Genomic DNA, 57,671 nt, shown 5'->3' with positions numbered 1-57,671 from the left:
TGGCTTCCGTTTCTGATAAATACGGGATTGGTTTCTGGAAACCCGGTGCAGGCATCATTCACCAGGTGGTGCTGGAAAACTATGCTTTTCCCGGCGGCATGATGATCGGCACCGACAGCCATACGCCAAATGCGGGCGGCCTCGGCATGATTGCCATAGGCGTAGGCGGCGCAGACGCCTGTGATGTAATGGCTGGCTTACCATGGGAATTAAAATGGCCCAAGCTTATTGGCATAAAACTTACCGGTAAAATGAGCGGCTGGACAAGCGCAAAAGATATTATCCTCTGGGTGGCCGGGCAGCTAACCGTGAAAGGCGGCACCGGCGCCATAGTTGAATATTTCGGCGAAGGCGCAGACAGTTTCAGCGCCACCGGCAAAGGCACCATTTGCAACATGGGCGCTGAAATTGGCGCCACCTGTTCTTTGTTTGCCTACGATGAAAAGATGGCAGCTTATTTAAGGTCAACAGCAAGAGCTGATATTGCTGAATTAGCTAATGGCGTTAAGGAATACCTTCGCCCCGATGCGGAAGTATATGAAAATCCTGAACTGTATTACGACCAGGTGCTTGAATTGAATTTAAGCGAACTGGAGCCGTATGTAAACGGGCCTTTCACACCAGATCTTGCAACGCCTATTTCTAAAATGAAAGAAGCAGTTGAAAAAAATGGCTGGCCTGCAAAGCTGGAAGTGGCTTTGATTGGAAGCTGTACAAATTCTTCTTATGAAGATATAAGCCGCTCTGCCTCCATTGTAAAAGATGCGGTGAGCAAAGGGCTTAAAACAAACAGCGAATTTACCATTACGCCCGGCTCGGAACAGGTTCGTTTTACCATAGAAAGGGATGGCTTTATAAACGATTTTGAAAGTGTGGGCGGCATTGTACTGGCAAATGCCTGCGGGCCCTGCATCGGCCAATGGGCAAGGCATGTGGATGACCCGAACAAGAAGAACACCATCATCACTTCTTTCAACAGGAACTTTGCAAAACGCAACGATGGCCTTGCATCTACCCATGCTTTCGTTGCTTCCCCTGAAGTGGTAACAGCCATGGCCATAGCCGGCACTATCGCCTTCAATCCCATCACAGATAAATTGAAAAATGATAAAGGCGAAGAAATTTTGCTGAACGAGCCACGGGGCTATGAACTGCCTCCAAAAGGTTTTGCGGTAGATGACCCGGGCTTCCAGGCGCCTGCTGAAGACGGCAGTAAGGTGCAGGTTGCAGTTGATCCTGATTCCCAAAGATTGCAGTTGCTGGCACCTTTTAAAGAATGGGAAGGCACTGATTTAAAAGGCCTGAAATTATTAATCAAAGCCAGGGGAAAATGTACAACCGATCATATTTCCATGGCTGGCCCGTGGCTGAAATTCCGTGGCCATCTTGATAATATTTCCAATAACATGCTGATAGGTGCAGTTAACTTTTTTAATAATCAAACAGACGCTGTAAAGAATGAACTAACCGGTGAATATGGCGCTGTGCCGGCAACCCAAAGGGCATATAAAGCTGCAGGCATTGGCACCATTGTGGTGGGCGATGAGAATTATGGCGAAGGAAGCTCCCGCGAACATGCGGCTATGGAGCCTCGTTTTCTTGGCGTAAGGGCCATTCTTGTAAAAAGCTTTGCGCGCATACACGAAACCAACCTGAAGAAACAGGGCATGCTGGCGCTTACATTCGCTAACAAAGATGATTATGATAAAATACTTGAAGACGACACATTTGATATTAGTGGATTAACCACATTTGCACCAGGCGTATCATTGCATATTGTTATTCACCACAGCGATGGCGCTTCTGAAACAATTGAAGTAAACCACACGTATAATGAACAGCAGATTGAATGGTTTAAAGCAGGTGCTGCATTAAACATTATCCGCAAAAAGTTTAATGCTTCTGTTGAAGAACCTGTTTCATAAATTAACTGGTAAGTAACGAAAAGAGGCTGTTCTTAATGTAAGACAGCCTCTTTCTTATTTGTAATAATCCCGTTCAATCTTTTATTTGTTATTAGACAGCTTTCTTATTTTCTGGCCCTTGGGATTAAAATGTTCTCCGCCCACTTTATCCATGCTCATCTTGGTTGGTGTGCCATGGTTCTTTGATAAGAATTCATCTTTATCAGCCTTGGCATTATTCACCTGTGTTTCCTGCTCTCTGGTAGGCTGTTGCCTGTTTTGTTTTACAGCCTGTGTTTCTGCATGCGTAGGGTTTGACCTGATGCCGCCTTCGCCGTTAAAGCTTGCCCGGTTGGCAGCCAGCGGTTTATTAACTGCCGTTTTATCAACATAAACATGGTGCACTGCCGTTTTATTTACATTCACTACAGCCGTATTGTAGTGGAATACATTGCTGATCCATCGGCCGCCCGAAAAACCAACACCAAAATACCCAAATCCGTAATTAATACCGCCATAAAACCCAACCTCAGTGCCCCAGTAGCCGGGATAAAAATCATACACGCCATTTACAAAAGCCCAATAAGGAGGTGTCCATAATAAATCCGGCGCAGGAGGGGCCACCCAAACACCCGGTACCCAATAATATTCGCCGGTGGCTTCATCAAATGCCCAATACCCGGGTGTCCATATATAACCATCAGCAGGGCAGGGCGGCTGCACATACGTGGGCAAAGGCGGCGGCGCTATTTTAGCAGTAACTGAAATTTCTATTCCCTGTGCCCTTACCAGGAAAATGCAAAACATGAATATTGAAGTGAACAATACCTTTTTAAAGACTTTTTTCATAAATTTCATTTTAGTTGAATTAAGAGCCTGTTTAAATTTTAAATCCCAAACCAACATTACAGGTTTAGCCCAAAAAAATTTGCCTGATTTTGTCTCAATCAGCATCAAAAAACATTGAAAACAAGCAACTTTCTGACCTATAATAAATTCTGGAAATAAATTTTAAACAGGCTCTTAGATTGATATAAAAATGAATAGTTGCCCTTCTCCTTTGTTTTAATATATTAATAACAAACTCAAAAAAAATGCCATATAAAGAAGATATTCAAAATATATCGCCGTTCCGGCTACCTTCACTACTGTTTTAGAAATTATCATTTTACTTTGTTGCATGTTTGGTGTAACCATACTTGGAAATAATTCTGCATTGCCTGCCTATAACAGGCACCCTACCGCACAGGTTATCAACCTGTGCGACCAGTTGTTTTTGGTTGATTGCGGCGAAGGCACACAAATGCAAATGAACCTGTATAAAATAAAGCGAAGCCGCATAAATCATATTTTTATTTCGCATCTGCATGGCGATCATTATTTTGGCCTGCCAGGTTTAATAACAAGTTATGGATTACTTGGCCGCGTTGCAGATCTGCATTTATATGCCCCTCCGCCGCTAAAAGAGATCCTTGACCGGCAGCTTGCCGTTGCAGGCACTGTGCTTCCATATATGTTATATTTTCACCCTTTGAAAGAAGGGACTATGGCTGATGAGGAAAAGTTTTCCGTTGAATGCTTTAAAGTATTTCACCGCATAGACTGCTATGGGTTTTTGTTTCGTGAAAAAAGGAAACCAAGAAAGATAAATATTGAAGCAGCATCAAAATACAATGTACCATTCGAATTGTTTGACCAATTAAAAGAAGGCAATGATATTATGCTGAATAAGGAGCTTATAAAAAATGAGGAACTTACAGTTGCAAACAAGCCACCCAAAGCTTATGCATTCTGTGCTGATACAATATATACGGAAAGCCTGTCGGAAAAAGTGAAAGATGTTGATTTATTATATCATGAAGCTACTTACCTGAAAGATAAAACCGAAAAAGCGGTCAGCCGTTTTCATTCAACCAGTGAGCAGGCTGCCATGCTTGCAAAACTTTCCAATGCAAAAAAACTATTGATCGGCCATTTCAGCAGTACTTATGAAAGCCTTGACAGCTTTTTAACGGAAGCGCAGGCGGTGTTTCCCGATACACAATTAGCTTTAGAGGGGCAGAGTTTTATTGTATAAGCACTTATATAATTTTTCCATTTTTATGGTTTTTCGCACAGAGCAAAGAAGTGAACAGAGAAATAACGCACCTCGTCAGCGCTGTATGCTCCATGCGACATAATAACATAATAAGCTATTGCATCAGCCATCAGTAAAAATCGGGAAACTCCTGCCGCCAGTATTTTTCATTATGCTGGCCCAGGGGAAAAATCACATCCTGCATATTGCAGCAGTTTTTCTCTTTAATGATGTTATACATTTTTTGCATATCGCGTACCATTGACGCTGTTTCTTTTTCACCGGCATACAAATAGATACGAAACTTTTGCTGCCATTTTACATTTGCAACATCTGTGTAAAGCTGCGGCATTATTGAAAAATCAGGAGAGAAAATACCTGCCCCGCCAAACACTTCAGGATACTGAACCAATGCATACAAAGAAACCAACGCCCCCATGCTGCTGCCCGCAATAAATGTGTGCAACATCTCTTTTTGCGTACGATAATTTTTATCAATGAAAGGCTTTAATGTGATTGCAAGAAAATCAATATACAGCTTGGCTTCTCCTTTGCCATATTTTGCATCATTATATGGATTGTATTCATTCATGCGCTTATCGCCACAATTATCAATACCAACTACAATACATTCCTTGTTACCGTTTTTAGCCATTGAATCAAGCGATTCATCAATGCCCCACTCATTGCTAAAGGCGGTTTGCTCGCTAAATAAGTTCTGCCCGTCCTGCATATACAATACCGGGTAGGTATTTGTTTTTAGTTTATTATAAGATGGCGGCAGGTAAATCCATATCCTGCGATAGCGGTTTAACTGCGGCATCAAAAAAGCAGTGTCTATAATATGCACATTTACCGAAGCAGTATTGGGCCTGGGTTTTTCAGGCGCATCATCCTTCCAGCCGGCAATCGTAATATCAATTGTTGTATCGCCTTTTATGTCTGCCATCCTGTTATCAATATCCTCCCCTTTCGCTGTTGTTTCAACCTTATCCCAACTGCCGCGCGTAAACTTAAATTCATGATGGCCTGTATCAATATTCATAACAATTATGCAGCGGTTACCGCCAAATGGCTTCAGCTTCAATTTAGTATCCGCAGGGTTCCATTCATTAAAATCTCCTGCAATAAATATTTCATCCCGGGGCTTGGCCGCAATGGAAGATACAACAATGCGAACTGTATATTGGGCCTTTAAACCGCTGCTGCAACAAGTAAAGAGTATAATAGCAATTAAATACTTCATGCACTAAAATAAATTTATAGAATAACGAAGGCAAACATCAAATGATAGTTTAAATACAGTTATACTCCTCGCTGGATAAAAATGTGCAATCATTGATTTGCCAAAGTACAAATCTATTCTTATTGCCAGAGGAAGTCTCAAAAGTAAATTGAAGGCTTTGAGAATCGCTGAAACGAAAACTTTCTCCATCAGGTATCCGAATAAAAAAGAGGTTGACTCGACTTTTGAGACGGCCTCAAGCATAAAACATAACCACTGGCACGTCATGCCCCCGACGCGTCGGGGGCATCGCATACTTAGCGTGTACCAATATACATTTTATAAAGTCATCCTTGCTTATACAGCATGATTATGAGATTCCCGCCTTCGCGGGAATGACGGGCAGGAATGTGAGATAATCTTGCAATCCTATAAAGCAGGTGCAAATAGCTAATGCACAAATTCATCCTGTGTTTACTATAACATTAAATGTTGCGTTTTGCCTGTTGTGTTTTTAAAAACAGCTCAAATGCATCTAAAGAAAAGCTGCTGAGGTTTTGCGCGGCTGCAATGCCTGCTTTCTGCGCCGCCAGCACACCATATTTTGTATGCTGAAAAGCGTTTACGGAATGGGCGTCGGGATTAATGGATATCAACACATTTTTATCAATGCAATAATCAAGATAACGCCAATCCATATCAAGCCTGCGCGGATTGGCATTCAGCTCAACTACAACATTATGTGCTGCACAGGCGTCAATGATTGCTTTATAGTTCACCGGGTAACCTGCACGGCTTAATAACAGGCGGCCTGTGCAATGGCCAAGTATGGATGTAAATGGGCTGTTGATGGCATTCATTAAACGCATCATGGCTTTTTCTTCACTCATTTTTAAATTGGAATGCACAGAAGCAATAACCAGATCGAAAGAAGCAAGTATTTCGTCTCTATAATCAAGGCTGCCATCGCCCAGTATATCGCTTTCTATGCTTTTAAAAATTTTAAAAGGCTTCAGCTTTTCATTCAGTTCATCTATCTCGGCGTGCTGGGCTTTCACCCTTTCCTCTGTTAAACCCTTTGCATATCCTACAGATTTGGAATGGTCGCTTATAACAAGATATTCAAGCCCCAGTGTAAGGGCAGCGTTCGCCATTTCTTCAATGGCATTGCTGCCATCGCTCCATTTGGAATGGCTGTGAATAATGGCTTTAATATCTCTTTCCTGAATAACGTTTGGTATGTTATTGGCTGCAGCCTGCTGAATAATGCCAGGCGCTTCACGTAAATAAGGCGGTATGAATGAAAGGCCGGCCTGCTTAAAAATATCTTCTTCAGCATTGAATAAAGATGTGCTGCCGGCAGGCTGCCGCTTATGCCATGCTTCGAGGAAAACCTCACTGCAGGATGTTTCAAATAACTTGTAAAAAAAAATTTCAACCCCCGCATGATAAAAATGCAACGATATATTTTCTTCCCTGCCCTGGAAAACAGAAGTGGCTGCATCAAGCTTTTCTGTTACAAAACTGCGTTGCAACAAAAACGCCTGCAAAGCCGCAGCCGGCGCATTGGTAACCCATTCCAGCCTGTCAATAGTTTCCATCTGCCTGCGAAAAATACCGGTTATTAAAAAGCTGTAGCTGCTGAAATGTTTTTTAAGAAGGCCGTCTAATTCATTGGCAAGCCCTTCAACCTGTGCGTATAAATAGCTCCCGATATTATCCAGGAAATATTCAATAGACTCCTGGATGCTCTTTTGCGTTTTCTCACCAAAGCCTTTATATAAGGTAAGCCTGTTTTCGTTGCATGCATATAATAGTTCGCCAACCGTTTCTATGCCCATCTCTTTCCAGATGACCGCCACTTTTTTAGGGCCAATACCTTTAATATGCATCATTTGCAAAACGCCTGGCGGGGTTTTTTCTATAAGCCCGGCCAACCCGGTTATTTCACCTTTTTCAAATATTTCTGTTATCTTTTTAGCTGCGGATACGCCAATGCCTTTGATAGTTGCATATTTCTCTGCGGGAATAACAGAAAGCTGTTGCGGCAATTTGTCAATCGTAAAAGCAACGGAGGTGTATGCTTTTGCCTTAAAGCTATTTTCCCCATGCACTTCCATCAACTTTGCAAGCAGGGAAAACCGGCCTGCAATAAAAGAATTATCTGCAATCATGTATTAACTGATAATTGCACAAAATATTGAAAGGGTGCAAAACAAAAAAGCCGCTTTTATACGGCTTCTTATTCCAAGAGCTTAGAACCAGTTGTTTTTGATTTAATTCTCCCGAGGATAGAATCGAAAAAAGGTCAGTGCAAATATGGGTATTTTAAAACTGCAGCAATATGTAATTTGTTAAGCGCCCGATTTTAACTAACAACCGTTACTATTGAATAAGTAAGTGCAATTATTCCCCCGGATCAAAAAGGCTTATAAAATCATTTTTCCGGCGGGAAGCAAGTGGTATTTCTGTTTTATCTTTCATTTCTATAATACCACCCTTCCCCTTATGGTACTTTACAATAAACTTTATATTGATGAGGTGCGAGTGGTGCGCCCTGAAAAATATATCAGGCGGAAGCACCTCTTCATATTCCTTTAAGGTTTTTGAAGCGGTATGAGATTTTCCATCGTCCATAAAAAAAATGGTGTAACTGCCTTTTGCTTCACACCGTACTATATTCTGCACAGGAATAACATAAAACCCGAATGAAGTGGGCAGGGTGATGGTGGCAGTATTTTTAGGCGCTGAAAAATTTTTAAGCAGTTGTTCTATTTGCCGGGAAGCTTTTTGAGAATGTATTCTTTCGGCTGACTTATTTACCGCAGCTACAAGCTCTTTTATATTAACAGGCTTAAATAAATAATCGAGCACCGAATATTTAATTGCCTGCAAAAGATAATTATCATAAGCCGTTACAAAAATCACATCAAACTTTACCGGCTGCAAAATATCAAGCAACTGAAATGCATTGCCGCCGCCTATTTCTATATCAAGAAAAACAAGGTCAGGATTATTTTTTGTAATCACACCCATTGCAGTTTCAACAGAATTTGCGTCTCCGGTTACATGAACCTGCGGGCAATACAGATCGAGCATGTTTTTTAGCAATGCAACATTTTTAGGCTCATCCTCAACAATAACGGCATTAATTGTTTTGTTCGGCATAACTAAAAGGAAATTTTATTATTACCCGCGTGCCGGTAGCGCTTTGTTCTGCAATATCTTCAATAGCCACCGTAATATTAACATTATAAAGGCTGTTGAGCCTTTCAATACGGTCACGCACCAGTTGCATGCCTTTTGATGCATACAGGGGATTCGCCTTCTTTTTTAAAGCATTTGAACGGCCTATGCCATTATCTTCCACCATACAGCAAAGGGCATTGCCGCTGTCAAAAAAATGAACCAGAACTGTGCCCCAACCCTTCTGTAAATTCAATATGCCATGCCTTATACTATTTTCAACAAAAGGCTGGATGAACAATGGCGGTATCAATATATTTTCGTCAATATCTTTTTCAACGATGACCCGGAAGGTAAACCAATGCTCATACTTCTTTTGCTCCAGCCCCAGATATGCCTCAAGATATTTTATTTCTTCTGTAAGCGTAATAAATTTTTTGCCTGACATATAAAGTGTTTGCCTTACCAGGGAAGAAAAGTCTGTAATATATTCATTAGCTTCTGCAACATTACCTGAAAATAGGTATTGCTGAATTGAGTTAATACTGTTGAAAATAAAATGCGGGTTCATTTGGGCCCTCAGCGCCATTTGCTCCAGTTCATTGATCCTTCTTTCACGCAGCAGGTCTTCCCGGGCCTTTCTTTTTACGGCCTGTATTCTTGCCCTTACCAATAACCATATTAATGCACCAATAGCAGCAAGGAACACAATTTGCACCCATAGCAGTTGCCAATAATGTTTGGCTTTGGTGAAATGAACGGTGAGCATGCTGCTTTTTACACCATACTTGTTAACGGCATACATGTTTAATTCATAATCACCTGGGTAGAGTAACCGAAATTCCAATATATTTTGCCTGGTTGACTGCCATTCGTTGCTCAGGCCTTTTACCTGGTAGTAGTAGGTAATATCGCCTGCCGACACAAAAGAAATACCTGCATATTCAAAGCGTAGGAAATTATCGTTGCTGGAAAGATGAATGCTGTCCTGGTTAGCATACCAGTTAGCCGCATCTGACTGTATATTCAACAACTTTAAGTGGCAAACGGATTCTTTCCGGGAGGAAGCTGCATTAAAAAATGTAAGCCCATAAGGTGTGCCTGCAAATACGGAGTCGCCGGTTGCATAAATGCAGTTGATTATTTCGCAATCGAGGCCATCAGCCGTTGTAAAACTGGCAATCGAATTATTGTTAAGATCAATTTTGTTTATGCCGCTATCTGTGCCTATCCATATATTATTGCCAGAAAAATAAATACATCTGCAGGAATTGCTTAATAACCCGTCTTTCACAGTTAACTGTTTAATAAGTTTATTATCCCGCAAACAAATAAGGCCATTATTTTCTGTAGCAATCCATATATCGCCATTTTTAGCGCCTATGATTTTTATGATTTTATTTTTCAGAACGGGCAGCTTTTCACCCAAATCTATTACTGAATCATGATTCTTATCCTTAACAATATAAATGCTATTAAGCGTTCCTATATAATATGCTTCACCTGTTTTATAAAAACTGGTGGCACGGCTGCTCCATATTGTATCGCTTAACTTACTTTTAAATGCACCAGCCCTGAATATACCTCTGTCTGTTGAAGCAATCACACGCTTGCCGTCAATCAGGATGCTTTTAATTGTCAAAGAAGGTAAAAACAGAAAAGTCTGATGTTTTTTTATTTGAAATACACCAACATTGGTTGCAGCAAATAAATCTTTATTCTTAATTGAAATTTCTGTAACATATTTAATATTCAAATTTGTCTTTAAATAAAATGAAGTTAACGCGCCATTCTTTAGATTTAATTCACCAAGAACATTCTCATCAGTGCCCATATATAATATTCCATTAGAAGCGCATACAGAATATACAGGAGTATTATCAAAATTTGGTTTAATCTTATAAATTTTAAACCTCACAGATGAAAGCCTGTACACCCCCTGTGTGCTCATCACAAACCATAAATTATTCTCACTGTCACTAAAGCACCTGTTGCTTACCCTGTTAATAAGAAAGCTATCAACAACCTTTTTTTGATTAATGTTATACAGCAGCGTTTTATTGAAAGTTGATATTGCAAAACAACTATCATTAACATAAGAAATTGTGTGAAAATGATCAGGCACCCTCAATTCGAAATAATCATTGTTTTTTTCATTGTGGATTTGAAAAAGGAAATCATTCTTTATTACCTGGTAATATTTATTTACTTCAATGGCTGTTCTTGAGTAATTGGAGTCCTGAAAGGTAGATTTTATAAAAAATTTTGATTTTTTGTACTCACAAATAGTAACATTATGGTCCCTGTCTCCCTTTAATGTTGTATGTATATTTATATACCCATCAGATGAGAGGCCAGCACTATTATTAAACAGATACGTATTATTAATTTCATCCACCTCGTTCAATTTATTATCTCCGGAAAGAATATGCAGCTTTGTTGCTTCCAGGAAAATTATATTTCCTTCGTTATCCTCGCAAGCCTTAAAGATTTCTTCTTTTAAATTAAATTTACCAAGCAACGAGTCATTGTTTCTATTATATATTTTGCCTTCATAATAATAATAAATGGAGTTTCTAAACGGGAAAATCCAAACCCTGTTTTTTGAATCAATAAAAAGGCCTATTATCTCATTGTCGTTTAGCCCGTCGTTTGCCGTATAATTTTTAAAGTGGCTGCCATCGAACCTGCTAAGGCCGGTTTCGGTACCAAACCACATAAAGCCATCCTTATCCTGAGCCACTGCATAAACCGTATTTCCGCTCAATCCATCTTTCACATCATAGTGGTAATAATTATATTGCTGGCTTAAAGCATTGGTATAATAAAGAAATAAAACTAAAAATATGGCTACAATTCGTCTCATGTCAACATTAACTGATTTTGCTAACAATAATTCCAGGTTTTAATACAGTATTATAAATCTTGAAGCCAGTTTCGAAATAGCCTGATACAATTTCTGCCGATACCTGGCCCGCAGAAAAGGTTTTTTCAGCATCTAAGCTTTCATACCCGGCATTCTCATTTTTACAACTAAAAAATGGCCGACACGTCATTGACAGGATCATTATTGGTTTAAGAGGTAAAATTCTCATTTGGTTTAGTTTTAATGTTATAAATATAAGGTTAATTGATTGGAAAAGACAGAAATGCAAAGGTTAGATTCAATTATAAAGCGGAGGCATTTCAATGAACCTTTCTATAACATTTTATAAAAATGCTTCCTGCCGGAAAAAATCAACGGAGATAATCTTATTAGTATAAAAACGTTTACTGAATATTTATAGGGAAGTTTCCAATCCTTAAAAGGGTTTCGGAAGCAAAAAATATTATCAAGCAAAAGGCAAATAAAAAAAACAGGGATTTCAATAATATACATAAGCAAATTAAAAATGTACCAGCCATTCCCATATTGTTTTCTTATCCTCAGATTATTTGATACAATAAGCTGCAGCCCTTTTTTATCGTATAAATTGAAGTATCCCTTATCTGATGAATTGGCAGCAGCATTTATAACTTCACCCTGCAAATGAACAATCCTCAAATCGCCGTACACAACCAGATCGCCGACTTTCTTTAGCCGCGAACACCATTCAGATTCCTCTGCATACAGAAAAAAATCTTCATCCATTAATCCCGCTTTTTCAATTGCAGTTTTTTTTACCATTAAAAAAGCGCCGTTTATCCAATCCACCTTTTGATGCCCGGATGCAACAAGTACATTGGGTTTTTTAGCTTTAAAGGCAAAGGCAATATTTCGCAAAAATTTACCCAAATATGGCAATGGCAATAAATGGTTTAATCCCCCTTTCATAAAATAATTACCAGTAATTTGCAGAGAGCCGTCAGTATTAATGAGCTGAACAGAAGATGCTATAGCTTCATCAACATAAAATTTCTGAAGACATTTGTTTATGCAATCATCAATAACAATCGTGTCCGGATTGAGGAGTAAAACTATCTCGCCTTGTGATTGTTTTATACCCGCATTATTTGCCCTTGCAAAGCCAGCGTTATAGCCCATATCAATCCATTTGATAAAGGGAAATAATTCTAACAAACTATTTCTATCATTTTTATTATTGCTATTGTCAACAATAATCCATTCAAAGTTCCGGGCCGAAGGAAATATCAATGCACTATTTATACAATCAGCAATAAATTTCCCTGCACTATAATTAACTATGATAATTGAAAGCTGCAATGACTAAGACAAAATTGGTTTAGAATATATCTTTTTAAAAAGCAGAAATAAATTACGGCTAATTGCAAACCTGTCAATTTGTTTAGCAAGATTTACGCTTGCATTACTTTCAGGTTTATAATTGTTACCAGGCGCTAATATGTCTGCATAAAACTTGCATTCATCAAGAAAAACAGCAACCGATAAATTACCTCGTTTTTCCTTTGGTGTGCGCATAAGCCGGTGAGCAAGCCCCTTACACCAAAATTGTATAAACCCTATAGCGTATTTTGTAATAACAAAATTATATCCGGTGTTTGTATTTTTTAATTCTTGCAGAAAAATCATAAATTGTTTGAAGGCCGCCTGCATTTTTATATCAGCAGAAATTGCTGTTGTGCTTTGATGCAGCCTGAAAGAAAAACACTCTTTACTGCTCACAGCCAGATAAGATAAAGCTACGATATTAATCCATAGCTCAAAATCTGCAAATAACAGATTTGGATAAGCGGGAATGCCCCCAAGCATGTAATAATCTTTTGATCTTAGCATGAAGCCGGTTCCATTTACATCAATACCTGCTTGCAAAAAAAATGACAAAAATTCAGTAGCAGTCTGTTTTTCCTTCATTGGCCGGCACCTTTTTATGATATTACCCTTTGCATCTATAAACCTGAAATGCGTTTGATACAAGCTTGCATCAGGATATTGATTGATCAAATCATTCACTACCTGCAGATAATTCTTGTCAAATACATCATCATGGCCTGTCATTGTCATAAATTCATTCTTTGGCACCGAAAGAATCCTGGCCCAGTTTTCTTCAATGCTTAAAGGCTTGTCAGCAGGAATAATAACAATACGCTCATCATTCAAAGCCTGCAACCATTCCGCTGTTCCGTCGGTACTGCAATTTTCCAAAATAATCAGGTTGAAATCCTGAAGCGTCTGCGCAAGAATAGAAGCTACACATTCTTTAATGTATCCGCCACCGTTTTTTACAGGTAAAATAAAACTAAACCGCATTAAAACAAAGATGTTTATTTTTCTGTTAATGCCTTATTCAATTTTTTGGTACTGCCCCAAAAATGCATGGGCTCATAATCGGTATATGGATAATAACCGAGGTTTAATTTGATGGTTTTCCCAATTTCATGCAAATAATTTTCAACAAAATCTTTAACAGAAACAGGTTTGCCGCTGCAACAATTAATTATGCCTTCAACCCTGCGCTGCAAAGCAAGTTTTACAATAATTTCTGCTACAGTTGTAACAGGCAGGTAATCTCTCGTCTGTTCTCCACCGCTCATATTAAAAACAGTATCGCCGTTTTGCAAGGCTTTATCCAATTGGGATAAAAGAGAATTTGGGCTTTGCCATTTCCCAAACATATAAAACAGGCGAACCCACTTCAGGGAAAAAGAATATTGTTGCTGCAGTTCTTCAAGATACTTTCTCAATTCGTCTTTTGCTATCGCATAACAACTTGATGGATAAGTTTGCATGTCTTCACTCAAACAGCCTTCCTGCATACCATACTCAAGGCATGTGCCTGTTACAGCAACACTTTTTAAACCATGCCTGATTAAATTTTCAAGCAAAGCCTTATGCCCGGGCAGGTTTATTTCTGTGTGAAATGATGATTTATAGTTAGGCAGTCCCTCCCATGCAAGATGAATGATGATATCGGGCCGATTAAAATATAAAAAGTAATTTATAAGCGGATCGAATTGATTAAAGTTAAAAGGTATATATCGCACATCCTCAAACCAGGCCTGCTGTTTTGCTTTTTCTTCATTTGATGATGTAGCAATTATTTCAACATCATGCTTCAACAATTCATTCATCACATAATTGCCTATGAAACCTGTGGCTCCAGTAACTAATATCTTCATCACACAAAACTTAATTCAGGAACCGGGATTACAAATTTTGCATTCCAGTCTCTAATATAAGATAATTGCTCCGTTATTTCAGCTTTCAAATTCCAGGGAAAAATAATTACATAATCAGGTTTTGCTTCTTTTAAATAAGCTTCATTAACAACCGGAATATGGCTTGCCGGTAAATATTTGTTTTGTTTGTAAGGGTTGGCATCCACAACAAAATCAACCAGATCATTTTTAATTCCGCAATAATTTAAAAGTGTATTTCCTTTTGCGGCCGCGCCATAGGCGGCTACTCTTTTGCCTGCCTTCCTTTGCTCAACCAGGAATTGTACAAATGCAAGTTTTACATTAAGCGCTTTTTGTTGAAAATTATTATAATAGCTTATGTTAAGTATGCCTTTATCTGCTTCCTTTTTAAGCAAGGCTGTTACATTTTCAGATATTGAATTACTATCATCTTCTTTGTGCTTTGCATAAATGCGAAGCGAACCGCCATGCGTTGGTATTTCATCCACATCAAACATTTCCAAACCGTGCGCTTCAAAAATTTGTTTAACCGTGTGAAAAGACAGGTAAGAAAAATGTTCATGATATATTGTATCAAACTGGTTGTTTTCAACCAACTGCATCAGGTGCGGGAACTCCATTGTAATGATTCCCTGCGGCTTTAAAATTATCTTCATGCCGCCAACAAAATCATTGATGTCAGGCACATGTGCCAGTACATTATTGCCAAGCAATAAATCAGCCTGAATGCCTTTTGCTGCAAGTGTTTCAGCCAATCGCACACCAAAAAAATCTACAACAGATTCTATGCCCTTTTCTTCAGCAGCGTTGGCCGTATTGGCAGTGGGCTCTATGCCAAGCACAGGAATATTTTTTTGTTTGAAATATTGCAAAAGATAGCCATCGTTTGATGCCACTTCTATAACCTGCGATGTTTCATTAAATCCAAAACGTTGTGTCATCATTTCGACATAGCGCTTTGAATGCTCCAGCCAGCTTGTTGAAAAAGATGAATAGTAAACATATTCGCTATTGAAGATGGCATCAGATTTTTTGTATTCATCCACCTGCACTAAAAAGCATTTGGAGCAGGTATAAACCTTTAAAGGATAAAACACTTCCGGTTCATTCAACTGCTCTTTTGTAAGAAAAGAATTGGATGCCGGAGAATTAATAAGATCTATAAATACGAGTTCGAGCTCTGTTTTGCAAAACCTGCATTGCATAATTAAATACCTTTAAAATTTTTATCGAGATAAGGATGAGATTTATCTCTTTCTGAAATTATTGTTACAGCCAAAGGCCATTGAATATTTATTCCTGTATCATCATATTTAATGCCGCCTTCAACATTTGGCTTATAGTATTCTGTATGATGATAAAGTAACTCACAACCATCACTCAAACACTGAAAGCCATGTGCAAAACCTTCCGGTATATACATCATCTTTTTATTGGAGGCAGAAAGTTCCGTGCCAAACCACTGCAAAAAAGTAGGTGATTTTTTTCGAAGATCAACAACAACATCAAACACAATTCCTGCTATACAACGAACCATTTTTATTTCACTAAAAGGAGGTAACTGGTAATGCATTCCCCGTAATGAACCTTTTTTGTTAGTGAATGAATGATTCATCTGCAGCCACTCTTTCGTATGACCGATCTGCTTAAATTCATCTTTGCAAAAATACCTGGCAAACCAGCCTCTTTCATCAGTGAAAGGTTCTAATTCAATGATATAATTGCCTTGTAATATTGTTTCAAAAAAGATCATGGCCTATCCCTAAATCCCTTTCCAAAGGAAAGGGACTTTAAAAAAAGTCACAGTTTTAAATAATTATCAATTTGCTGAAACGTATATGCAGCAAGCTCTTCAAAAGGCTGTTTGTACCAGTTCACCGTCCACTCTATGGCTTGTTGCGCATTCAGCTTTGGCTTCCAGCTTAGCTCCTGCTGAACTCTTTCAATACTTAATTTCAATAATCCTGCTTCATGCGGCGCTGACGTGTCAGCCATATTTTTCCATTTACCGCATCCCCAGGTTTTAATGGCTGTTTCAACCAGTTCTTTAACGGTTAAATGATCATCGGGTAATGGTCCGAAATTGTAAGCTTTTGAAAACTGTTGCGGTGCATTATTCAGCCGGCCGGCCAACAATAAATATCCAACCAATGGCTCAAGCACATGTTGCCAGGGACGAACAGCATCGGGGTTACGTACATCAATCGCATGATCATTTTTTAATGCACGGATAATATCGGGAATTATACGGTCTTTATTCCAGTCGCCGCCGCCAATTACATTGCCTGCCCTTGCACTGGCAATCGCTTTTTGATGCTGCTGATAATTTTGTGTGTTGAAAAATGAATTCCTGAAAGAACTGATCACTAATTCTGCACAGGCTTTGCTGGCAGAATAAGGATCATAGCCGCCCAATGCGTCATCTTCTTTATATAAAACTAAATTATCCTCTTTGTTTTCATACACCTTATCTGTTGTTATAGCTACAACAGTACATTTCTTTTTAAGACTGATAAGCGTTTCCAAAACGTTTGCAGTGCCGGTAACATTTACATCAAAAGTTTCTGCCGGAATCTGATAAGAACGCCGCACAAGAGGTTGCGCAGCCAGATGAAAAATATAGTCGGGCTGAAATGCCTCTATTTCTTTTTGCAACTGCCGTTTATCGCGTATGTCTGCAATAACGCTTTGCATATTTACAGATGGCTCCAGGATATTGTATAAGCCATCAATATATTCAGGCTCCAATGCATAACCCTTTATTTCTGCATTAAGATTATACAATAAAGCACAAAGCCAGGAGCCTTTAAAGCCGGTATGGCCGGTTATAAAAACTTTTTTATTCTTATAATATTGCTGAAGGTTATTTACCAGGTTTTCCATTTTGCATTTCCCGATTTCCAGAGGTTCTCCAATTCAATCTTATCCCGCAATGCATCCATAGGTTTCCAAAAACCGGTATGCTTATAAGCAATAAGCTGCTTGTCGCTGGCAAGCGTCTGCATAGGCATATCTTCCCACATTATATCATCAATATTTTCTGCATTCAGGTAATTAAAAACGTCTGGCTTCAATACAAAAAACCCGCCATTAATCCATTTATTATCTCCTTTTGGCTTTTCTTTAAAATGATCAACAACGCCGCCTGCTTCTATTTCCATGCTGCCAAACCTGCCTTCGGGCTGCACGGCTGTAACCGTTGCTATTTTATTATGAGATTGATGAAAAGCAAGCAATTCTTTGATATTGATATCGGCAACGCCATCACCATACGTAAGCATAAAATCTTCTTCACCAATATATTTTTGTACCTGTTTTAAACGGCCTGCTGTTTTTGTATTCAGGCCTGTATCAACAAGCGTAACAACGAAAGACTCGGCATTTGTATAATGTACATTTACCTTATTGCTTTCCAGTTCAATTGTTATGTCAGAATTATGCAAATAATATTGCATAAAATACTCCTTAATATAAAAACCTTTATAGCCAAGGCAAACCACAAATTCCTTAAATCCAAAGCTGTCATATATCTTCATGATATGCCATAATATTGGCCTGCCGCCAATTTCAACCATTGGCTTCGGCCTTACATCTGTTTCTTCGGCCAGCCTTGTACCTAAACCGCCTGCAAAAATTACAACCTTCATTAATTGGGTTTTGCTGCAAAGTAAAAGGAAAAGAAATTAAACCGGCAGCGCGTGATTATGAAAGCCTTTTCTTTTTATAATCTAAATACCCTTTTAAAATACTTTTGCAGTTCTGAAAAAACTTACCGGAAAACAAGAGGTTGTTTTTTAAAGCAACCAACATTAACCTATCCCTTTCTTTAAATTCTGCCGGAAAAAATTTGCTGTATTTATTTTTCACAAACAAATAATTACGCACCATATAATAAACACGCAAAGGAGAATGTATTGTTCGTTTTCGCTTTGCGATAAACCCCAGGTAACCGCTGTTTGTTTTTTTTCCTAACTGGTGCTGTAAAAAAATGTTGTTTAGAAGAAGTATCTTATACTTATGTAATTTAACCCTGTAACAAAAATCAGCATCTACTTCATCCACAAAAAGATTTTCATTATAGCCATTTACCTGCTGCCATGCATTAAGGTTTACAATGCTGCCGGATGTTATAACCGCATTTACTTCGCTATATTCTTTTGCTATGGTTTGCAATTTTCGTTTGTGAGACGGTGCGGCAACACCAATATTTTTATTTGCTGATATTTGCTGTTGAAAAAAAGAAAAATATTTATTTCTGTCTTCCTCCGCAAAATAAGAATCCTGGTCCATTGTTAACAACCATTGATAATTATCTTTTAAAGCATTTGCAGCCGCCAGGTTTAATGCTGCCCCTATTCCTTCATTTTTACTGTTTGGCAAATACACCGCCTTATTGCCTAAAGCTGATATGCCGGGCAAATAATTGCTTTTGAAATCAGGTTCATCGGTATTATCTACAATAAATAATTTATTTGTCAAAGGCAGATATGAATAAATATTATTAATAAGATTTTCATCCGGAAAATACAGCACCACCACCGCGGCAAGCAAAGGTTTGTATGTATTATTTTCAGGCATGCTTTTTTAAAATGCTTTCAATTTTAGCCAGGTCATTTCTTTCAGAAGGTGTTTTCACCACTTTACTTAAACGCCTGTTTTTTTCAATGGCCCTGTTTTTTCTTATTATCCAGTTACCAAGAAATGGAATATGCTGTATAACCCTGCCGATTTTTTTCCTGGAAGATATTGAAGGAAACTTGCTCTGGTGAATTACAACTGCCAGCTTTTTAAAAATATCCTGGAGAAATGCATAAAAAAACAACTGGTCTTTATCAGGCAGAATGTGGTTCAATTTAAAACTTAAGAAGCTTATAAAACTGTCTAATTCCGGTTTATATTTTTCATCATTAAAAATTTTATCCAGGTTATCCGCTGTTTTATCGTCAGAATCTGTTGCATATTCCCGCACCTGAAAAAGAATATTCAGTTCTTTGTAAAACCCTTTTGTTACAGGCACAACAGCAGTTAAATACTCATACAAATAAAGATTATATATTTTATTCCCCGCCGTTTTAAATGCCTCATCCAGATAAGCAGTTCTGTGCACTGCATAGGCCACAGAGCGATAATCTTCAAAAAAAGTTTCTAACCGCCTGAGCGGATCGGCAATTTGCAAATCATATTCAGTTTTTGTATAAATAGTATTGAACTCAACATGCTTCTTATGTATGCTTTCTTTATAATATGCCAGCACGTTGCCCTGCACAGCAGCATAAGACGGGTTATTTTGAAGAAAAAGCACGCATTTTTCCAGGGCGGACGGAATAATAAAATCATCATCTGCACATATTACCACAAAGGGCGTTGATATGCTCTTTAAAGTGCGTTCAATTTTTTGTATATATGTTTCGCCTGGCGTATATACATATTGCCAGTTTTCTTTTAAAGGCTTTTTAAAAATGTGCTCATTTACAGAACTGTCTGCTATAGTAATAAAAAAGCCTGTGGCCTGATAATATTCCAGCAACCTGTCCAGGTTTTTATGACGGTTATTAAGAACAATTATCATGGTAACCAGTTCGAACATTGGCAATAACATTTATCTGCAAACCTAATATTTACATTTTCATTGGTAATGAAAATTCTCTGCAAATCAATTTTGTTTATTACATATAACCGGTTTTATGGAAATATAGTTTCTCTTTTTTATAATACCCAACTGGATATATTTGCCTTTAAAATGTATTTTTTTATTGCTTACTCTAACAAGGTTTAATGGGCATTATTCAAAAACAAAGCACAGTTTCTTCTATTATAATTTTAATCGGGTTTGCTATTGGCGGCGTTAACATGTTATTGATTGCCCCAAAAATTTTAACGGCGCAGCAATTAGGCTTAACAAGGGTTATTACAGATGCAGGTTTAACCATGGCAACCGTATGCACTTTTGGCGCCCTGCCGATTATTTATAAATTTTTCCCCATTTACAGGAGCTATACGCAACCCAAAAAAAATGAACTGCCGTTTTTAACCCTGATAGTTTGCCTCATAGGTTTTTTGCTTGTTTCTTCCCTGGGATATGCATGCAAAGATTTAATTGTGCGCAAATTCAGCGAGAAATCGCCTTTATTTGTTCAGTACAGCTATCTGGTTTATCCTTTTGCTTTTTTTATGCTGATGTTCATCTGGCTCGAAAGCTATAGCTGGACTTTTAAAAAAGGCGTTATATCAAACAGTTTAAAAGAAACGATACCAAGAATTTTATTCACTATTTTATTATTATTGCTTTTTACCAAAACAACTTCTTTTAATGTATTCATTATTCTTTTTTCATTATCATTTGCCTTGCCTTCTGTATTACTTTTTTTCATTTTGCGCCACACAAAAGAATTTTATTTTTACCCGCATATTGGCATTACTACCAGGCGTTTAAAAGGCAAAATGGCCAACTTTGGCCTGTTTCTTTTTGGCGCCCAGTTTTTAAATTTATTATCCAAAACAGTTGATACATTTATTTTAACAGCCAAAGCCGAAAGAGGCCTTGTGGATACCGCCGTTTTTACAATTGCTACGTATATAGTGGCGTTATTGGAAATTCCACAACGCAGCTTAAATGCCATTGCCATTCCTGTGATTGCCGAAGCGTGGCGTAAAAAAGATAAGGGCAGCATTCAAAACATTTATACCAAAAGTGTAAATAATTTATTGATAATAGGCATACTGATTTTTGGAATAATCTTACTTAATGCCCATAACCTAGCCGGGTTTTTAGGTAAAGATTATAACGGTATTGAATGGGTTGTTTTTTTATTGGGAATAGCCAAGCTGGTTGATTTAGGCACCGGCGCCAACACACAGATTATTTCTACTTCCAGTTATTGGAAGGTTGATTTTACCACAAACGTTATCTATACAATTATGGCCCTGCCTATGAACTATATTTTGATTTCCCGCTATGGTTTAATGGGCGCAGCTTATTCCAACCTGATTACCATTACATTTTATAATTTAATGCGCTTTGGCTTCCTGTGGTACAAGTTTAATTTGCAGCCTTATAATTTAAAAGATACCGTTTCCATAGTTGCAGGCTTGTTTGCTGCTGCCATTGCTTACCTGCTGCCGCAAATGCCTTTAATAGCAGATGTAACAGCAAGAACTTTTGTATTTCTTATTTTGTTTATACCGATAATTTATTTCAGTAAAATATCTATGGAAATAAACTATTCAATAAACAAATCAATAACAACGGTATTAAGGCTTGCCGGGATAAAAAAATTTGATAAAAAAATTTAGCTTAAAAACACCGATGCATTTACCTTATTAATACAAGTGTTCCTTTTCTTAGCACAGTCCCCTCTGTACATTTGGAAGATACCTTTATCTGATAAACAAACGTGCCGGCGCCTTGCGGTATGCCATTCACCATTCCATCCCAGCAGGCATTGATATTGTTTGAATGATACACACGGTATCCCCACCGGTCATAAATTGATATGTCAAAATAGTCCACAGGCCCCCAGCTTTTGAGGCCAAAGCAATCGTTCACTCCATCATGATTGGGCGTAAAAGCCCCAGGCACCTGGAATGGCAAAGAACCGGCAACAAATGAGGACTTCACAAGTATTGAATCTGTATTCGTACAATTATTCTGAGAAACAACACTTACAAAATACCATGTATCGGCAGGCGGGTTTACCACCGGGTTATAAACCTGGGTATTATTAATGAATGCAGGAGGCGCCCATGTATATTGGATGCCTCCTGTGGCTGTTAGTGTAGCTTCAGGGTTTAAACAATCAATATCGTTGGATTTAACAATAGTTATATCCGGCTTTTCATTTACAATAACAACAGTGTTAAGTGTATCAGTTAACCTGCATACGCTATTCGTAATAATCACTTCATAACTTGTATTCGAGCCCGGGTGCACGGTGGGTGTGGCTACAAGAGAGTCAGAAACACTGTCTGCAGGAGACCACCTATATGCATCCCCGCCGGAAGCTGTTAATACAACAGAATCACCATTACAAATTGCCGTGTCTTTAGTTATTGCAAATACGGGCACAGGGTTTACATTTATTGTAACAGAATCTTTATTTATACAGGAATTGGATCCGGTACCCGTTACAGTATAGATTATTGTGTTTGAAACTGAAGCTAAGGGGTCAGCAATAGCTGCGTTGGACAAACCGGTAACGGGACTCCATGCATAAGCCACTCCGCCCGAAGCATTTAACTGAACAGATGCATTGCCGCAAACAATCGTGTCATTGCCTGCTTTAATATCCGGCAATGATAATACGGAAATCATAACAGAATCCTTCTCGCTGCAAATGCCATTTCCTGCTGTTACCGTATATAAAGTAGATTGCTTTGGCGATGCATCAGGATCCCGGATTACCGGATTGCTCAGGCCTGAAGATGGCGCCCACTGAAAACTGTTTGCATTTGCCGAAGTGGTTTTTAAATGAACTGAATCATTCAGACAAATACTCGTATCATTCATTGCAGAAATAACAGGGGGCGGCAGCACAGTTACCAAAACACTGTCAACACTGGCACAATCAGCATCGTTTGTAACCTTTACATAATATCTTGTTTCATTATCAGGCGTTGCTACCGGATTATAAATGCCCGGATCAGATAAAGTAGCTGAAGGGCTCCAGCTATACTTATTGCCGGCAGTGCTGCTTGCGCTCAGTTGAACAGAACCACCTGTACAAACGGCCGTATCGTTTGTAATTGTTAAAGCAGGCAATGCCAGCACAACAACCTGAACCGTATCCGTGCCAAAACATCCCTCCTCATTATATCCCCTGACAACAAAAGATGTAGTATGTAAAGGAGATGCCTCAGGGTTTGCAATAGTAGTATCAGATAAATAAGCTGATTCATTCCATTTATATTCAATAGCACCGGAAGCTGCCAATTGAACGGAATCACCTTTGCAAAAAGAAACATCTTCACCCGCATTTACTGCAGGTGCAGGCATAACCGTTATATTGACCGAATCTTCTATCACCGGCTTGCTGCTATCCGTTAAAACATGAAGATGATAGGTGGTTGTAACTAATGGTGAAGCAACAGGGTTTTGAATTGATGTATTGGATAAACCGGCTGAAGGCGACCAGCAATAATCCAAGCCATTTATTGCCATTAATTGCACTGAAGCGCCTGCACAAATTGATGTATCATTATTAACAACAGCGCTGTCATTAATAACATTCACGTTAATCGAATATTCCGTTGTATCAAAACAACCTGTATTTGTTTTGGCAAATAATGTTACAATATAGGTTCCAAAACCTGCGTAACTGATTGTTGTATCTGTAACATTGCCGGCAGTTTTGCCATTGCCAAAGTTCCACCATATACTATCAGCGTTTGAAGCAGCGCTGCTTACATGCACTGATTTAGGATTACAGGCAGACTGTGCATATTTAAAATCAGCCGCGATATTGCAAGGTTGTTCGTCAGCACAGGAAAATGAATAGGCTTTTACTTCATCTTCACTTAGCGCCCTATTATAAATTCTAACTTCATCCAAATCTCCATTTAACCAATATGGATAACTGCTGTTATTCAAATGCCCAAAAAAAAGATTGTATGGGTTAGTGTAAGCATATTGAGCTGCCGGTTCATCTACAACAAGTTTACAGTTTACGTATAATTTTACTCTATCACCATCACTTGTAAAAACAACATTATACCATTGATTTAACTGTATCGCATCCTGATTACCAATCCCTCCATCCGGGCCAAAAAAAACTTCATGCGCAGTAGTCGGGTTCGATGAACACCCTGTTATGGCATCTGAAAATCGTAAAGAATAATTTCCAGGCTTGTAATCTTCACTCTCCTTGGAAATAATTATATTGTTATAGCATTTGCCTGTATAAAAACCTGTTGGCCTTACCGAAGCGCATAAGGATATTTTATTATTACTAAAATTCAAACTGTTACTACTCGGTATTTTTATATAGGTATCCACGCCATTAAAATGGTAAGCGCTATTTGCATTTCCATAATAATCACTCGTTAATGTTGCATTATTAAAAACCGGGTTATTCCCATTGCCGCTTGCATCATTTGCATCGCCATTAAAAGGGTAATATGCCATTAAGCCTTTATCCAAATCAACCTGGCTAAAGCTGGTGAAAGGGCATAACAGGCAAAGTATTAAAGTAATGAGGTTGGGTGTGTTCTTCATGGATTACAAAGCAGTAATTTACACAAATTAAACGCAATCGCCCCAAACAAAAAAATCCCGCAGTGCGGGATTTTTATAAAATCAGAAATATGTTCTTACCAACTTCTGTTTATATCCCAGCTCTCAAATTCCCTGGCTACAGCCGTTAAAAAAGATGCTCCCAAACTGCCGTCAACGATGCGATGATCGTAACTTAAAGACAAATACATTATATGGCGGATGCCAATTGTATCGCCTTGCTCTGTTTCAATTACAACCGGCCTTTTCTTAATGGCGCCAACAGCCAGTATGGCCACCTGGGGCTGGTTAATGATCGGCGTGCCCATTAAACTGCCGAATGTGCCTACATTGGTCAAAGTAAATGTGCCATCCAATGTGTCATCCGGTTTTAGTTTGGCATTACGCGCTGCATCCGCAAGATGGTTCACTTTCTTGCTTAAGCCCACAAGGTTTAAATCGTCCGCATTTTTAATTACAGGCACAATCAGGTTGCCGCCTGGCAAAGCAGTAGCCATGCCAATATTCAAATCTTTCTTAATAATAATCCGGTCGCCGTCAACCGAACTGTTTATCATAGGATAGCGTTTTATCACCTTCACCAGGCAATCAATAAACATCGGCGTAAAGGTTATCCTGGTATTGTTTTGCTTTTCAAAATCCTTCTTGATTTTTTCGCGCCATAAAACCATATTGGTCACATCAGCTTCCGCAAAACTGGTAACATGAGCGCTGGTTTGTTTGCTCTGCACCATGTGCTTTGCAATCAGCCTGCGCATCCTGTCCATCTCAATTATCTCTACATTGCCTTCATATTCTTTCGGCAATTCTTCCGCATATACTTCTACCGTCGGGCGCAATGTAACCGAAGCATTTCCGGACTTTATATTTACATTTGACGTTTGACGGTCCACAACCAGGGCTTCACTGCCAGTTTCACCCACTTGCTGCACCGTTCCCCTTTTTGCCACATAATGCAAAATATCTTTTTTAGTAACCCGGCCTTCATTGCCGGTGCCGGGAATGCTTTCCAGTTCTGCCATGCTTATACCTTCACTGCCGGCAATATTCATTACCAGGGGAGAATAAAAACGGTTTATTTTACCACTGTCGTTCGTATGCAGCATAGTATGCACCGGCACGTATGGAATGTTCTTCCCATCTATTTCATCTTCTTCAATTTCTTCCTTAACATCGCCCGCCGGGGCAGGGACATATACATCATCGTTTTCAACCGGTGCATCTACATCAGTTTCAATTCTGGCAATCACACTGCCAACAGGCACCACATCATTTTCCTTAAACAAAACTTCCGAAATCCTGCCGGCAGCCGTACTTGGCACTTCACTATCCACCTTATCTGTGGCAATATCCAGCACTGTTTCATCATATTGCACGCTGTCGCCCGGCTTTTTATGCCATTTTAAAATAGTTGCCTCCATTATGCTTTCGCCAAGTTTCGGCATTACCAAATCAACAATCGCCATAATTATTCATTTTATTTTTGGGTACTCTTATCAGTCTAAAATAACCCGGCTTTTGTTCCGGCCATTCGCTTCAAGCCCTCATTGCTGCATCACTGCGGGCTTTTCATTACTGTCCCTGTTCAGCGCCCAAAGGTAATGAAACGGATTAACTGTTATTTTTTATGAACATGCACAGCCAATGCAAAGCATGTGCAGCCGTTAATTCAATATTCCGTACCCTTTCAAACCTGAAATGCATTTTCTTCGTTTCAATTTTTTCTGCATTGCCTGCTGCCATCCAAACAGTGCCCACAGGCTTATCTTCACTGCCGCCGCCCGGCCCCATAATGCCTGATACAGCCACTGCATAATCTGTTTTCATCACTTTCAAAACACCGCTCACCATTTCCCTAACCGTTTCTTCACTTACTGCGCCGGCAGTGGCAAGTGTTTCATTGCTTACCTGTAAAACATCTTCTTTAATGCTGTTGCTGTAACTCACCACGCTTCCTTTAAAATAGTCAGAAGAACCCGCAACCGATGTTATAAGATGTGCAATATAACCTCCCGTACAGCTTTCGGCTGTTGATACCGTTTTGTTGCTTTGCTTCAGCAGCCTGCCTAATAAAATTTCAAACGGGACATCTTCGTCAATAGCCAGCACATCGCTCACCAGTTCTTTTAAGGTTTTAAACGTTTTATCTAATACAGTTTCTGTTGTTTCGTTATCGCCCTGCGCAGTCAGCCGCAAACGCACCATGCCATAATTAGGCAGATAAGCCAGCTTAATGTTTGAAGGCAGGGCGCTTTCAAAATCTTTGATCCTGTGCGCCAGAAAACTTTCTCCAATACCAACGGTAAGCAAATTTCTGTGACCGATATACGGCAAACGGAACCTTTGCTGCAATAAAGGCACAACATATTTTTCAACAGCAAACTTCATTTCATGCGGAACGCCGGGCATGCTGATGAATATCTTTCCATCTTTTTCAAACAGCATATTGGGCGCCGTGCCAACCTCATTCTTAAGAATAGTGGCAACATCGGGAACCATGGCCTGCCTGCGGTTGCTTTCAAGCAAAGGCAAAGGGCGCTTAAACACTTGCGTAAACAGGTAGGTAATATGTTTCAGCGTGGCATCATCCATTACCATCTTGCCGCCAAAATATTCGCAGAGCAAAGGTTTGGTTATATCATCTGCCGTGGGGCCAAGGCCACCTGTTATTAAAATCACGCTCGATACCATGCTTTCGTCATCAAGCGCTTTCCATATTTCATTCCGCTCATCACCCACAGCCAGGCGCCGGTGCACCCATACACCAATCTTATTTAATTCCTGCGCTATCCATGCACTGTTGGTATCAATAACCTGCCCTATCAAAAGTTCATCGCCTATTGTTATAACAGAAACCTTTACCTGTTCCATAATAAAACGCATTAATAACGCAGCAAATGTATGATGCGGCTGCCTTTCAAATAACTTTTAGACTAATCAGAAAAAAATCCCTGCAACGAAAAGAAAATTTAGGCTGCTGATGTAACTGCCGCTAAAAAATTATATACATCCAATGCATCCAAATTTTTGTTTACCGCAGAATCTTTTGTTGAAGGCTCTTTTCCGGTTTACAAAAACGGCGGCATGTTTTTTCAGTTCAGGCCTTATTCGTTTTATACTTCCCCTTTGGACAAACGCTTAACCACATCAACAATAGAAGTATTTAGTTTTACATTTGGCGCATTCTATAGCTTTAAATAAAACTAATGCGTATAGCTTTCATTCTTCTCTTTACTTATTTTTCTTTTAACGCTGCTGCACAAAATATTGCTCAAAAAATAAATGCTGCTGTAAATACTTTTTTAAACAACGAACAGCTTAAGCACGCCATTGTAAGTTTATACGTTACCGATGAAAATGGAACCAAAGTTTATGCGCTGAACGAAGAATATGGTTTAGCGCCGGCAAGCACCCAAAAAATTTTTACATCAATAGCCGCATTAAGTTTACTGGGAAGAGATTTTACCTACAAAACAGAAATTGGTTATACGGGTAATATTAGTAATGGCAATTTAAACGGAGACTTAATTATAAAAGGTTATGGTGACCCAACTTTTGGAAGCTGGCGCTATAGCAACACAAAGCCTGCATCAGTTTTAAACTTTATTGTTGGCAGTATTAAAAAAGCCGGCATAAATAATATTAACGGCAATGTTATTTTAGATGATGGCGCATTCAGTTACCAGCCTCTGCCCGGCGGCTATATATGGGATGATACAGGTAATTATTATGGCAGCGGAAGCTGGGCCATTAACTGGCGCGAAAACCAATATGATTTAATATTAAAACCGGGCAAAAACATCGGCGATACATCCACCATTATTAAAACGTCACCCGCTATTAATGTAAAAGCCTATAGCAATTTTATTACAACCGCGCAACCTAATTCAGGCGATAACACGATTCTTTACCTGCCGCCATATAGTGATAATGCTTTTGCTGAAGGCACTATACCAGCCGGCGTAAAAGACTTTACGGTTTCGGGTGCTTTGCCTTATGCCGCAGGCCAGCTTACAACAGAACTGGATTCTTCTTTTCAAAAAAATAAGATGCCCATAAAAGGTTCAATCATTAGCGGTGATTCTTTTGTAAAACAATACAAAACCATTCCGCATGCTGAAAATATTATTGCCACCTACAGCTCGCCCACGCTTGACAGCATTGTTTACTGGTTTCTTCAAAAGAGCATTAATCTTTATGGGGAATGTTTATTAAAAACAATCGCTTATCAAGAACACAATTATGGCTCTACTGATTTTGGCGTGGCTGATTTGAAAAAATTCTGGCAGCAAAATGGCATTGATTCCTCCTCTGTAAACATATCAGACGGCAGCGGGCTTTCACCGCAAAACCGCGTTACAACACATGCTTTGGTGAGTGCATTATTGTATGCAAAAAAACAAAGCTGGTTTCAAAGCTTTTATAATGCCTTGCCGCTTTATAATAATATGAAACTGAAAAGTGGCACAATAAGCGCCTGCCGCGCTTTTGCAGGTTATCATACGGCATCTGACGGTAAAAAATATGTGATGGCGATTATTGTAAACAACTACGATGCAGGCAAAGGGAACGTAACACCAAAGATCTTTAAAGTGCTGGATGCACTGAAGTGATTAAAAATTAAATCATTTTCAAACTTTACATAATTCAATAAGGCAATAAGGTTGGTTCTTTGTTGCTATCATTCTTTCTACCAAAGATTAATGCATAATCAAATTTTAATTTGCTGATTGATTTGAATGTAAATAATCATAAAAAGTAGCTATTGTAATATCTGAATTATCAGCTTTTATTATTTTTTCACCTTTAGCAGTCAGTATAAACTTAGAAGGATAACCGTTAATATTTAATTGTTTCGAAAGATTAGTTTTAGCGTTATCATAAATAACGGGAAATTGCATATTATACTTTTTAATTGATTCCTTAACAACGGCTTCGGGTTGCTTTGTTGTTGCAAAGTCTGTATTTACTGAAAGAAAAATAATATCGTTTCTGTTTTTTACTTTATTGAAAAATTCATTTAAATCCGGTATTTCTGCGATACAAGGCGAACATGCTGAATACCAAAAATCAACAAAAATGTATTTGATACTTCTCAACTTTTCAGGGGGAATTGCATTTGCTATAAAATCCCATTTTTCAGGAAGCCTAACAGTCTGTCCAGAAGAAATAGTATAAGGTGTTCCTGCAAGTTTTCGTTGAACCGTTTCATAAGCTTTAACTCCATTTATTGTATCTATTTGGTGATACCAAGACTTTAAAGTATCTGGCAATAATACATCATCTGTAATATTTAAAGCCAGATTGTTTAAAATAGCTAAAGACTTATCTTTTTCTTTTATTGAATAATAATCAATTAACTTTTTTGCAAAAGCTACTGCTCTTTTTTTGTAAAACTTATTAGTTGAAATACCTGTTATTAAATAAGTAAAAGCAGCATCAAATTGCTTTTCTATAAAATATTTCTTACACTCCAACTCATAAATATTGTTATTCAAAATGGCAAAAAGCTTTTTTAAATCGCCGCTTGTATCACGATTTGAATTTTGGAAAGAAAGTAATTGAGCCTTTAAGTTTTTTGTCAAAGAATAAAGCGAATTAAATGTACATGTATCATCGTCATATTTTGTTCCTATTGAAATAGTGTTTCCCAGCGAACCTACCCAAATTAAATTCTGATTTATTAGTGACGGGCTACTGATAACAAACTCCACATCTTTTTGCAGCGAAGGCAGCATGTAGTTTTTATATAAATAAAATTCAATTGTATCATTTACTTGGTGGTGTTCTGCAATACTCATAATTGTCCATAAATAAACATAGGCGTCAAGGTTATTTAAAATGTTTTGAGATAAAGTGGCGTTGTCCATTAAAGAATCAGGCACAAAATTTTCCCATGATAGTTTAATTATTTTAAGCAAGCTGTCAACCTGAAAAGTTGTATTAAATTGAAGGCTTTTCTTTTTTAGCAAAAAATTTTTTATGATAAAATCTTGCTGATAACTATACCGTGGTTTTATTGACATTGCGTTCTGTCCAAAAGCAGAGGCATAATTAAAACAGAGTAAAAAGAAAAAGATTTTTAATACCTGCATAGTCCTTAAAATTTATCCGATGGTAATTTTTTCGCAATCTAAAAATAACTGCACTAATATAACCGGCGTACGCTGTTTTGTGCAATTGAATTAAGATTTACGATTGCTGTTTAAATGTTAAAGTGCGCTGAAGCACTCAGAATTTTACGCCGCGGTATATGTCGGGCATGGATATTTTAAAACCAATTGGCTTTATAAACAGCATATCATCAGCAGCGCTAAATTCTTCATACAGCCATTTGCCTACTGCTTCTTTTGTTATAACTTTTAGCTTCATGGCGCGTGAATCAATGATAATGTATTGTTGCAAAGATGGTATCTGCATATAGTACATTTGTTTTCTGCCCGCATCATGCTCTTCCGTTGAAGCGGAAAGTATCTCAAAAATTACGGCCGGGTTTTTAACCGTGTCCTTTATCTTTTCGTCGTCAAATTCAGGCTCATCGCAAATAATAGTTACATCAGGATAAAAGAAAGAGTCTTTCCATTTAACAGATACGCGAAGATCGCTTGCAAAAATATTGCACGGTTTACCTCTTAAAAAAGAGCCGGCCTCAATCACAATATTTGCAGTAATACGATTATGATTAAAAGAAGCGCCGCTCATGGCCAGCACTTCACCATCAACATATTCATGCTTGCATTCCTGTTTGCGCTCCCATTCCAAAAATGCGGAGGGTGACATTCTGGGAAAATATTTTGGTGCAGGCTCATTTATTTCCATACACTAAAATTTTATGCCTTTGTACAAATCAGTAAGGCTTATCTCAAAATTGATTGGTTCAATAAAAACCTTATCATTAACATGTATAAACTCATCAAACTTCCATGTTCTTTCTTCTGCCCTTCTTGTCATTACCCTCACATAAAGGCTTTTTGAATCTATATTTATATATTGTTGCAAAGATTCAATCTGCATGTAAAACATCATCTTCTTGCCCATATCATAATTTTCGGTTGATGCAGACAATATTTCAAAAATTACCGTAGGATTTTTTATAGTGTCTTTTATTTTTTCGTCGTCAAATTCAGGCTCATCGCAAATAATAGTTGCATCGGGATAAAAGAAAGAGTCTTTCCATTTAACAGATACGCGAAGATCGCTTGCAAAAATATCACAGGATTTATCTTTCAAATAAGGCCAAAGATTCCCTACAATATTAGTGACGATTTTATTATGATTGATAGAAGCGCCACTCATGGCCAGCACTTCACCATCAACATATTCATGCTTGCATTCCTGTTCTCGCTCCCATTCCAAAAATGCGGAGGGTGACATTCTGGGAAAATATTTTGGTGCAGGCTCATTTACTTCCATGCACTAAAGTTAATTTATTTATCAGAAATACTTTGCCAGCGCAGCTTTGAGGTCATCAGGAATATTCCGGCGCTTCCAGGTTTGCTTATCGAGGAAATATAAGCTTACCCTTCCGGCGGCAAGCAGCCTGCCTTCTTCATTAAAAACATCCTGGTGAAATTCTATATGGTACGATTCGGGCAGCTTGCGCACCTGGGTCTGTATAGTTAAAAGATCATCATACGTGGCCGGGCGCAGAAACTTTGTGTATAATTCAACCACCGGCATTATTACACCTTCATTTTCCATGCGCTTATACGTAAACCCCAAGGCGCGGATGCTTTCAACGCGGCCTATCTCAAAGTACTGCGCATAGTTGCCATAATATACCACATTCATTTGATCGGTTTCGGCGTAGCGCACCCGTATTTGTGTGGTTGATTCGTACATTATATGTTTGTTGTTAGTAGTTTTTTCTTACACCTGTATCCTGCACATCCTGAAACCTTAATTTTACTTGTTAATCATACCATCAACGCTTATTTTTCCCGGGCCGCAGAGCAATAAAGTAGTGAAAGCGCCAAGATATAATATGGCAAGCTCAGATTCTGCCAGCGGCTTCCCTGCGTCGGCGCCAAAAACCACCACAGCCATGGTGATGATTAAGGGAATGGCGGCCAGCCTTGTAAATAATCCAAGTATGATGAATGCAGCGCAAATTACCTCAGCAAAAATGGCAAGCACCAAACTGAAAGTGCTGCCCATGCCTAAAAAGCTGTAAAAGCGCGTGTGCAGCTCTTCAAACTTCACCATTTTGCTATATCCATGCTTTGATAACAACAATACGCCAAAAAACACACGCAGCAGCAGGATGGAGAAATTGAAAGCACCTGCACCGTATTTTATAGAAAGGATTTTTTTCATTAAGCATCTACGTTTTTTCAATAGAAGAATCCCGGCAAAAATAAAGTTCTGCCTCTTTATCCACAATTAAAACACATATTATATGCCGTTATTTTTTGATGATAATATCTTTAGGCGGTTTTGCTTTTATTTAAGAAAGCATTTAAAATATTTGCATACACACATCGTTGAGAAATTTATGAAGTACAAAAAGTTAGCCGCTTTACTATATCTTCTGTTATTGCTAAACTATTCTTACGCGCAGTCAACAAAAATTTATAATGACCCTGATGCTGCTTTTAAACAGGCAAAGGAATTATACCAGGAACAAAAATTCAGCCTGGCCTATCCGCAATTTGAAAAATTATATCTTGATAAAGCAAGGCAAAGCAGCATACCCATAAGCGTGCAAACGGAAGCAAAATATTATGCCATTGCCTGCCGCCTGCAACTGAATGACGAAACATCTGCGGATGAAGCTGTTGATTTTATTGAGCTGGAGCATAATGCCCCGCGCATTGAAATGATGTGCTATCAGTTAGCTGAATACTATTACAGGCGCAGCAATTTTACTGATGCTATCGCGTATTACGAAAAGGCGGGCTTAAACAATTTAAGCAATACAGAAATTGCCAATATGCGTTTCCATGAGGCTTATGGTTATTTTACCATGCGGCAGTTCAGCAATGCGAAGCCTTTGTTTGAGGCAATAGCGCAAATGCCATCTGACCCTGATTACTACGATGCAAATTATTATTACGGTTATATAGCTTTTGCCGATAAAAATTATGCCCAGGCCCTAAGCGCATTCAAAGTAATTGAGAAGCAACCAAAATATCAGCCAATTATTCCATATTATATTGCTGAAATTTATTACTACCGTGGCGAAAAAGATGAGGCATTGGCATACACGGAAAACGTGCTGGAACAGGGCAATCAATATTACGATCTGCAGCTGCGTGAACTGGCAGGCCACATTCATTTTGAAAAAGGCCATTATACACAGGCGCTGCCTTATCTGGAAAAATATGTAAGCAATACCCCCAAAGTAAGCCGCGAAGATTTATATGAATTATCGTATTGTTATTACGATGCCAAACAATACCAGAAAGCCAGCGATGGCTTTAAAGTGCTTGGCGGCAAACAGGATACCATTGCGCAAAACAGTATGTATTTATTGGGCGACTCTTATTTAAAGCTGAATAATAAGCCTGGCGCAAGAAATGCGTTTTTATTTTGTGCATTAAACAGCAGTGATAGCAGGCAGAAAGAAATTTCGCAGTTTAACTACGGCAAGCTTTCGGTTGAATTAGGTTATACCGACGTTGCTTTAACCGAACTGAGAAGCTTTATTTCAAACTATCCCAATTCTGAATATGCAACAGAAGCAAAAGAACTGCTGGTAAATGTTTTATCCAACACCAACAACTATGCAGAAGCGCTGCACCTGTTGGATGCCATCCGTTCCCAAAGCGATATTGTAAAGCAGGCGTATCCTAAAATTTTATATGGAAGGGCTGTTGAGCTCATCAACGATCAGCAAATTCAACAGGCCGATAATTTGCTCAACAGGATATTTACGGCTGAATATAACGAAGCATACATCAGCCTCACCAATTTCTGGAAAGGTGAAATTACTTACCGCTTAAACCACTACGATTCTGCTGTTGTTTATTTGCAGGCTTACATCAGAAACCCCGAAATAAGCGGCGAAGTGAATGTAACCAATGCCCGTTACACTTTAGGCTATGCATTGCTGCGCCAGCAGGACTATGATAATGCATTAAGAAATTTTGAACAGGTTGCCACAACTATAAATGGCAATTCAACTGCTTTGCAGGCCGATGCATATTTACGTGAAGCGGATTGTTATTTTATGAAAAAGCAGTTAAGCAAGGCCCTGCCCATGTATGAAGCGGTTATTACGTACCAGTTGCCTTCAGCAGATTATGCGCTATACCAAAAAGCCGTTATTGCCGGCGCCGGCGATCAATATGCGCAAAAGGTTTCATTGCTGCAATCCATACAAAACCGTTATCCGTCTTCCACATTAATTGCAGATGCCAATATGGAAGTGGCCAACACTTACCTGGCAAGCGAGCAATATGATGCAGCCATTAAGCCATTAAATGTAATCGTGAACAACAATAATGCAGAGGCGTTTAAGCCACAGGCTTATTTAAAATTAGGCGTCAGCTATTTTAACCTGAGAGACAATCAAAGTGCATTGAATAATTTTCAAAAACTCATTTCCACTTATCCTAACTCGCCTGAGAGCGATGAAGCGGTTGACTATGTGCGCGACATTTTTGTAAGCATGCAAAAGCCGGATGATTTTGTTGCTTTCATGCAAAAGAGCGGCAAGGCTGTAAGTTACTCAGAACAGGACTCTTTAAGTTATGTAATTGCACAATCGGCTTATGAAGACCGGAATTACGATAAGGCATTACAAGCCTTTAATAATTATCTTTCTAAATTCCCCGGCGGCAAATATTCCGTTGAAGCCAGCTATATGACTGCAGATATTTACAATACGAGAAAAGACTTTCAGCATGCTTTAACGTACTATAATAATGTGGCGGAAAAAGCCCCGAACAATTATGCCGAACAAAGTGTGCTGCAGGCGGCCCGCATTAATTATTTCGAGTTGAAAGATTATAAACAGGCAGCGCAATATTTTTCCCAGTTAAAAAGCATTGCCACAACACCGGAAAACACACTGGAAAGCGAACGCGGCTTACTGCGCTGCCAGTATAAGCTGAATGAATTTGATGCTGCACTGGCCAATGCGCAGGATTTATTGCAGCAGAAAGGCATTGCGCCGGATGATAAGGCCATGGCAAATCTTATCATAGCCAAAAATTATCAGAACAATAACCAGCTCAGCGATGCCAGTGATGCTTACAGATCAGTGGTAAGCACAGGAAAAAGCGAATATGCGGCAGAAGCCCGGTACCGCATGGCAGAAATTTTGTTTCAGCAGGATAAATTAAAGGAAGCTGAGAAAGCTGGCTTTGATGTAATAAATAAAGCCGGCAGTTATGATTACTGGATAACCAAGGCTTATATTCTTTTGGGCGATGTTTATTTTAAAGAGAAGGATTATTTTAATGCAGAAGCTACTTTGCGCAGCGTGGTTGAAAATGCAGGCGATGAGCAACTGAAGCAGGAAGCGCAGCAAAAATTAAATACGGTGGTTGCAGAAAAAAATAAGAACAGCAAGGTTGCACAATAATAAAACGAAAACACACAATATTCAATTTATCAATATGCAGTAGTCCATATTCAGGCTAAACAACAACAGGGTTATTGCTTATTGATTTATAAATGCAAGCATTTAAAGCATGAAATACATAACAGCATTTTTTATTCTATTTTTACTATCACATACAAGCTTTGCACAACGCACAAAGAATGCCAGGCAGCAAAAAGCGGCGCCGGATACAGCATTGCCGCCAAGAACGGTTGTTGTTACCTCTGAATTTGCGCCGGCATTAAAGCAAACTTCAAAAATAAATTTCAACGGCGCCACGCCACTGCCTGATTCGGCAAGGCCAAAGCTTGATTATAACATACCGGTACAAAACCTTTCTTTCGCTTATAAATCGCCGGAATTAAAAGCGCTTGCAGAAAGTATTGATTCAAATGCCCGCTGGAATAACACCAACTTTATTAAACTTGGCTTTGGCAATTATACAACGCCTTATGCGCAGGCCGGTTTATCGTTAGGCGATGGTGTGAACTCGGTTATTAACCTGAATGGTTTTTTCACTTCATCCAACGGCTCGCTGCCATACCAGAATTATAATAAGCTGAGCCTGGAAGGCATTGGCATTTTTACATCGCCCAATCATAAAAATGAATGGAATGCAAATGCTTATTTTAAAGGCACAACACAATACCTGTACGGCTTTCAGCCAGACAGCCTGAAGTTTGATAAATCAGATTTAAGGCAGCGGTTTGCTTCCTTTGGCGCCAGGCTTGGCCTGCGCAATAAGATAAAAAATGATTTTGGCATTGATTATAATCCTTCCATAGGCTTTAATGCTTTTGGAGATAACCACAGCGGCAAGGAATTTACTTTTATGTATGATGTGCCTGTAACCAAATCCATCACGGATGTTTTTGATTTTAACGTAGGCATAAACGGAAGCTTCAGCCGGTTTAATGGCGATACGGTTACTATTAAGAATTCCATCTTTAACGTAGAACCGTCGCTTGCTTATAAAACCTCCAATATAAAAATCGTTGCCGGGCTTACGCCTTCATGGAATAAAAGCGAATTTTCATTACTGCCCAATTTTACGGCAGATGTAAAACTGAATGAAGAGAAATTTATCTTACAGGCCGGTTTTATTGGCTATTATAACAGGAACACTTATCAAACGCTGGCCGATTTTAATCCTTTTATACAACAGCCAACCGAATTGATCAACTCGCTGGTTAAAGAATTTTACGGTGGTTTTAAAGGCAGCGCCGGAGATCATTTTACGTATAATGCACGCGTATCGTTTTTGAAAATAAACAACCAGCCTTTATTTATAAATGACACAGCTACGGGCAAATCGTTCCAGGTAGTGTATGAGCCAGGCATCAACAGCATGCGTGTGCATGGAGAAATTGGCTATACGGCTGGTGAAAAATTTTCAGCATTGGGCGGCATCACATTAAACAAATACGCCGGGCTTGATGTATATGATAAAGCCTTCGGCTTAATACCAACTGAAATAAATGCAGCCATACGGTATGTAGCCGTAAAAGACCTACTGCTAAAAGCCGACGCCTATTTCTGGGATGGCTCCGCTTACAGCACAAAAACCATTTCCACAGGCAAGCTTGATCCTGCATTCGATTTAAACCTGGGCGCTGAATTTGCATTTCTACAGCAATGGAAAGCGTGGCTGCAGTTCAATAATGTATTCAACAATAAATATGAAAGATGGAAACAATATCCCGCGCTTGGGTTTAATATGCTGATTGGCGTTGTATATTCGTTCGGCGATTTAAAAACAAAATGAGCCATACAGTGCAATAAATATCAGGCAGGATCTTTTCATGGCGGGATCGGCCTGGCAACCGAAAAATAAAAACTATAACAGGTTAAACAATGCTGAACGAGGCTGCAAAATATCTGATACAATACAAACAACTGGCTTTGCCGGGCATTGGCAATTTTTATGTGGAAACCAGGCCGGCACAAATTGATTTTGCCAGCCGCAGCATAACTTCAAAGGAAAACAAAATTGAGTTTAGTTATGACAAGCATGAACCTGAAAATAGTTTTTACAGCTTTCTTGCACGTGAAATAAACACAAATGAGGCGGCTGCAAAGCTTGCCTTCACAGAATTTGCAGCCCGGCTGAAGCATGAGCTGAACAATAAAAAAAATGTTTACTTAAAAGGTATTGGCACGTTAGTAAAACAAAGCGGCGTTATTGCATTTGAGCCGGAAGTTATGCCTGTATATTTTCCCCGGCTTGTGGCGGAAAAGATTATTCGAAAAAATACGGCGCATACTGTAAGGGTTGGCGAAGATGAAAGAACATCTGAAGAAATGCTTACTGTATTGCACCAGGCGCAAACCCTGAAAAAAGAAAAATGGTGGCTTGCCGCAGGCATACTTGCCTTAATAGGAATCGCTGCGATCATTTTTTATTACGCAGTATATAACCATTAATTTTCTTCTGCTATCTTTTTTATCTGCACAAGTATAGGGTTCCAGCCTTCGCCATTATTATAAACCTCCCTGAATCTTTTTTCTCCCTCCGCAGCATCTTCAAAGCCATCCTGTATTACAGTTAGCCATGTACAGCCATCTTTATTTTCCAGTTTATACGCTACACTTAAATAATTTTCAGGCAAATCCGGATAAGCTGCATTGGGGTCAATCACAGAGTATTTTAAAAGCCTGTTGGGAATAATTTCAAGTATATACCCTTTAACAAAAACAGTTGTTTTGCCTTCGTATTCACCCTGCCAAAGCAACGGGCTTCCCTGCTTCCAGCTTGAAACAGCTTCGCAGCCAAACATATATTTTTTTGTTTGCGCAGGATGGGTTAAAACGTCCCAAACTTCAGCCGCGCCGGCATTAATGGCAATACTGTTTTTTACAATCATTTCTTCCATACGCTCAATAGTTCACGATTAACTTAACACTACATGTATTCTTTTATATCGGCCATTAAGCGCCGGGCAATATTATCGGCAGTGGTTTCAAAATTACTTTCGGCATAGATACGGATAATCGGCTCTGTATTGCTGGTGCGCAAATGCACCCAGTCTTTATCAAACTCTATTTTAAGGCCGTCTTCCGTATTAACAGGATGATTTTTGTACTTGCGCTGCAGTTGGCTGAAAATTTTGCTGGTATCAACACCGTTTGACAGTTCTATTTTGTTTTTGCTGATAAAATAATCAGGGTAAGTTTTGCGCAACTGCAAAACGCTTTTATTGCTTTTTGCAAGATAGGTTAAGAACAAAGCTATGCCGGCAAGTGCATCACGGCCATAATGTAACTGCGGCAGAATAACACCGCCATTGCCTTCACCGCCAATAACGGCATTCACCTCCTTCATTTTGGCAACAACATTCACTTCGCCCACTGCACTGGGAAAATATTCACTGCCATGTTTAAGCGTTATATCTTTCAATGCGCGGGTGGACGAAAGATTGCTTACCGTATTGCCTTTTGTTTGCTGCAGCACATAATCAGCAATAGCCACCAATGTATATTCTTCGCCAAATAAGCTTCCATCTTCACAAATAAAGCAAAGCCTGTCCACATCCGGATCAACGGCAATACCTAAATCAGCATGCTGCTTCTTCACTTCATTGCATATCCCGTTAAGGTGCTGGGGCAAAGGTTCCGGGTTATGTGCAAATTTTCCGTTTACTTCTTCGTTCAATAAAACAATATCTTTTACGCCCAGCGCTTTTAACAAGGCAGGCACAGCAATTGCGCCTGTGCTGTTTATACAGTCAACAACAATCTTAAACTTTCTTTTTTTAACGGCTTCCACATCCACCATGGGTAGCTGCACAATGGCTTCAATGTGTTTTTCTATGGCAGACGGATCGCTTGTAACGGTTCCCAGTTTATCAACGGTTACAAAACCGAATGTTTCGCTATCTGCAAGCGCCAGCAGGCTTTCACCATCGGCAGCGCTTAAAAATTCGCCTTTATTATTCAGCAATTTTAATGCATTCCATTCTGCACCGTTATGGCTTGCCGTAATAATAATACCGCCATCGGCATTATTATTACTTACCGCCATTTCCACCGTGGGCGTTGTACTTAAATCAAGATTTACAACGTTAATGCCGCTTGCAATCAATGTTGATATTACAAGCTGCTGCATATATGCCCCGCTTACGCGGCCATCCCTTCCAACTACAACAGTATATTTGCTTTTAGCGCCTTGCTGTTTCAGCCATTCGGCATAAGCAGCAGTAAACTTTGCAACGTCTAAAGGGCTTAATGAATTTCCCGGTTTTCCTCCTATAGTGCCTCTTATTCCTGATATACTTTTTATTAAAGCCATTTTTGCGGTTATTTGCAGTGCGCAAACATACCGGAAAAAAAATAAAGCTGTTTTATAGTGAATAAATATTCCAGTTAAAATTTCAGGAATGAAAGTTTTTGCATGCGACTTTACCGACTATGCTTTCTTATCAGGGATTGAAGGTTCAATGTTGTTTGTGTAAACATTTATAAAGTTCCTCTTATTTAAAGGGCCTGCCTGGCAGCAGACAGGAATTTAGGGGAAGGTTAAGTAAACAACATTGATTGAATAATTGAAAAAATGTTTGATGATTGCGGTTTGCACGTTTGTCATGTAAAGAAATTACCGGAGATGATGATTGTTGCAAAGAAAAATTACTGATTATTATTAATAACTTGAACTATGTGGCAAACCATACATAACCGGGATATTCAATTATTCTATAAGATAAATACTGTTTGGACAAATTCCTTTCTGGATAACAATTTTCCCTGGTGGCGCGATGCAACAACATGGTATCCATTATACCTGTTTCTGTTTGTTTTTATATTCATGAATTTTGGCTGGCGCGCCTGGACGTGGATTTTATTTATCATCATTAACGTTACGCTTACAGACCAGTTCAGCAGTTCCGTTTTAAAACATTGGGCAGAAAGACTGCGCCCCTGCCGCGACCCGAATATGGCCGAATATGTGCGCATGCTGCTTAACCACTGCAGCAGTGGCAACAGTTTTCCCTCCTCGCATGCAACCAACCATTTCGGCGCAGCTGTTTTTATTTTCTGTACCTTAAGAAAATACTGTGGCAATTGGATTTACCTTTTCTTTTTCTGGGCAGCTACGGTCAGTTATGGCCAGGTATATGTGGGCGTTCATTATCCTGCCGATGTTTTGGCAGGCGCTATTATCGGCAGCATAATTGGTTATGCCGTGGCGCTGGTGTACAATAAAAAAATAGGTTTGCCGCAGCTAAAGCAGCCTGGAAATATTGCAAATAGTTTGTAGGCTGTTAACATACAATCAACACTTCCGTCATTAACTACATATTGTTTAGCTTTACAGTTTTATATGACTGAAATATTAATTATTCTCGGCCTTATTCTTTTAAATGGTGTATTTGCAATGGCTGAAATTGCCCTGGTATCATCCCGCAGGGCGAGGCTGGAAGCACAGGCCAATAAAGGAGACAGCAGGGCCAAAGAAGCGTTGAAACTTATTAATCATCCCGATACTTTTATTTCCACCATACAAATCGGCATTACTTTAATTGGCATATTAAACGGTATTTTTTCAGGGGAGAAGCTTAAAGGCGGTCTCGTGGCTTTTTTCCAGAAATTCAGTCTTACCGCACCTTACAGCAATGGTTTGGCAACAACCGTTATTGTGATCATCATAACCTATTTCTCTCTGGTGCTGGGCGAATTGGTGCCAAAGAAAATAGGGCTGAGCAATCCTGAAAAAATTGCCAAAACGCTGGCCGGCCCCATGCGCATCATTTCATTGATCTGTTCACCGTTTGTCTGGCTGCTCTCAAAATCGGGGAACAGTATTGTAAGACTTTTAAATATTAAGAATAAAGACACCAATGTTACCGAAGATGAAATAAAAGCCATTATTCACGAAGGCACGGAACAGGGCACGATTGAAGAAGCGGAACAGGAAATTATAGAAAGGGTTTTTCACCTGAGCGACAGGAATATTACTTCGCTGATGACGCACCGCAGCGATATAATCTGGCTTGATGTAAACCTTACTGTGGATGATGTGCGCAAATTCCCCGATGAAAAGATACACAGCATATTTCCCTTATGTGACGGAACTATTGATAAAATAAAAGGCATTGTATCTCTTAAAAATATAGTGAACGCAAAACCCGGAACGCCTTTAACTGAAGTGATGACAGCCGGCTTATATGTGCCTGAAAACAATACCGCTTATAAACTGCTTGAGCGGTTTAAAGAAATGAAATCGCATTACGCTTTTATTGTAGATGAATACGGAACATTGCAGGGAATAATAACATTAAACGATATTCTTGATGCGCTTGTGGGCGAAGTGCCGCATCTTGATGAAGAGCAGTATGAGATTACAGAACGGAAGGATGGCAGTTTTTTAGTGGATGCCCAAATACCGTTTTATAATTTCCTGAGCTATTTTCATCATACAGATTATTTGCCGGAAACGGAACTGGATTTTGATACGCTTGCCGGTTTTATCCTGGAACAGCTTGAACGCATTCCAAAGCCCGGCGATGAGCTTGAATGGCAGGGTTTTAAATTCGAAATCATGGATATGGATAATAACCGTATTGACAAAATACTGGTGCATAAGCCGCAGGAAGAATTAAAATCGGAAAACGATTAATTTACACCTGTCGCGCCATCACGCACTTTTATTTTTTTCTTTTGATTCTTCTTTTCCCATTCCAGCACTTCGGGTGGTTTTTTCTTGTTAGCGTCAGCCAGAGAATCAGCCGGATTTTTTACCGTGGACGAATCGTTCAGCATAACCGCATTGGCTTTTTTTGCAGGTATAAGCTGGTCTATCACATATTCTTCCGTTTTGGTGATGGTGCCTTGTTGCGGATCATAATAGGTCCACGTGCCATGTCTTACAGTTGATGCGTCAACCTTAATAATCTTTAAATCATATTTATCAGGATTGTCAAGATGATAGGCTCTTACCGTATCATAAGGATCTTTAGGATTGGTGGCGCGCCAGCTTTCTTCGCGTATCAGGCCCATTAAATTATAATAACGGCAAATGCCATCTTTATATCCCCATTTATATTGCTCCTGGGCAATTACATCGCCCATTAAATTAAAGCGTGTCCAGGCACCTTCTTTTTTATCATCTTTGTAATAGCCCTCCTCCTGGTAACCCGGTTCGCCATGGTTATCTTCTACCCGTACCGCCCATTTACCCTGTTTTAGATTATTAAAATCGGTACAGTTAATAGTATCATTCCTGCTTGACAACCTGTAAGTTTTACACTGGCTGAACGCATGCTGCATGATGAACATTGATACAAGAGCGAGCAACCCCTTATTACATTTCATATTCTTTAAAACGGTTTACAATAAGAAAAGTTGTGCAAAAACCGTACTCATAAAAAAGCCCCGCTCCAAGGCGAGGCTTTGAGTTTACCACTCGAAAAGAACCCCCAAAGATTTGTTTTTTTCAGGCTGGGCTAAGGGAACATTAAACACATCAAACAAAGCTTATATTATTTTAAATCTTTTACTATGCCTATATCAATCCCAAAATTGCTCACCGGTATTTTTGCTACCCCAAAATTTTTAACAGGCACCTGGTAGTATGGTTCGGCTTTAACGCTCCATGATCCGGCCACTTTGGCTTGATAACCTCCGCTAAAATTCAGGCCCGAGAAATATTTTGGCGTTGTTAATGCACTGTATTTTTTCGACAGGCTGCCTTCGGTTCCATTTTTTGAAACAGCATAATCGTAACGCTCACTATGCGTAATAATTACAGCATTTACACCTATTCCAACAAAAAAATGGCCGTTTCCTTTTTGCCAAAAGCTATATTTCAATTTAAGCGGCACACTGGTTATTTTACTGCTGGCATAAGCCTGCTCCACATCTGTACCTTCCTTTATTTTTAAAAGAGTGGTATCCATATATTTTCCATTGCTGTAAAAATCCAGACGCTCCCGCTGCAAGCCTAATTCCACATTCAGCCTGTCATTTATTTTATAGCCTGCCGCAACGCCTATTCTATAGCCAGGGTTTGTGGCTTTCTGCAATTTAACTATAGAGAACTCCGGGCCGCCATAAGCCATACCATATATCCTTTTCTGTGGTTTTAAACTTATATGTGCTGATGAAATTTCATCTTTTGCATTATCGGCCGTTATTTCTTTTTCAGCACCGCTTTCAGGCTGTTCCTTCTGCAGTATGTCAGGCCTGTTTTCATTTGCCGGCTTTATCAGCAATATGCCTGCATTAACTATTCCTTCTGCGGGCGCATTTATTTTTATCGCTGAAAAATTCTTTTTGAAAGAACTGATAATAATGGCGTTGTTATCTATACCTGCAATAGTATTGGCTATAGGTAACGGATAGTGATCTTTTGCATCAGCGATTTCATTAGCTCCCGCTGTATTCCTATTTATTACAACAGCATTTACCCTGCTTGCTGGCACGGTAATTTCGCCTGTTTTTTTAATGCCGGGCAATACCGGATATGTTAATGTTTCCGGCGACCGGGATTCAGCAACAGAGGCATCGTTTGAAACAGCAATAAACTTATAAATTGATATGGAGCCTATTGAAAGAGCTAATAGCAGCGCGGCAACCGAACTATACTTCCATTTATTTTTTTTTGTAGTATTTTTTTTTGAACCTGCCAGTTTTACTGAAAGTGCTTCCCAATCAGCAGAATCAGTTTTTAATGGGTAACCCTTAGCCGCTTTACGGAATAATTTTTCAAAATCATCATTATTATACAGCATACGTTTTTTCAGCAAACCTGTGTTCAATAAATCTTTTTAGCTGCGCTTTTGCTTTTGCCAGGGCCGACTTGGATGTTCCTTCAGAAATACCCAGCATTTTTGCGATTTCATTATGTGTAAACCCGTCTATCACAAATAAATTAAATACATTGCGATAAGAAGGTGGCAACCGTTTTGTTTCACAAATCAATTCTTTATACAACAATTTCTGATCTGCATTCTGACCTTTATCTGTCCCTTCCCAAATATAACCAGGCAACTCCACTATAACAGGCATATTTTGCTGTTTTCTCAACTCATCAATTGCTGTATTAATAAGAATGCGTTTCATCCAGCCCATTAAAATCTTTTCCGTATCAGCATCATTATTTCTTAACTTAAATTTTTCGAGGCTATTAAAGATTTTAACAAAGCCATCATTTACAACATCTGTCGCCTTATCATACTTGAATATGTACCTGAAAACTATCCGTAAAGCAAACCCATAATAATATTCGTAAAATGTGCGCTGGCTTTTACTGTCCCTTGCTATGCAACCCCTGATTAATTTGTATAAAGATTCCAAATTATCAAGGATTAATATTTGTGATAAAAATACGTAACCCAACTAAAGATGGTTGCCTGAAGGAATGAAAACAGTTGAGGGCGTTCGTCATATTAAGGTGTAACTATTAGTGGAGTAACTCTATTACAATGGAAAGGTATTAATTTTTTCTCACAGGGATCAATTTATTATTACTAATTGCTCACAATAAAAATACAGCGCATTTTTATGCTCCCGGGCATCTTACAAATAAAAAAAGAAGCCCCGCTTTACAGTGCGAGGCTTACTTTTTACATTTATGATTTTACACTTTGGCTTCTTCTTCTTTCTTGCCGAACTCAAATTTTATTTTTTGATTTTCCTTATCCAAACCGGCAATAAGAATGTCGCCCTGTTTAATGTTCATGCTCAATATCTCTTCTGCAAGGCTGTCTTCCAGATATTTTTGAATTGCCCTGTGCAAAGGCCTTGCACCGAATTGTGCATCGTAGCCTTTATCAGCAATAAATTCTTTTGCCTCATCTGTTATGCGAAGCTCAAAGCCCATATTGTTGAGGCGTTTCAGCACACCCTTCATTAAAATGTCTATAATCTGGAAGATGTGTTCTTTGGTAAGTGAATTGAAGATAACCACATCATCAATCCTGTTCAGAAATTCGGGAGAGAATGTTCGTTTCAAAGCTTTTTCAATTACCGCCTTATTGTTATCTTCTGCATTTTGAACCCTTGCCGCCGTGGCGAAACCTACGCCTTCGCCAAAATCTTTCAACTGGCGCACACCGATATTTGAGGTCATAATGATAAGCGTATTCTTGAAATCCACTTTTCTGCCAAGGCCATCGGTAAGCTGCCCATCGTCCAGCACCTGCAAAAGAATATTGTAGATGTCAGGATGCGCTTTTTCTATTTCATCCAGCAGGATCACGCTGTATGGCTTACGGCGCACCTTCTCTGTTAACTGGCCGCCTTCTTCATAACCCACATAACCGGGAGGTGCGCCAATTAAACGGCTCACGGTGAATTTTTCCATGTATTCACTCATATCTATACGTATGAGCGCATCCTCAGAATCGAACAGGTACCTCGCAAGCGACCTTGCCAGCTCGGTTTTACCAACACCGGTAGGGCCAAGGAAAATAAAACTGCCAACCGGTTTTTTAGGATCTTTCAGCCCAACGCGGTTGCGCTGTATGGCTTTTACCACTTTTGCGATAGCTTCGTCCTGCCCAATCACCATGCCCCTCATATCTTCAGCCATCTTACGCAGTTTCTCGCTTTCAGCCTGCACCATGCGTTTCACGGGAATGCCGGTCATCATGCTTACTACTTCTGCGATATTTTCCTCATCAATCGGGTAACGTTTATTTTTGCTTTCTTCTTCCCAATCCGTTTTTGCTTTTTCCAGTTCTTCGCCAAGGCGTTTTTCCGTATCCCGCAAAGCCGCAGCTTCTTCAAAACGCTGGCTTTTAACCACGCGGTTTTTTTCCAGCTTTATTTCTTCTATCTGCTTTTCAAGGTCAAGAATGTTTTGCGGCACATTGATGTTCTTTAAATGTACCCTCGCTCCCACTTCATCCAGCACATCAATTGCTTTATCCGGCAATAAACGGTCTGTCATATAACGGTCGCTCAGCTTCACGCAGGCTTCAATGGCATCGGTGCTATAAATTACGTTATGATAATCTTCATACCTCGGTTTAATGTTATTCAGTATCTGAATGGTTTCCTCAACCGTTGGAGGGTCAACGATCACTTTCTGAAAACGGCGGTCGAGCGCGCCATCTTTTTCAATATACATCCTGTATTCGTCTAATGTGGAAGCGCCTATGCACTGCAATTCGCCCCTTGATAAAGCGGGCTTGAAAATATTACTGGCATCGAGCGAGCCGCTGGCGCCCCCTGCACCAACAATGGTATGTATCTCATCAATGAAAAGGATCACATCGCGGTTTTTTTCCAGCTCATTCATTATGGCTTTCATCCTTTCTTCAAACTGTCCACGGTATTTTGTACCGGCCACCAACGCTGCAAGGTCGAGGCTGATAACTCTTTTATCATACAAAACCCTGCTTACTTTTCTCTGAACAATCCTTAATGCCAGCCCTTCAACAATTGCTGTCTTGCCCACACCCGGCTCGCCTATCAAAATGGGGTTGTTCTTTTTGCGGCGGCTAAGGATTTGTGAAACCCTTTCAATTTCTTTTTCCCGGCCCACAATGGGATCTAATGCGCCTGTTTCAGCAAGCTTGGTAATGTCCCTGCCAAAATTGTCTAAAACGGGCGTTTTGCTCTTTGTATTGCCGGTTGTTTTTTTCTGCTGCGATGATGAATACCCTTGCTTTCTTTCATCTTCAAAATCATCATCGTTCTCTTCGGTGTATTCGCTCCGCGGTTCATTGCTGCGCACAACACCCAGTTCTGTCTTAAATAAATCGTAATCCACGTCGTACTGATTTAAAATTTGTGTAGCAATGTTTTCTTTATTCTTCAATATAGATAACATTAAATGTTCTGTTTCAACCAGCGGGCTTTTAAGCGCTTTCGCTTCCAATACGGTTACCCGTATCACTTTTTCGGCCTGTTTGGTTAAAGGCAGGCTGTTAATGTTTGCTATATTCTTACCTGTTTTATCCCGCACGGCCAATTCAACCTCTTTGCGTAATTCGTACAGGTCAACGTTTAACTGTTTTAAAATTTTTATTGCTGTATTCTCTCCATCTCTAATCAATCCCAGCAAAAGATGCTCTGTGCCTATGAAATCATTTCCCAATCTCAAAGCTTCTTCCCTACTATAGGATATGATCTCTTTAACCTGGGCGGAAAAGTTGTTATCCATTTATTAGTGTTTGTACAAGTTTAAGAAATATTTTTGAGGTCTGTACTAAATCAATTATGCACAACTGTTAAAATGATCCAATAAAGAACAATATGAAAGTCAAAATTGATACCAGAGAAAAATTTACGATAATAACGCCGGAATCGGATTTTGCTGCTGACAATTTAACAGCGGAATTGAAAGATCTGCTTGCTTCACTATTGCAACATAATACAAATCTTGTTATAAACTTAAAGAATATTTCAACAGGGAAAGAGAATTTTGTTAATGAATTAGCTGCATGGCAGCAACGATTTTATGAACAGCAGGTTTCATTTGTTATTTGTGAACTGCAGTTGCCCCTCCGGGCGCTTGTAAACCAACTGGATTTAGACAGCGAACTGAATATTACACTTACAGAAACCGAGGCATGGGATATGGTGCAGATGGAAGAAATTGAAAGGGAGTTACTGGGCGATGAATAATTTATTTCCATTCAAAATCGAAAGGCAGCCTTGCCTGCGGGATATTGATCATTGCTGATAATTGCTTACCCTTTTGCAGCAATGTATATTGCTGCCGGCCTATCTCTTTTATTAATGCATTTTGCCGGCTTTCTGCTGAGTAAGACTGATCAGTAAGTTGTTCCAGCCAGCTTTTTTGTTCAGGATATTCGCGGGTACGGTAATCGGTGAGCTTCGCCATCCCCGCAGCACAATTTACGGCATCCTGCAATGTTCCTGTTTTGTCAGCCAAACCAATGCCAATAGCGCGTTTTCCAATCCATACACGGCCCTGCGCAATGCTGTCAATATAGGCAGTATCTTTTTTTCTGCCATCGGCAACCCTGGTTTTAAATATGCTGTAGATCGTATCTATTGATGCCTGCATAAAATGCCTTTCTGCATCGGTAAGCGGCCTGCTTATAGTTCCCAGGTCGGCGTATGACGCTGTTTTTACGCCATCGAAGGTTATACCGAGCTTATTGTTAAAGAAATCTTTCATGTTGGCCAAAACGCTAAACACACCAATGGAACCGGTGATGGTTGTTTCATCTGCAAACACTGAATCGGCTGCACAGGAAATATAATAGCCGCCCGATGCTGCATAATCGCCCATGCTTACAACGAAGGGCTTTACTTTTTTTGCCAGCGTAATTTCGCGCCAGATGGCTTCGCTGGCCATAGCGCTCCCGCCGGGAGAATTAACCCGGAAAACGATGGCTTTTACATCATCATCCAGCCTTGCCTTACGAATGAGCCTTACAAAATCATCACCGCCAATCTGCTCTTTATCGCCTTTACCATCTACAATATCGCCCTGTGCGTAAATAATGCTGATCTTACCGCCGGCGCCGCTTTTTGCATAATTTACCGCCTTTGCATAATTTCCAAACGGAATAAAATTTATATCTGCATCAGCGTCTTTTTTAAGCCGCTTTGACATTTCCGCCTTTAATTCATCATCATATTTCAACCCGTCAACAAGGTTATATTTCAATGCATCGTTTGCAGTTTGCACAGCGCCTGTATTGGCAAGGTTATGCAATGTGGCTGTATCAGAATGCCTTGCACCGGCGGTTTTCAGCAGTAAATCATTATAAATATCATTCAGCCAAACAGTGGTTTGCAGGCGGTTGGCATCCGTCATTTGCGTGGCGCGCAAGGGTTCTGTTGCACTTTTAAATTTACCGGCATAAAAAATTTCAGGCTTTATTTCAAGCTTGTCCAGTAAGCCTTTCAGAAACATCATATCTATTGCAAAGCCATTCCATTCAACTCCGCCGGCGGGATTGCAATAAATTTTATCGGCAACCGCAGCTACATAGTAAGCTTTCTCCGGTATTACAGAGCCATAAGCAATAACAAATTTTTTGCTCTTCTTAAACTCAATCAAAGCCTGCCTTAGTTCTTCACTTGCCGCATAACCATTCTCATTGCTGCCGGCTTTTATATAAATGCCTTTTACAGCAGAATCGCCTTTGGCATAATTAATCATGCGCACCACATCGTACAAACCGGGAATATTGCCTGAAGGGTTATCCAGCAAAGTGTTTAAAGGATTACTATTAGCCTGTTCTCTAAACTGCTGGCTCAGGTCGAGCACCAAAACGCCATTGCTGCCAATATCCGGTTTTGACGCCGAGGTTACACTGCCAATAATGGCTGAAAAAGCAAAGATAATAGCAAGTGTAAATACAATTAACGCGACTATAGTTGCAAAGAATACCTTAAGAAAACTTCTCATTTTATTTGAATTTACGAACCCGTAACGGGGCTGACTGAACCGGAACAACAAAACTCCGCCTTTTAAGTTGATTTTTGGCCTTTCAGCCTAACTTATCTCCACTTTACTGTAATACATTTGATCAAAAAATATACTGCATGCAATTTGGCGATTTAAGCATTACTTTCAAAACGGAGTTTTATAACCGGTAAATACCTGCGCAGGTTTAAAGCAGTTTTACAATGAGTTTAAGAAAATCTCAAACCAAATTCTAAAAAGCTCCTTCTTCAACAACCCGTATATGCTCTTTATACTGGCAATGCCGGTTCCAGTTAAAAAAACACGCTTACATGCGCCGTTAATGCAAACGGCGTTCCCGGCGTAAAACAAATGCCATCCACGGCTGTGGCGTCTGTTTTTAAACGGTACTCCGTATCAAATTGCGTTTCCTTCCATTTTGTATTGAAAATATTATTGATGGTTACACCAATTTCATATTTGCGTTTTGTATAGTTGAAAACTGCATCGGTAATAAAGTAGCCTTCAGCCGTTAAGCTGTAATCTTCATTGGCCGGCCGGTTAGCAAGATAGCGGTAACGCAGGCTGCCGTTCAGCCCGTTTTTATTGGAGTAAGTTATGCCGCCGGTGCTGCTCCACACAGGCGCTAAAGGAATATAGTTTTCACCTTTGGCATCATTTACCGAGCGGCCATGCGCATAGTTTACATCCACATCCATATACAATGAACGCAATGGCTGGTACCTGCCTGAAAAATCAAAGCCCATCCGCCTTGTTGGCCCGCTGAATTCCACACTGCCGCCATCGCCGCCATATACATTTTCCTGCGTAAGATAACTCCACCACAAAGCAGCATTTATTAGCAGGTTTTTTACAGGCTTTATAACGGTTCCCAGGTCTGCGCCATAAGCTTTGGGCAATACATCTGCGCCATCCACCACCACCGCGCTCCTCGCATCGTTGGAGTGAAAGCCACGGCCTGCGGTGAGGTAAAATTCAGTGGTATTATTTGCATGATAATAAAAGCTCAGCTTGGGGCTTAACACATTGGCATTTGCTTTATAAATACCTGTGCCGGGCAAGGTTGTGTCGCCTGCATATTTGTTATTGTATTGAAAGAAAAACTGGTCGAAGCGCAGGCCGGCATTCATGCTGAAGCGTTCATTAAAGTGAAAGGTTTCGCTGATGTAGGGCGAAAGGCTTAACTCATTAATATCACCAAGCTTTATACGGTTAATCAGCGTAGTATTATTCACCGTATGCGATAAGGCGGAATTACGGGTTGCATCAAGCCGCACATTAATCCCCGCATCTGTTGTAAGCCTTGTGCCGCCAATATATCCTACATGATTATAGCTGCCGTTATAGCCAATCATATTCCTGCTTTCCTGCTGCCTTATCTCATCGCCATTCACACTATCTTCCAGAAAAAAAGTAAAGTTGCTGTTTAAATTAAAAGTGTAATGTGTATAGTATAACTGATTCTTAATAACATCGCCGTTGTTAAGCGATGTTGTGAATTGTGCATTTACATTCGTTCTTGTGGTGTTGCCGCCTTCGTTGGGATCAACAGCGCCGTAAAAGCCAATGAGGCCTTCATCAACCGCTTCTTCGGGAATTTGCCCCGAGGCTTTCCATTTGCTCCATAAATATGAAGCGCTTATATACAGGTTTGTATTGCCGGATATTTTACCTGCATATTTTGTAAAGAAATTAAAACGGTTAAAATGCTGCGGGTTATCAAAGTATGCATCTGTATAACGATACTCTGAAGCAACATACCATGATTGCTGCCTGGCTTTCGCTTTTTCACCTAACAAATTAAACATGCCAAGGGCGCGAACGGTGTTGAACATGCCGCCTTCAATCTTTACAAGATTATTGTCCAGCACATTTTTGGTTTGATAATCTGCATAACCTGTTGTAGTAAAATCGCCTTTATCAGCGTAATACATGCCCTTTTTAAACACCACATCATTTATAGTTTCAGGAATAATAAAGTGGCTGTCGGCATAGCCCTGCCCATGGGCATGAGAAACCATATTAACGGGCATACCATCGGCAAACAAACCAATATCCGTTCCATGATCATTATCAAAGCCCCGCAGGAATATTTGTTCCGCCTTACCGCCGCCCTGGTGCTGGCCAATGAATAAGCCGGGTATAATGCGCAGCACTTCCTGCGAATTGGTTACGCCACGCATGGCAATATCAGCTCGGCTGATAATCTGGTATTGATTGCCGGCATGGGAAGAAACGGTTACCGAGCTCAGCTCAATTGTTTGTTGCGATAAGCGCACTGTATTGTTATTAACTGCAAATTCCTTTAACGGCACGGTTTTAAGGCCATAGTCAATGGAAGAAAAGGAAAGCGATGCAATATTTGCCATATTGGTTTTGAAAATAAATACGCCGTTGCTGTTGGTAACGGCAGAAGTACGGGATGGCAGCAGGGTTACGGTTACACCTTCAATGGGCTGCAACGAACTGCTGTCAGTAACCAGGCCCCTTATAATTTGCTGCGCCCCGGCCCGGGTGCTTATTATTAAGATGATATAGAGAATGATTTTTTTTCTTATAATCATTGTTTAAGTTTTATTGTAAAAAATTGAGATGATACAGGGCATAAAGCACAGTAATATGCACCTGGTTGATGATTATAAATTTGTGCATTGATCACAGCCTTGTACGATTGTTTCTAACCATACAGGAACAAAGATTTTCCATAAACAAGTAACAAGGGGCGCAAAGATTTTCATCTGCGGTTAAATACTATGACGGGCTAATGCCAGCCACAACAGGCTTTATGCATAGCACGATGTATCTGCCGGGCTAAAAAAATACATTGCCCTTTTTATGCAATGAATATAAAACAGTGCAGGTGGCTTCTGTTTACATTATGCGCGCAATCTTATTTTAGGCGGAGGGGTTTGGTCAAAAACAAAAGCGCCCGGAAGTTTAAAGACCGGTACGGATGGAAATTTTTTAAATTGTTCCGGCTGAAAATAGGGGTAATTATATTCAGCTACGAATAAATGAAACTGTGTTGTTTCCTCTGATCCTGCTGTATGCCGGCCTTTACTGGTTTCACTTTCCCGGCCCGCTTCTGCTATTGTTTTTTCCAGGTGGTTATTTCCATATCTGGCATGAACCGTTGCAATATGGTATGCTTCTGCAAAACAGTGCTGCAGGCCATCTTCCACAACAGGTATTACCGGCTTTAATATAACCGTTGAATAAATTAAAAGAAGATAATATGCTGTGGCAAACTTCATTAAACGTTACATTCTTTATGCAAAAAAAATCCGTTGGATTGTCCAGTACAATGCTGTTAATGCAATTAAAACCGACAATGGGGAAACGACTATCTTTTTATAATTTTTAATGTTTCGCAGTGGTATAATTATTAAGCCGAAAACGATAAGGATAACCGTTACCTGCCCCAGTTCAACACCTGCATTAAAGCTGAAGATGGAGAGAAAGAATTTATTGCGCGGCAAGCCTATTGCATGTAAGGCGCTGGCAAAACCCATTCCGTGAATCAGCCCAAACACAAACACAATCGCTATGCGCCAGGAGCTAAGACTGCTCACCAATAAATTCTCAACCGCTATACACAAAATAGAAAGCGCTATAACGGGCTCTACCACTGCGGGCGGCGCCACTATTATATTTTTTACCGACAGCGCGAGTGTAATGGAATGCGCTATGGTAAAGGCTGTTGCCTGCCATAAAATGGTGCTCAGTTTTGTGCTCAGCAGGCAAAGGCCGGTTATAAAAAGAATATGATCGAAACCATTGGGCAAAATGTGCAGGTAGCCCAGTTTTAAATAATAGAGGAATATATTGCCATCCGGCGCTTTTTCCAATGCATAATTTATGGTGTGCGCATACGTGGCCGGCGCTAATAACAAAAGCCATAATAGCAGCATGCACTTTGTACAGGCAGCAACCGGTTTCCTGTATAGTATTGACAGAATATTAAGCAAAAATTTTTTTTATTTATTCATTTGAGGCCATCGCCCCGGCTTTGTTTTGAGCAGAACCACCTTTTATAAACAAACTGGCAACAGCAGCTACTGCAAGCGCAGCAACCAGCCAGGGTGCATACGGATAGGCCTTAATAACAAAATCTGAAATTAAATTAGGCTGGTTGAACGACCTTTCAATGATCCATGCAAGTGAAACGATGATAGTGAACAAGGCGCCTGTAATGCGCAATATTCTATACCCCTTTATCCTGCTTAAAATAATAAGCCAGGGCACGGTTATAAGTATTACAAACAGCTGCATTAATTCTATGCCGATATTAAACCCAAATATGGCCAAAACCATGTACCAGCCACTTAATTTGAGCGCTGTTAAGGTGCCTGCAAACGCCAGCCCGTGAATTAAACCAAAACCTGCCGCTATATACATTTCCCTGCCGGGAAACAGGGGCCGGAGCGCATGAATGGCTGAAACAAGTATGGATACCGCAATTAAAACTTCTATAGGCTGCGATGGCAAACGCAGCCAGCCGATAGCGCCTGCAAATAAGGTAAGGGAATGCCCGATGGTAAATGCGGTAACTATTTTTAAAAGCCGGTAAATACTGTATTTAACGCCGCCAAAACCGCCCCATTTATTACCGTTTGCTACCAGTGGGGCAGCCAATAGTAAAGCGAGGATAAATAATAAATGGTCTGTGCCTTCAGCAATATGGCGCATGCCTAAATGCACAATGCTGGAAAAGCCCTTCCACCAACTGCCTTTTTCAAGGCTCACATGCAGCGGCGGTATAATATTATCCTTCAGGTTCCAGCCTATGGCGCTGGCGCCCATTGTATTATCCTGCTCCATGGTACCGGAGGCCCAGTCTGTACGTACAGACACCAGCGCAACATGGTTAATTACCTGGTGCATAATAACATCATATACCAGGTAGAAATCGCGTGTATTATCTCCCGGCTGCGGCGTGAGCACAACTTTAGCGTTTACTTCCCAATACGGAATATTTACATCGGCATAAAGACCGTTATCCATTCTCATTGCAGTAACGGCCACCTGCCAGGGATGATCTTTAACTGCATAAGCGTGAATATGCTGAAGCAGGTATGCTTTAATCTGCGGGCCCCAATTGTCAACAACATGCTCAGGGTCTTTAGACAGATCATGGCCAAATGCAAGCTCCAGTTCCGGAATGGGCATTTGCACTTCCAGGCTTACATAATTCGGATCAATATCCATTAACACCATGGTGTTAGGCGCACGGTGGGCGAACAGCTTCACCGGTCCCAGCATGACAAGGCTTAATAGGAAAAAAAACAACCGCCGGCTTTGCACCAGGCAGTTGTTTTTAAAAAAAAATATCATGAAATTTTTGTTCAATAATTAATTATTCCAGGTCAAGGTAATCGCGTTCATGGTCGCGCATTACCGTGTGGTAATGTATCGCACTGGAAAATACAACGCCTGTCTGGCAAATAAACTCAATCCATATACTTGGCCCGTCAATGCGCACATAATCAGTATTCGTTGTAAAGAAGCTGCTGGCATCGCCTGCGGTGGCGCTTGTATTGCTGGCATAGCATACATACGTATCAGAAAGCTCATCAGAATACGCTTCGCGAATGGTAGCTGCCTGCGCAGAATCAATATCATTTATCCAGGGCTGGATGGCTGCCCATACATTGGCCTGTGCCGTAGTGCTGAGGCTGCTTACCTGAATGCCTTGTTTAGTAGTAGGGAATGTATTGGTGGTAGAGCCCGGCACCATCAAACAGTCAGAAAAAGTGCTTGATATCTTGGCGCTGGAAAGCTCTGAGCTTGTAAATGAGCCCAGCATAGTTTGCACGCCGCTTAACTCAGAAGCAAGCGGGCATTCATAGGTTGTATCATTTACGGTGAAAGAGCCATGCGGTTCCACGCCTTCATGCAAAGGCGTTATGCTTACCACGCTGCCGGCATTGTAGGTAATATTGGAAGCAAAATGATGCCCGCCATACTGCAGCATCCATTTGCCTGTGGTGCTGGGCGTTCCTAAAAATGCAATAACATAATTACCGTCGCCATAGGAACTGCCGCCGCCGCTGGTATTTAAATAATCATCTGCTGCTCTTATGGCCTCAAACTCGTCATACGCTTCCCCGGAAGCAGTGCCGGCAGCCGCTTTTATTACAGCCAGGGCGGCAGTTTGCTGCGCTGTTGTAAGATCGCCAAACAATAAGCCGTTCCTGCAGCTTAATGCGCAGGGAAGGTTTGACCAGCGCTTGGCATTTTCAAGATTTAATGTAAGTACAACTGATGACTGCTGATCGGATGTAAGGGTGGACAGGAAGGCGTTTGCAAGGCAAACCACTTTTGCCACACCGGTGGAAGAACTGCAGTCTGCGGTGGTTGAAGTTCCGCTCACTGTAAGCGAAAGCGAACAGCTTTGCCCGCCAAAACTAATGGCAAATAAAGCAGTGCCTGAATCAGCAGGCGTGCCGCTGATGGTGTAGGTAAGGCTGCCCGAGCCGCTGGCCAGGGTGCCTGCCACCAATGTAGCCGTTAATCCCGTAACGCCTGTTGACGAAATAGCAGAACCAGCACTATAAGCTACTCCGTTGCCCCCTGTATAAGGAACGGTTGCCGTGCCTGAATAAGCAGTATTGGCTGTAGCCGTAGCCGAATAAGTAACAGAAGAACAGTCCAGGGCCGTTACCGTAGCGCTGGTGGTATCATCATCCGTTCTGCTGCAACGGATAAAAATGGCCGATATAAGCAATGTTAGCAGCAATGATGCTGTGAATTTCCGTATCATAAGTTAATTTATAATTTATGTTGTTTTAGATAAATGACGGCTACATTTTACATTCTTAATGTACCTCATATCCTATAATTCCTATTAACACAAAAAAAAGTTTTTTAGTATCAGTAAAAATGGCATTTGTGGCAACCAGCAAGTTTTTTGGGGTAAATATTACTTATAGTAAACACCGGATAAATTTGTGCATCGGCAATTTGTGCCTGCTTTATCGGTCCGTAAGATTAGTTCACGTTCTTACACGTCATTCCACCGCCGCGGCGGTGGAACCTGATCATAATTTAAAGT

The 57,671-nt window shown here is 39.9% G+C and carries 45 protein-coding genes (1 of these 45 running past the window's edge); 11 read left to right on the top strand and 34 right to left on the bottom strand.

Annotated features, from left to right (window positions below; translation table 11 throughout):
* On the top strand, window positions 1-1,925 hold the 3' portion of the coding sequence (locus QM629_RS02170; RefSeq protein ID WP_415156722.1) for an aconitate hydratase. Its footprint begins 364 nt before the window's first position; the window shows 1,925 of its 2,289 coding nt (coding positions 365-2,289); its start codon lies beyond the left edge, outside the window; its stop codon occupies window positions 1,923-1,925.
* An 81-nt stretch (window positions 1,926-2,006) separates the two neighbouring features.
* On the opposite strand, the gene QM629_RS02165 is transcribed toward QM629_RS02170, so the two are convergent.
* On the bottom strand, window positions 2,007-2,753 hold the full coding sequence (locus tag QM629_RS02165; protein WP_415156720.1) for a hypothetical protein: 747 nt from the start codon (window positions 2,751-2,753) through the stop codon (window positions 2,007-2,009).
* Window positions 2,754-3,084: 331 nt separating this feature from the next.
* On the opposite strand from QM629_RS02165, the gene QM629_RS02160 reads away from it, so the two are divergent.
* Entirely contained in the window at window positions 3,085-3,981 is an 897-nt protein-coding gene (locus tag QM629_RS02160) for a ribonuclease Z (protein WP_415156718.1), read from the top strand.
* Window positions 3,982-4,111: 130 nt separating this feature from the next.
* On the opposite strand, the gene QM629_RS02155 is transcribed toward QM629_RS02160, so the two are convergent.
* From QM629_RS02155 to QM629_RS02095, 13 genes are all read right to left on the bottom strand, one after another.
* On the bottom strand, window positions 4,112-5,227 hold the full coding sequence (locus QM629_RS02155; protein WP_415156716.1) for an alpha/beta hydrolase: 1,116 nt from the start codon (window positions 5,225-5,227) through the stop codon (window positions 4,112-4,114).
* Between the two features lie 464 nt (window positions 5,228-5,691).
* A complete protein-coding gene (locus tag QM629_RS02150; protein ID WP_415156714.1) occupies window positions 5,692-7,380 on the bottom strand; it encodes a helix-hairpin-helix domain-containing protein in 1,689 nt (562 codons plus the stop codon).
* A 232-nt stretch (window positions 7,381-7,612) separates the two neighbouring features.
* Window positions 7,613-8,374 carry a LytR/AlgR family response regulator transcription factor gene (locus QM629_RS02145; RefSeq protein WP_415156712.1) on the bottom strand — a complete coding sequence of 254 codons (762 nt, stop codon included), beginning with the start codon at window positions 8,372-8,374 and terminating at the stop codon, window positions 7,613-7,615.
* Window positions 8,355-11,258 carry a histidine kinase gene (locus QM629_RS02140; RefSeq protein WP_415156710.1) on the bottom strand — a complete coding sequence of 968 codons (2,904 nt, stop codon included), beginning with the start codon at window positions 11,256-11,258 and terminating at the stop codon, window positions 8,355-8,357. Before QM629_RS02140 ends, QM629_RS02145 begins: the two co-directional genes overlap by 20 nt.
* Window positions 11,259-11,591: 333 nt before the next feature.
* Window positions 11,592-12,596: a glycosyltransferase family 2 protein gene (locus QM629_RS02135; RefSeq protein WP_415156708.1), complete on the bottom strand. Its 1,005-nt coding sequence runs from the start codon at window positions 12,594-12,596 to the stop codon at window positions 11,592-11,594.
* A gap of 3 nt (window positions 12,597-12,599) precedes the next feature.
* Complete coding sequence (locus QM629_RS02130; RefSeq protein WP_415156706.1) at window positions 12,600-13,601, bottom strand: glycosyltransferase family 2 protein; 1,002 nt, start codon at window positions 13,599-13,601, stop codon at window positions 12,600-12,602.
* 14 nt (window positions 13,602-13,615) lie between these two features.
* The gene (locus QM629_RS02125) at window positions 13,616-14,470 is read right to left on the bottom strand and encodes an NAD-dependent epimerase/dehydratase family protein (protein ID WP_415156704.1); all 855 of its coding nucleotides are present in this window, start codon (window positions 14,468-14,470) and stop codon (window positions 13,616-13,618) included.
* On the bottom strand, window positions 14,470-15,696 hold the full coding sequence (locus QM629_RS02120) for a methyltransferase domain-containing protein (protein ID WP_415156702.1): 1,227 nt from the start codon (window positions 15,694-15,696) through the stop codon (window positions 14,470-14,472). Before QM629_RS02120 ends, QM629_RS02125 begins: the two co-directional genes overlap by 1 nt.
* A 2-nt stretch (window positions 15,697-15,698) precedes the next feature.
* The gene (gene rfbC / locus QM629_RS02115) at window positions 15,699-16,244 is read right to left on the bottom strand and encodes a dTDP-4-dehydrorhamnose 3,5-epimerase (protein WP_415156700.1); all 546 of its coding nucleotides are present in this window, start codon (window positions 16,242-16,244) and stop codon (window positions 15,699-15,701) included.
* A gap of 47 nt (window positions 16,245-16,291) precedes the next feature.
* Window positions 16,292-17,374 carry a CDP-glucose 4,6-dehydratase gene (gene rfbG, locus QM629_RS02110; protein WP_415156698.1) on the bottom strand — a complete coding sequence of 361 codons (1,083 nt, stop codon included), beginning with the start codon at window positions 17,372-17,374 and terminating at the stop codon, window positions 16,292-16,294.
* Window positions 17,359-18,138 (bottom strand): glucose-1-phosphate cytidylyltransferase, encoded by a 780-nt coding sequence (rfbF, locus tag QM629_RS02105; RefSeq protein WP_415156696.1) that lies wholly within the window; start codon window positions 18,136-18,138, stop codon window positions 17,359-17,361. Before rfbF ends, rfbG begins: the two co-directional genes overlap by 16 nt.
* Before the next feature lie 55 nt (window positions 18,139-18,193).
* Entirely contained in the window at window positions 18,194-19,069 is an 876-nt protein-coding gene (locus QM629_RS02100) for a glycosyltransferase (protein ID WP_415156694.1), read from the bottom strand.
* Window positions 19,062-20,060 (bottom strand): TIGR00180 family glycosyltransferase, encoded by a 999-nt coding sequence (locus QM629_RS02095; protein WP_415156693.1) that lies wholly within the window; start codon window positions 20,058-20,060, stop codon window positions 19,062-19,064. The genes QM629_RS02100 and QM629_RS02095 overlap by 8 nt, the downstream gene beginning before the upstream one ends.
* A gap of 206 nt (window positions 20,061-20,266) precedes the next feature.
* Here QM629_RS02095 and QM629_RS02090 point away from each other — a divergent pair, with 206 nt between their 5' ends.
* Window positions 20,267-21,784, top strand: coding sequence for a hypothetical protein (locus QM629_RS02090; RefSeq protein WP_415156691.1), 1,518 nt, complete (start codon window positions 20,267-20,269; stop codon window positions 21,782-21,784).
* A gap of 19 nt (window positions 21,785-21,803) precedes the next feature.
* On the opposite strand, the gene QM629_RS02085 is transcribed toward QM629_RS02090, so the two are convergent.
* The 3 genes from QM629_RS02085 to QM629_RS02075 form a co-directional block, all read right to left on the bottom strand.
* Entirely contained in the window at window positions 21,804-24,701 is a 2,898-nt protein-coding gene (locus tag QM629_RS02085; RefSeq protein ID WP_415156689.1) for a LamG-like jellyroll fold domain-containing protein, read from the bottom strand.
* 95 nt (window positions 24,702-24,796) lie between these two features.
* Window positions 24,797-26,185: a dihydrolipoamide acetyltransferase family protein gene (locus QM629_RS02080; RefSeq protein ID WP_415156687.1), complete on the bottom strand. Its 1,389-nt coding sequence runs from the start codon at window positions 26,183-26,185 to the stop codon at window positions 24,797-24,799.
* Window positions 26,186-26,330: 145 nt separating this feature from the next.
* Entirely contained in the window at window positions 26,331-27,590 is a 1,260-nt protein-coding gene (locus tag QM629_RS02075; RefSeq protein WP_415156685.1) for a CinA family nicotinamide mononucleotide deamidase-related protein, read from the bottom strand.
* A 156-nt stretch (window positions 27,591-27,746) separates the two neighbouring features.
* Here QM629_RS02075 and QM629_RS02070 point away from each other — a divergent pair, with 156 nt between their 5' ends.
* Both QM629_RS02070 and dacB read left to right on the top strand, forming a co-directional pair.
* A complete protein-coding gene (locus QM629_RS02070) occupies window positions 27,747-27,920 on the top strand; it encodes a hypothetical protein (protein WP_415156683.1) in 174 nt (57 codons plus the stop codon).
* Between the two features lie 5 nt (window positions 27,921-27,925).
* Window positions 27,926-29,332: a D-alanyl-D-alanine carboxypeptidase/D-alanyl-D-alanine-endopeptidase gene (dacB, locus tag QM629_RS02065; RefSeq protein ID WP_415156681.1), complete on the top strand. Its 1,407-nt coding sequence runs from the start codon at window positions 27,926-27,928 to the stop codon at window positions 29,330-29,332.
* Window positions 29,333-29,437: 105 nt separating this feature from the next.
* Here dacB and QM629_RS02060 read toward each other — a convergent pair whose 3' ends face one another.
* The 5 genes from QM629_RS02060 to QM629_RS02040 form a co-directional block, all read right to left on the bottom strand.
* Complete coding sequence (locus QM629_RS02060) at window positions 29,438-30,814, bottom strand: TlpA family protein disulfide reductase (RefSeq protein ID WP_415156679.1); 1,377 nt, start codon at window positions 30,812-30,814, stop codon at window positions 29,438-29,440.
* A gap of 136 nt (window positions 30,815-30,950) precedes the next feature.
* The gene (locus QM629_RS02055; RefSeq protein ID WP_415156677.1) at window positions 30,951-31,538 is read right to left on the bottom strand and encodes a Uma2 family endonuclease; all 588 of its coding nucleotides are present in this window, start codon (window positions 31,536-31,538) and stop codon (window positions 30,951-30,953) included.
* Window positions 31,539-31,541: 3 nt separating this feature from the next.
* Complete coding sequence (locus tag QM629_RS02050; RefSeq protein ID WP_415156675.1) at window positions 31,542-32,132, bottom strand: Uma2 family endonuclease; 591 nt, start codon at window positions 32,130-32,132, stop codon at window positions 31,542-31,544.
* A gap of 21 nt (window positions 32,133-32,153) precedes the next feature.
* On the bottom strand, window positions 32,154-32,561 hold the full coding sequence (locus tag QM629_RS02045) for an acyl-CoA thioesterase (RefSeq protein WP_415156673.1): 408 nt from the start codon (window positions 32,559-32,561) through the stop codon (window positions 32,154-32,156).
* A gap of 63 nt (window positions 32,562-32,624) precedes the next feature.
* On the bottom strand, window positions 32,625-33,035 hold the full coding sequence (locus QM629_RS02040; RefSeq protein WP_415156671.1) for a DoxX family protein: 411 nt from the start codon (window positions 33,033-33,035) through the stop codon (window positions 32,625-32,627).
* Between the two features lie 178 nt (window positions 33,036-33,213).
* Here QM629_RS02040 and QM629_RS02035 point away from each other — a divergent pair, with 178 nt between their 5' ends.
* From QM629_RS02035 to QM629_RS02025, 3 genes are all read left to right on the top strand, one after another.
* Window positions 33,214-36,249: a tetratricopeptide repeat protein gene (locus tag QM629_RS02035; RefSeq protein WP_415156669.1), complete on the top strand. Its 3,036-nt coding sequence runs from the start codon at window positions 33,214-33,216 to the stop codon at window positions 36,247-36,249.
* Window positions 36,250-36,358: 109 nt separating this feature from the next.
* A complete protein-coding gene (locus QM629_RS02030) occupies window positions 36,359-38,032 on the top strand; it encodes a hypothetical protein (protein ID WP_415156667.1) in 1,674 nt (557 codons plus the stop codon).
* Between the two features lie 89 nt (window positions 38,033-38,121).
* Window positions 38,122-38,691, top strand: a complete 570-nt coding sequence (locus QM629_RS02025; RefSeq protein ID WP_415156665.1) for a hypothetical protein — start codon at window positions 38,122-38,124, stop codon at window positions 38,689-38,691.
* Here the strand turns inward: QM629_RS02025 and QM629_RS02020 are convergent.
* On the bottom strand, window positions 38,688-39,140 hold the full coding sequence (locus QM629_RS02020; RefSeq protein ID WP_415156663.1) for an SRPBCC domain-containing protein: 453 nt from the start codon (window positions 39,138-39,140) through the stop codon (window positions 38,688-38,690). The genes QM629_RS02025 and QM629_RS02020 overlap by 4 nt on opposite strands.
* Window positions 39,141-39,169: 29 nt before the next feature.
* A complete protein-coding gene (gene glmM, locus QM629_RS02015; protein WP_415156661.1) occupies window positions 39,170-40,555 on the bottom strand; it encodes a phosphoglucosamine mutase in 1,386 nt (461 codons plus the stop codon).
* A gap of 363 nt (window positions 40,556-40,918) precedes the next feature.
* Between glmM and QM629_RS02010 the strand changes: the two genes are divergently transcribed.
* Window positions 40,919-41,521, top strand: a complete 603-nt coding sequence (locus tag QM629_RS02010; RefSeq protein WP_415156659.1) for a phosphatase PAP2 family protein — start codon at window positions 40,919-40,921, stop codon at window positions 41,519-41,521.
* 63 nt (window positions 41,522-41,584) lie between these two features.
* The gene (locus tag QM629_RS02005; protein ID WP_415156657.1) at window positions 41,585-42,880 is read left to right on the top strand and encodes a hemolysin family protein; all 1,296 of its coding nucleotides are present in this window, start codon (window positions 41,585-41,587) and stop codon (window positions 42,878-42,880) included.
* Here QM629_RS02005 and QM629_RS02000 read toward each other — a convergent pair.
* From QM629_RS02000 to QM629_RS01985, 4 genes are all read right to left on the bottom strand, one after another.
* Window positions 42,877-43,575, bottom strand: a complete 699-nt coding sequence (locus tag QM629_RS02000; RefSeq protein WP_415156655.1) for a toxin-antitoxin system YwqK family antitoxin — start codon at window positions 43,573-43,575, stop codon at window positions 42,877-42,879. The genes QM629_RS02005 and QM629_RS02000 overlap by 4 nt on opposite strands.
* Before the next feature lie 167 nt (window positions 43,576-43,742).
* On the bottom strand, window positions 43,743-45,020 hold the full coding sequence (locus tag QM629_RS01995) for an outer membrane beta-barrel protein (RefSeq protein WP_415156653.1): 1,278 nt from the start codon (window positions 45,018-45,020) through the stop codon (window positions 43,743-43,745).
* Window positions 44,983-45,558, bottom strand: a complete 576-nt coding sequence (locus QM629_RS01990) for an RNA polymerase sigma factor (RefSeq protein ID WP_415156651.1) — start codon at window positions 45,556-45,558, stop codon at window positions 44,983-44,985. The genes QM629_RS01995 and QM629_RS01990 overlap by 38 nt, the downstream gene beginning before the upstream one ends.
* A gap of 283 nt (window positions 45,559-45,841) precedes the next feature.
* Window positions 45,842-48,373, bottom strand: a complete 2,532-nt coding sequence (locus QM629_RS01985; RefSeq protein WP_415156649.1) for an ATP-dependent Clp protease ATP-binding subunit — start codon at window positions 48,371-48,373, stop codon at window positions 45,842-45,844.
* Window positions 48,374-48,465: 92 nt separating this feature from the next.
* On the opposite strand from QM629_RS01985, the gene QM629_RS01980 reads away from it, so the two are divergent.
* Complete coding sequence (locus tag QM629_RS01980) at window positions 48,466-48,837, top strand: anti-anti-sigma factor (RefSeq protein ID WP_415156647.1); 372 nt, start codon at window positions 48,466-48,468, stop codon at window positions 48,835-48,837.
* A gap of 1 nt (window position 48,838) precedes the next feature.
* Here QM629_RS01980 and sppA read toward each other — a convergent pair whose 3' ends face one another.
* The 6 genes from sppA to QM629_RS01950 form a co-directional block, all read right to left on the bottom strand.
* Window positions 48,839-50,599, bottom strand: coding sequence for a signal peptide peptidase SppA (gene sppA, locus QM629_RS01975; RefSeq protein ID WP_415156645.1), 1,761 nt, complete (start codon window positions 50,597-50,599; stop codon window positions 48,839-48,841).
* A gap of 311 nt (window positions 50,600-50,910) precedes the next feature.
* On the bottom strand, window positions 50,911-53,181 hold the full coding sequence (locus QM629_RS01970) for a TonB-dependent receptor (protein ID WP_415156643.1): 2,271 nt from the start codon (window positions 53,179-53,181) through the stop codon (window positions 50,911-50,913).
* Between the two features lie 312 nt (window positions 53,182-53,493).
* Window positions 53,494-53,871 carry a hypothetical protein gene (locus QM629_RS01965; protein ID WP_415156641.1) on the bottom strand — a complete coding sequence of 126 codons (378 nt, stop codon included), beginning with the start codon at window positions 53,869-53,871 and terminating at the stop codon, window positions 53,494-53,496.
* 15 nt (window positions 53,872-53,886) lie between these two features.
* Window positions 53,887-54,585 (bottom strand): HupE/UreJ family protein, encoded by a 699-nt coding sequence (locus QM629_RS01960; protein ID WP_415156639.1) that lies wholly within the window; start codon window positions 54,583-54,585, stop codon window positions 53,887-53,889.
* 13 nt (window positions 54,586-54,598) lie between these two features.
* Window positions 54,599-55,951: a HupE/UreJ family protein gene (locus QM629_RS01955; RefSeq protein ID WP_415156637.1), complete on the bottom strand. Its 1,353-nt coding sequence runs from the start codon at window positions 55,949-55,951 to the stop codon at window positions 54,599-54,601.
* A gap of 22 nt (window positions 55,952-55,973) precedes the next feature.
* Complete coding sequence (locus QM629_RS01950; protein ID WP_415156635.1) at window positions 55,974-57,380, bottom strand: DUF3500 domain-containing protein; 1,407 nt, start codon at window positions 57,378-57,380, stop codon at window positions 55,974-55,976.
* Window positions 57,381-57,671 lie beyond the last annotated feature (291 nt).

The organism is Parafilimonas sp., assembly GCF_047606085.1.
Lineage (GTDB): Bacteria > Bacteroidota > Bacteroidia > Chitinophagales > Chitinophagaceae > Parafilimonas.
The sequence above is the reverse complement of the archived record's forward strand: the minus strand, read 5'-3'. Positions and strand labels throughout refer to the sequence as shown.

What these genes read in the sequence shown, in the direction of transcription:
- QM629_RS02000 (WP_415156655.1), bottom strand. Translation starts at nt 43,575, where the DNA reads ATGAAATGTAATAAGGGGTTGCTCGCTCTTGTATCAATGTTCATCATG.
- rfbC (WP_415156700.1), bottom strand. Translation starts at nt 16,244, where the DNA reads ATGATCTTTTTTGAAACAATATTACAAGGCAATTATATCATTGAATTA.
- QM629_RS02020 (WP_415156663.1), bottom strand. Translation starts at nt 39,140, where the DNA reads ATGGAAGAAATGATTGTAAAAAACAGTATTGCCATTAATGCCGGCGCG.
- QM629_RS02025 (WP_415156665.1), top strand. Translation starts at nt 38,122, where the DNA reads ATGCTGAACGAGGCTGCAAAATATCTGATACAATACAAACAACTGGCT.
- QM629_RS02150 (WP_415156714.1), bottom strand. Translation starts at nt 7,380, where the DNA reads ATGATTGCAGATAATTCTTTTATTGCAGGCCGGTTTTCCCTGCTTGCA.
- rfbF (WP_415156696.1), bottom strand. Translation starts at nt 18,138, where the DNA reads ATGAAGGTTGTAATTTTTGCAGGCGGTTTAGGTACAAGGCTGGCCGAA.
- QM629_RS02045 (WP_415156673.1), bottom strand. Translation starts at nt 32,561, where the DNA reads ATGTACGAATCAACCACACAAATACGGGTGCGCTACGCCGAAACCGAT.
- QM629_RS02130 (WP_415156706.1), bottom strand. Translation starts at nt 13,601, where the DNA reads ATGCGGTTTAGTTTTATTTTACCTGTAAAAAACGGTGGCGGATACATT.
- QM629_RS02005 (WP_415156657.1), top strand. Translation starts at nt 41,585, where the DNA reads ATGACTGAAATATTAATTATTCTCGGCCTTATTCTTTTAAATGGTGTA.
- QM629_RS02090 (WP_415156691.1), top strand. Translation starts at nt 20,267, where the DNA reads ATGGGCATTATTCAAAAACAAAGCACAGTTTCTTCTATTATAATTTTA.
- QM629_RS02125 (WP_415156704.1), bottom strand. Translation starts at nt 14,470, where the DNA reads ATGAAGATATTAGTTACTGGAGCCACAGGTTTCATAGGCAATTATGTG.
- QM629_RS02080 (WP_415156687.1), bottom strand. Translation starts at nt 26,185, where the DNA reads ATGGCGATTGTTGATTTGGTAATGCCGAAACTTGGCGAAAGCATAATG.
- QM629_RS02050 (WP_415156675.1), bottom strand. Translation starts at nt 32,132, where the DNA reads ATGGAAGTAAATGAGCCTGCACCAAAATATTTTCCCAGAATGTCACCC.
- QM629_RS01955 (WP_415156637.1), bottom strand. Translation starts at nt 55,951, where the DNA reads ATGATATTTTTTTTTAAAAACAACTGCCTGGTGCAAAGCCGGCGGTTG.
- QM629_RS02060 (WP_415156679.1), bottom strand. Translation starts at nt 30,814, where the DNA reads ATGCAGGTATTAAAAATCTTTTTCTTTTTACTCTGTTTTAATTATGCC.
- QM629_RS02155 (WP_415156716.1), bottom strand. Translation starts at nt 5,227, where the DNA reads ATGAAGTATTTAATTGCTATTATACTCTTTACTTGTTGCAGCAGCGGT.
- QM629_RS02085 (WP_415156689.1), bottom strand. Translation starts at nt 24,701, where the DNA reads ATGAAGAACACACCCAACCTCATTACTTTAATACTTTGCCTGTTATGC.
- QM629_RS01985 (WP_415156649.1), bottom strand. Translation starts at nt 48,373, where the DNA reads ATGGATAACAACTTTTCCGCCCAGGTTAAAGAGATCATATCCTATAGT.
- QM629_RS02010 (WP_415156659.1), top strand. Translation starts at nt 40,919, where the DNA reads ATGTGGCAAACCATACATAACCGGGATATTCAATTATTCTATAAGATA.
- QM629_RS02120 (WP_415156702.1), bottom strand. Translation starts at nt 15,696, where the DNA reads ATGCAATGCAGGTTTTGCAAAACAGAGCTCGAACTCGTATTTATAGAT.
- QM629_RS02145 (WP_415156712.1), bottom strand. Translation starts at nt 8,374, where the DNA reads ATGCCGAACAAAACAATTAATGCCGTTATTGTTGAGGATGAGCCTAAA.
- QM629_RS01965 (WP_415156641.1), bottom strand. Translation starts at nt 53,871, where the DNA reads ATGAAGTTTGCCACAGCATATTATCTTCTTTTAATTTATTCAACGGTT.
- QM629_RS01980 (WP_415156647.1), top strand. Translation starts at nt 48,466, where the DNA reads ATGAAAGTCAAAATTGATACCAGAGAAAAATTTACGATAATAACGCCG.
- QM629_RS02095 (WP_415156693.1), bottom strand. Translation starts at nt 20,060, where the DNA reads ATGATAATTGTTCTTAATAACCGTCATAAAAACCTGGACAGGTTGCTG.
- rfbG (WP_415156698.1), bottom strand. Translation starts at nt 17,374, where the DNA reads ATGGAAAACCTGGTAAATAACCTTCAGCAATATTATAAGAATAAAAAA.
- QM629_RS02040 (WP_415156671.1), bottom strand. Translation starts at nt 33,035, where the DNA reads ATGAAAAAAATCCTTTCTATAAAATACGGTGCAGGTGCTTTCAATTTC.
- QM629_RS02075 (WP_415156685.1), bottom strand. Translation starts at nt 27,590, where the DNA reads ATGGAACAGGTAAAGGTTTCTGTTATAACAATAGGCGATGAACTTTTG.
- QM629_RS02160 (WP_415156718.1), top strand. Translation starts at nt 3,085, where the DNA reads ATGTTTGGTGTAACCATACTTGGAAATAATTCTGCATTGCCTGCCTAT.
- glmM (WP_415156661.1), bottom strand. Translation starts at nt 40,555, where the DNA reads ATGGCTTTAATAAAAAGTATATCAGGAATAAGAGGCACTATAGGAGGA.
- QM629_RS02140 (WP_415156710.1), bottom strand. Translation starts at nt 11,258, where the DNA reads ATGAGACGAATTGTAGCCATATTTTTAGTTTTATTTCTTTATTATACC.
- sppA (WP_415156645.1), bottom strand. Translation starts at nt 50,599, where the DNA reads ATGAGAAGTTTTCTTAAGGTATTCTTTGCAACTATAGTCGCGTTAATT.
- dacB (WP_415156681.1), top strand. Translation starts at nt 27,926, where the DNA reads ATGCGTATAGCTTTCATTCTTCTCTTTACTTATTTTTCTTTTAACGCT.
- QM629_RS02165 (WP_415156720.1), bottom strand. Translation starts at nt 2,753, where the DNA reads ATGAAAAAAGTCTTTAAAAAGGTATTGTTCACTTCAATATTCATGTTT.
- QM629_RS02100 (WP_415156694.1), bottom strand. Translation starts at nt 19,069, where the DNA reads ATGCCTGAAAATAATACATACAAACCTTTGCTTGCCGCGGTGGTGGTG.
- QM629_RS02030 (WP_415156667.1), top strand. Translation starts at nt 36,359, where the DNA reads ATGAAATACATAACAGCATTTTTTATTCTATTTTTACTATCACATACA.
- QM629_RS01950 (WP_415156635.1), bottom strand. Translation starts at nt 57,380, where the DNA reads ATGATACGGAAATTCACAGCATCATTGCTGCTAACATTGCTTATATCG.
- QM629_RS01970 (WP_415156643.1), bottom strand. Translation starts at nt 53,181, where the DNA reads ATGATTATAAGAAAAAAAATCATTCTCTATATCATCTTAATAATAAGC.
- QM629_RS02035 (WP_415156669.1), top strand. Translation starts at nt 33,214, where the DNA reads ATGAAGTACAAAAAGTTAGCCGCTTTACTATATCTTCTGTTATTGCTA.
- QM629_RS02055 (WP_415156677.1), bottom strand. Translation starts at nt 31,538, where the DNA reads ATGGAAATAAATGAGCCTGCACCAAAATATTTTCCCAGAATGTCACCC.